The 54,978-nt window shown below is 41.2% G+C and carries 50 protein-coding genes; 35 read left to right on the forward strand and 15 right to left on the reverse strand.

Annotated features, from left to right (window positions below):
• Nucleotides 1-359: 359 nt before the first annotated feature.
• From hemG to HRT96_RS19080, 3 genes are read right to left on the reverse strand one after another with little or no spacing between them, the layout of a single operon-like run.
• Nucleotides 360-875: a menaquinone-dependent protoporphyrinogen IX dehydrogenase gene (gene hemG / locus HRT96_RS19070; protein WP_293159828.1), complete on the reverse strand. Its 516-nt coding sequence runs from the start codon at nt 873-875 to the stop codon at nt 360-362.
• Nucleotides 876-888: 13 nt separating this feature from the next.
• Nucleotides 889-2,346 carry a TrkH family potassium uptake protein gene (locus HRT96_RS19075; protein ID WP_293159830.1) on the reverse strand — a complete coding sequence of 486 codons (1,458 nt, stop codon included), beginning with the start codon at nt 2,344-2,346 and terminating at the stop codon, nt 889-891.
• 21 nt (nt 2,347-2,367) lie between these two features.
• Entirely contained in the window at nt 2,368-2,988 is a 621-nt protein-coding gene (locus HRT96_RS19080; protein WP_293159832.1) for a YigZ family protein, read from the reverse strand.
• 495 nt (nt 2,989-3,483) lie between these two features.
• Between HRT96_RS19080 and fadB the strand changes: the two genes are divergently transcribed.
• The 6 genes from fadB (at nt 3,484) to yccS (ending at nt 12,590) form a co-directional block, all read left to right on the forward strand.
• The gene (gene fadB, locus HRT96_RS19085) at nt 3,484-5,628 is read left to right on the forward strand and encodes a fatty acid oxidation complex subunit alpha FadB (RefSeq protein ID WP_293148728.1); all 2,145 of its coding nucleotides are present in this window, start codon (nt 3,484-3,486) and stop codon (nt 5,626-5,628) included.
• 23 nt (nt 5,629-5,651) lie between these two features.
• Nucleotides 5,652-6,821: an acetyl-CoA C-acyltransferase FadA gene (fadA, locus tag HRT96_RS19090; RefSeq protein ID WP_006034379.1), complete on the forward strand. Its 1,170-nt coding sequence runs from the start codon at nt 5,652-5,654 to the stop codon at nt 6,819-6,821.
• 140 nt (nt 6,822-6,961) lie between these two features.
• Complete coding sequence (locus tag HRT96_RS19095) at nt 6,962-7,675, forward strand: response regulator (protein WP_293129161.1); 714 nt, start codon at nt 6,962-6,964, stop codon at nt 7,673-7,675.
• Nucleotides 7,665-9,134, forward strand: coding sequence for an ATP-binding protein (locus tag HRT96_RS19100; protein ID WP_293159835.1), 1,470 nt, complete (start codon nt 7,665-7,667; stop codon nt 9,132-9,134). Before HRT96_RS19095 ends, HRT96_RS19100 begins: the two co-directional genes overlap by 11 nt.
• An 8-nt stretch (nt 9,135-9,142) precedes the next feature.
• Nucleotides 9,143-10,399, forward strand: a complete 1,257-nt coding sequence (locus HRT96_RS19105; protein ID WP_293159837.1) for an ABC transporter substrate-binding protein — start codon at nt 9,143-9,145, stop codon at nt 10,397-10,399.
• Between the two features lie 25 nt (nt 10,400-10,424).
• On the forward strand, nt 10,425-12,590 hold the full coding sequence (yccS, locus tag HRT96_RS19110; protein ID WP_293159839.1) for a YccS family putative transporter: 2,166 nt from the start codon (nt 10,425-10,427) through the stop codon (nt 12,588-12,590).
• Nucleotides 12,591-12,615: 25 nt separating this feature from the next.
• Here yccS and HRT96_RS19115 read toward each other — a convergent pair whose 3' ends face one another.
• Nucleotides 12,616-14,466, reverse strand: coding sequence for a beta-ketoacyl synthase (locus tag HRT96_RS19115; protein ID WP_293159841.1), 1,851 nt, complete (start codon nt 14,464-14,466; stop codon nt 12,616-12,618).
• A 189-nt stretch (nt 14,467-14,655) separates the two neighbouring features.
• On the opposite strand from HRT96_RS19115, the gene HRT96_RS19120 reads away from it, so the two are divergent.
• Nucleotides 14,656-15,633, forward strand: coding sequence for a helix-turn-helix domain-containing protein (locus HRT96_RS19120; RefSeq protein WP_293159843.1), 978 nt, complete (start codon nt 14,656-14,658; stop codon nt 15,631-15,633).
• 64 nt (nt 15,634-15,697) lie between these two features.
• A complete protein-coding gene (locus HRT96_RS19125) occupies nt 15,698-15,892 on the forward strand; it encodes a (2Fe-2S)-binding protein (protein ID WP_006034386.1) in 195 nt (64 codons plus the stop codon).
• Here the strand turns inward: HRT96_RS19125 and bfr (HRT96_RS19130) are convergent, their stop codons facing one another.
• The 3 genes from bfr (HRT96_RS19130) to HRT96_RS19140 all read right to left on the reverse strand — a co-directional run bounded on the left by bfr (HRT96_RS19130) (nt 15,893) and on the right by HRT96_RS19140 (nt 17,234).
• Nucleotides 15,893-16,357, reverse strand: coding sequence for a bacterioferritin (gene bfr / locus HRT96_RS19130; protein ID WP_043994985.1), 465 nt, complete (start codon nt 16,355-16,357; stop codon nt 15,893-15,895).
• Nucleotides 16,358-16,412: 55 nt separating this feature from the next.
• Nucleotides 16,413-16,886, reverse strand: a complete 474-nt coding sequence (gene bfr / locus HRT96_RS19135) for a bacterioferritin (RefSeq protein ID WP_293159846.1) — start codon at nt 16,884-16,886, stop codon at nt 16,413-16,415.
• A 123-nt stretch (nt 16,887-17,009) separates the two neighbouring features.
• A complete protein-coding gene (locus tag HRT96_RS19140; protein WP_293159847.1) occupies nt 17,010-17,234 on the reverse strand; it encodes a hypothetical protein in 225 nt (74 codons plus the stop codon).
• A 153-nt stretch (nt 17,235-17,387) separates the two neighbouring features.
• Between HRT96_RS19140 and tusA the strand changes: the two genes are divergently transcribed.
• The 3 genes from tusA to glyS all read left to right on the forward strand — a co-directional run bounded on the left by tusA (nt 17,388) and on the right by glyS (nt 20,833).
• A complete protein-coding gene (gene tusA, locus HRT96_RS19145; RefSeq protein ID WP_293159849.1) occupies nt 17,388-17,636 on the forward strand; it encodes a sulfurtransferase TusA in 249 nt (82 codons plus the stop codon).
• Between the two features lie 201 nt (nt 17,637-17,837).
• Entirely contained in the window at nt 17,838-18,752 is a 915-nt protein-coding gene (glyQ, locus tag HRT96_RS19150; RefSeq protein ID WP_232286628.1) for a glycine--tRNA ligase subunit alpha, read from the forward strand.
• Nucleotides 18,753-18,760: 8 nt separating this feature from the next.
• Complete coding sequence (gene glyS, locus HRT96_RS19155) at nt 18,761-20,833, forward strand: glycine--tRNA ligase subunit beta (protein WP_293159851.1); 2,073 nt, start codon at nt 18,761-18,763, stop codon at nt 20,831-20,833.
• A 142-nt stretch (nt 20,834-20,975) separates the two neighbouring features.
• Here the strand turns inward: glyS and HRT96_RS19160 are convergent, their stop codons facing one another.
• Both HRT96_RS19160 and HRT96_RS19165 read right to left on the reverse strand, forming a co-directional pair.
• Nucleotides 20,976-22,385 carry a hypothetical protein gene (locus tag HRT96_RS19160; RefSeq protein ID WP_293159853.1) on the reverse strand — a complete coding sequence of 470 codons (1,410 nt, stop codon included), beginning with the start codon at nt 22,383-22,385 and terminating at the stop codon, nt 20,976-20,978.
• Nucleotides 22,386-22,390: 5 nt separating this feature from the next.
• Complete coding sequence (locus HRT96_RS19165) at nt 22,391-24,010, reverse strand: AAA family ATPase (RefSeq protein ID WP_293159855.1); 1,620 nt, start codon at nt 24,008-24,010, stop codon at nt 22,391-22,393.
• Nucleotides 24,011-24,344: 334 nt separating this feature from the next.
• Here HRT96_RS19165 and HRT96_RS19170 point away from each other — a divergent pair, with 334 nt between their 5' ends.
• The gene (locus HRT96_RS19170; RefSeq protein WP_293159857.1) at nt 24,345-25,622 is read left to right on the forward strand and encodes a valine--pyruvate transaminase; all 1,278 of its coding nucleotides are present in this window, start codon (nt 24,345-24,347) and stop codon (nt 25,620-25,622) included.
• Between the two features lie 111 nt (nt 25,623-25,733).
• Here HRT96_RS19170 and gyrB read toward each other — a convergent pair whose 3' ends face one another.
• The 4 genes from gyrB to dnaA are packed head-to-tail and all read right to left on the reverse strand — an operon-like array spanning nt 25,734 to nt 31,777.
• On the reverse strand, nt 25,734-28,151 hold the full coding sequence (gyrB, locus tag HRT96_RS19175; protein ID WP_293159859.1) for a DNA topoisomerase (ATP-hydrolyzing) subunit B: 2,418 nt from the start codon (nt 28,149-28,151) through the stop codon (nt 25,734-25,736).
• A gap of 23 nt (nt 28,152-28,174) precedes the next feature.
• On the reverse strand, nt 28,175-29,260 hold the full coding sequence (gene recF / locus HRT96_RS19180) for a DNA replication/repair protein RecF (protein WP_293129131.1): 1,086 nt from the start codon (nt 29,258-29,260) through the stop codon (nt 28,175-28,177).
• 6 nt (nt 29,261-29,266) lie between these two features.
• On the reverse strand, nt 29,267-30,367 hold the full coding sequence (gene dnaN / locus HRT96_RS19185) for a DNA polymerase III subunit beta (protein WP_293159861.1): 1,101 nt from the start codon (nt 30,365-30,367) through the stop codon (nt 29,267-29,269).
• Nucleotides 30,368-30,394: 27 nt separating this feature from the next.
• Entirely contained in the window at nt 30,395-31,777 is a 1,383-nt protein-coding gene (dnaA, locus tag HRT96_RS19190; protein ID WP_293159863.1) for a chromosomal replication initiator protein DnaA, read from the reverse strand.
• Between the two features lie 262 nt (nt 31,778-32,039).
• Here dnaA and HRT96_RS19195 point away from each other — a divergent pair, with 262 nt between their 5' ends.
• From HRT96_RS19195 to mnmE, 8 genes are all read left to right on the forward strand, one after another.
• On the forward strand, nt 32,040-32,792 hold the full coding sequence (locus HRT96_RS19195) for an amino acid ABC transporter substrate-binding protein (RefSeq protein WP_293159865.1): 753 nt from the start codon (nt 32,040-32,042) through the stop codon (nt 32,790-32,792).
• A 21-nt stretch (nt 32,793-32,813) separates the two neighbouring features.
• Nucleotides 32,814-33,458 (forward strand): amino acid ABC transporter permease, encoded by a 645-nt coding sequence (locus HRT96_RS19200; protein WP_293159892.1) that lies wholly within the window; start codon nt 32,814-32,816, stop codon nt 33,456-33,458.
• A gap of 1 nt (nt 33,459) precedes the next feature.
• Nucleotides 33,460-34,194 (forward strand): amino acid ABC transporter ATP-binding protein, encoded by a 735-nt coding sequence (locus HRT96_RS19205; RefSeq protein ID WP_293159867.1) that lies wholly within the window; start codon nt 33,460-33,462, stop codon nt 34,192-34,194.
• 372 nt (nt 34,195-34,566) lie between these two features.
• Nucleotides 34,567-34,701: a 50S ribosomal protein L34 gene (gene rpmH, locus HRT96_RS19210; RefSeq protein ID WP_006034071.1), complete on the forward strand. Its 135-nt coding sequence runs from the start codon at nt 34,567-34,569 to the stop codon at nt 34,699-34,701.
• Nucleotides 34,702-34,710: 9 nt separating this feature from the next.
• Nucleotides 34,711-35,067: a ribonuclease P protein component gene (gene rnpA / locus HRT96_RS19215; protein WP_083798033.1), complete on the forward strand. Its 357-nt coding sequence runs from the start codon at nt 34,711-34,713 to the stop codon at nt 35,065-35,067.
• Complete coding sequence (gene yidD / locus HRT96_RS19220) at nt 35,034-35,285, forward strand: membrane protein insertion efficiency factor YidD (protein WP_083798034.1); 252 nt, start codon at nt 35,034-35,036, stop codon at nt 35,283-35,285. The genes rnpA and yidD overlap by 34 nt, the downstream gene beginning before the upstream one ends.
• 7 nt (nt 35,286-35,292) lie before the next feature.
• The gene (gene yidC, locus HRT96_RS19225; RefSeq protein ID WP_293159869.1) at nt 35,293-36,936 is read left to right on the forward strand and encodes a membrane protein insertase YidC; all 1,644 of its coding nucleotides are present in this window, start codon (nt 35,293-35,295) and stop codon (nt 36,934-36,936) included.
• A 75-nt stretch (nt 36,937-37,011) separates the two neighbouring features.
• A complete protein-coding gene (gene mnmE, locus HRT96_RS19230; RefSeq protein ID WP_293159871.1) occupies nt 37,012-38,376 on the forward strand; it encodes a tRNA uridine-5-carboxymethylaminomethyl(34) synthesis GTPase MnmE in 1,365 nt (454 codons plus the stop codon).
• Between the two features lie 272 nt (nt 38,377-38,648).
• On the opposite strand, the gene HRT96_RS19235 is transcribed toward mnmE, so the two are convergent.
• A complete protein-coding gene (locus HRT96_RS19235; RefSeq protein ID WP_293159873.1) occupies nt 38,649-39,686 on the reverse strand; it encodes an HDOD domain-containing protein in 1,038 nt (345 codons plus the stop codon).
• An 88-nt stretch (nt 39,687-39,774) separates the two neighbouring features.
• On the opposite strand from HRT96_RS19235, the gene mioC reads away from it, so the two are divergent.
• The 15 genes from mioC (at nt 39,775) to glmU (ending at nt 53,775) form a co-directional block, all read left to right on the forward strand.
• Nucleotides 39,775-40,224: an FMN-binding protein MioC gene (gene mioC / locus HRT96_RS19240; protein WP_293159875.1), complete on the forward strand. Its 450-nt coding sequence runs from the start codon at nt 39,775-39,777 to the stop codon at nt 40,222-40,224.
• 388 nt (nt 40,225-40,612) lie between these two features.
• Nucleotides 40,613-42,496, forward strand: a complete 1,884-nt coding sequence (gene mnmG / locus HRT96_RS19245) for a tRNA uridine-5-carboxymethylaminomethyl(34) synthesis enzyme MnmG (protein ID WP_293159877.1) — start codon at nt 40,613-40,615, stop codon at nt 42,494-42,496.
• A gap of 193 nt (nt 42,497-42,689) precedes the next feature.
• Entirely contained in the window at nt 42,690-43,310 is a 621-nt protein-coding gene (rsmG, locus tag HRT96_RS19250; protein ID WP_293148774.1) for a 16S rRNA (guanine(527)-N(7))-methyltransferase RsmG, read from the forward strand.
• Nucleotides 43,311-43,322: 12 nt separating this feature from the next.
• Nucleotides 43,323-44,126: a ParA family protein gene (locus HRT96_RS19255; protein WP_293148775.1), complete on the forward strand. Its 804-nt coding sequence runs from the start codon at nt 43,323-43,325 to the stop codon at nt 44,124-44,126.
• The gene (locus HRT96_RS19260) at nt 44,123-45,016 is read left to right on the forward strand and encodes a ParB/RepB/Spo0J family partition protein (protein WP_293159879.1); all 894 of its coding nucleotides are present in this window, start codon (nt 44,123-44,125) and stop codon (nt 45,014-45,016) included. Before HRT96_RS19255 ends, HRT96_RS19260 begins: the two co-directional genes overlap by 4 nt.
• Nucleotides 45,017-45,404: 388 nt before the next feature.
• A complete protein-coding gene (locus HRT96_RS19265) occupies nt 45,405-45,794 on the forward strand; it encodes an ATP synthase subunit I (protein ID WP_293148777.1) in 390 nt (129 codons plus the stop codon).
• Between the two features lie 3 nt (nt 45,795-45,797).
• The gene (gene atpB / locus HRT96_RS19270) at nt 45,798-46,574 is read left to right on the forward strand and encodes a F0F1 ATP synthase subunit A (protein WP_293148778.1); all 777 of its coding nucleotides are present in this window, start codon (nt 45,798-45,800) and stop codon (nt 46,572-46,574) included.
• 51 nt (nt 46,575-46,625) lie between these two features.
• On the forward strand, nt 46,626-46,868 hold the full coding sequence (atpE, locus tag HRT96_RS19275) for a F0F1 ATP synthase subunit C (RefSeq protein WP_006034084.1): 243 nt from the start codon (nt 46,626-46,628) through the stop codon (nt 46,866-46,868).
• Nucleotides 46,869-46,905: 37 nt separating this feature from the next.
• Nucleotides 46,906-47,376 carry a F0F1 ATP synthase subunit B gene (gene atpF / locus HRT96_RS19280; protein ID WP_006034085.1) on the forward strand — a complete coding sequence of 157 codons (471 nt, stop codon included), beginning with the start codon at nt 46,906-46,908 and terminating at the stop codon, nt 47,374-47,376.
• A 14-nt stretch (nt 47,377-47,390) separates the two neighbouring features.
• Nucleotides 47,391-47,924, forward strand: coding sequence for a F0F1 ATP synthase subunit delta (gene atpH / locus HRT96_RS19285; RefSeq protein ID WP_293159881.1), 534 nt, complete (start codon nt 47,391-47,393; stop codon nt 47,922-47,924).
• A 12-nt stretch (nt 47,925-47,936) separates the two neighbouring features.
• Complete coding sequence (gene atpA, locus HRT96_RS19290; RefSeq protein ID WP_293148780.1) at nt 47,937-49,478, forward strand: F0F1 ATP synthase subunit alpha; 1,542 nt, start codon at nt 47,937-47,939, stop codon at nt 49,476-49,478.
• 48 nt (nt 49,479-49,526) lie between these two features.
• Complete coding sequence (atpG, locus tag HRT96_RS19295) at nt 49,527-50,393, forward strand: F0F1 ATP synthase subunit gamma (protein ID WP_293159883.1); 867 nt, start codon at nt 49,527-49,529, stop codon at nt 50,391-50,393.
• Between the two features lie 29 nt (nt 50,394-50,422).
• Nucleotides 50,423-51,808 (forward strand): F0F1 ATP synthase subunit beta, encoded by a 1,386-nt coding sequence (gene atpD / locus HRT96_RS19300; protein ID WP_293159885.1) that lies wholly within the window; start codon nt 50,423-50,425, stop codon nt 51,806-51,808.
• Between the two features lie 15 nt (nt 51,809-51,823).
• Nucleotides 51,824-52,249, forward strand: coding sequence for a F0F1 ATP synthase subunit epsilon (locus tag HRT96_RS19305; RefSeq protein WP_006034090.1), 426 nt, complete (start codon nt 51,824-51,826; stop codon nt 52,247-52,249).
• A gap of 161 nt (nt 52,250-52,410) precedes the next feature.
• The gene (gene glmU / locus HRT96_RS19310) at nt 52,411-53,775 is read left to right on the forward strand and encodes a bifunctional UDP-N-acetylglucosamine diphosphorylase/glucosamine-1-phosphate N-acetyltransferase GlmU (protein ID WP_293159888.1); all 1,365 of its coding nucleotides are present in this window, start codon (nt 52,411-52,413) and stop codon (nt 53,773-53,775) included.
• A gap of 72 nt (nt 53,776-53,847) precedes the next feature.
• Here glmU and nadE read toward each other — a convergent pair whose 3' ends face one another.
• On the reverse strand, nt 53,848-54,684 hold the full coding sequence (nadE, locus tag HRT96_RS19315) for an ammonia-dependent NAD(+) synthetase (RefSeq protein WP_293159890.1): 837 nt from the start codon (nt 54,682-54,684) through the stop codon (nt 53,848-53,850).
• Nucleotides 54,685-54,978: the final 294 nt, after the last annotated feature.

Genomic DNA, 54,978 nt, shown 5'->3' on the forward strand with positions numbered 1-54,978 from the left:
ATTTGGTCATTATATCTCTGCAAGTGCTCACACAGATTGCTTGAATAAATTGTTAAAGAGCGTTGACCTTGACGTCTTTCGTCTTAGTCAGGCTGCGTATTCTACGCAAACCAGATTCGAAGTCAAGCATATATTACATGCTTTATTCAGGACGTTTAAAAGCAACCTAAGTTGTTTTTAAACACCTTACTGAGCGACGTTTGCCGTATCAGTGAGGTGCCATTATAGGTAAAACGAGTCGAGAGGCAAGTATTTCATGACAAAGAATTAAAAATACAATGACATGGATAATTTACCAACACCCTCAGGTTGAATTTAATACTAAGCGTTTAGAAATAGCTATATATAAGCAAGCAAACCTATAATTTTTTTGCAAACGACTTCACTTTATCCCAGTCAGTAAACTCAATATCATTGGTTTTATCCGTACTACCCCCAGTTATTTTCATAATCAGTTGAATAATGAGTGTCTGCCACCAGTTATATTTTGAATATAATAGCGCACCAGCAAATACAGCTTGCTGCTTGGGTACCCAGCTCGACTTTTCTAAAAATGCCTGCATATACGCATTTGTTTCAGGGGTATTCTTTTCTGCTTTTCTTGCCGTTAAATTAACACAGAAGAAACTATTATCTTTGGCTTCCAGTTGTGCTTTATTGGCTGCTATAAATTGATAGAGCTTTTTATTCAAGTGGCCATAGCGAACCGATGCACCGATAACCACTTTATCAAAAATAGCCATATCGATATGCAGGCATTCATCAATACTCATGATTTCACAAGTATACTGATTGCTAATAACCTCTTCGATAGCTTTAATTATCTTAAGCGTTTGACCATCTACAGTAGAATACAGTACTAACATCTTTTTCATTATTAGGTTCCACTTAACTACGCCAGAAAGCTGGAGTAAATAAAATTAACAAAGTAAAAATTTCTAAACGACCAAATAACATCGCAACAACTAAAATCCATTTAGCGCTATCATTCACATCACCAAAATGCACCGCAACCTGACCAAGACCAGGTCCTAAATTATTCAATGTTGCGACAACTGCAGAAAATGCCGATAACTCATCCATCCCAGTTGCGATCAATGCCAGCATACAAATGACAAACACCAATGCATAGGCTGAAAAGAACCCCCAAACAGCATCGATAACACGATCAGGCAATACTTTTTTACCTAACTTAATCTTGTATACGGCACGCGGATGAACCAAGCGTTTCATTTCACGCATACCTTGTAAATAAAGTAATACGATACGAACAACCTTCATACCACCACCGGTAGAACCGGCACAACCACCAATAAAGCTTGAGAATACTAACAGTACAGGTAAAAATAATGGCCAATCTTGAAAACTGGTCGTCGTAAACCCAGCCGTCGTCGAAATAGACACGGCTTGAAATAAGGCTTTATCTAATGCCATTTCAGGTGAATCGTAAACACCTTTAGCTAATAGAATAGAGAAGCAAATAGCTACAAGTGTCAATTGTACGAATAAAAACGCCCGTAATTCAATGTCATGAAAATAAGAACCAGGTTTAAAACCTTTAATCGAGAAAGCCGCAAAATGTAGCGAAAAATTCATGCCAGCAATAATTAAGAACACCACAGTGATCAAATTAATAACTGGACTATCAAAATGCCCCATACTGCTGTCATGAGTAGAGAAACCACCGATGGCAATAGTTGAGAAACTATGAGAAATAGCATCAAACATCGTCATCCCAGCCAGCCAAAATGCCATTGCGCAAACAACCGTAAGGCATAAATATATGTACCAAAGCGCTTTAGCAGTCTCAGCAATACGAGGGGTCATCTTGGAGTCTTTGACTGGGCCTGGAGTTTCAGCGCGATAAAGCTGCATACCTCCAATACCTAAAACCGGTAACACGGCAACAGCAAGTACAATGATACCCATACCACCTAACCATTGTAGAAACTGGCGATAAAACAACAAGGCTTTAGGCAATTCATCAAGTCCAACAATAACGGTTGCACCTGTCGTAGTTAAACCAGAGAAAGATTCAAAGAATGCACCAGCGACACTGAGATTTGGTTGTTCGGAAAGAATAAAGGGTAACGCACCAACACTTCCCAGTACCGTCCAAAACAAAACCACAATCAAGAAACCATCTTTGGCTTTTAATTCTTTTTTATAATTGCGGTTTTTGTACCATACGATACTGCCTAACGTGACACAAAAAGCAAAGGAGTTAATGAAGACAAGACCACCACCATCCTTGTATATTGCCGCGATCAGTGCGGGGAATATCATGGTTACACTAAAGATGGTAACTAATATCCCAACAATTCTTAAAATTGCCCTGAATTGCATTATTATTTTTATCCCTAAATATTAATCGACCACTTTGACATTAACTTGGCCATTGGTTTTGTTTCGTACCGCCGTAATAAAGGCTTGAATATGTCTTGCATCAACATCAAGCTGCATGACGACTTGCGCACCATATTCGGCATGCTTTAATTTACCATTATATACTGAAAACAAACTCTCTATTGCAGCTATTTGAGCATAATCACAAGTTAAGTGAAGTTCTTCATATATAAGGCATTCAATCGGTTCAATTAACTTTAATACTTGCTGTACACCGCCTGCATAGGCACGAACTAATCCACCGGTACCCAATTTGATACCGCCATAATAACGCACAACAACAGCAGTCATCTCACCAATATCACTACCGAGTAAACAATTTAGTATCGGTTTACCCGCAGTACCAGAAGGTTCACCGTCATCACTAAAGCCATATTGCTGCCCATCACTCGGTCTACCGGCAACAAATGCCCAGCAATGATGTCGTGCACTCGGGTGTTGTGCTTTAATATCTCGCACAAATTGCTCAGCTGCTTGACGTCCTTTGGTCGGCGTAAGATAAGTGATAAAACGGCTTTTTTTTATTTCTTCGGTATATTCATATGACTGTTCTAAAACAAAATAGGGGCTATTAGCTGTCATTTCTATCCTGTGTATATTCTACTTTAAAGATGCTAACCACCATTCTACTGTTATATGCTTGTTGATAATAGCAGGTTCAGTATCACAATTTTTAAAAGTTAAGTGATGGTCAATTTATTTTCATTAAATCTTCAGCAACAAACATCCAACAATTAAAAACAGTTGTAAGCCGAACACTTTACAGCAAATAAAACCAAGTAATAACCAAATTAAAACATTAAACACTAAATTAAACCTTAAAATAAGTACCAGACACCAGTTTAAAAGCTAAATAAGTTATTTCACTACCATACCCCTCACACCCGCCCAGCGTTATTAATACTACTTACGGATTAGTTCATTACATCCCTAGCAAGCAAAAGTTAAACAGTCGTTTAAAATAAGTGTTGAAATATTGTTAGATTATCGACAGAATGAGAGCAACCAGTACCCTACATAGCTGGTAAATAGCAAACGGAGCTGATGATCACCATCGCTTTAGCAAGGAGAAATGTAATGATTTACCAAGCCGAACAACTCTCGGTCACTCTATTAGAAGATGGCATCGCAGAATTAAAATATGACGCGAAAGGCCCTGTTAATAAATTTGATCAAGCAACATTACAAGCATTAACTGAAGCTGTAAAAGTATTACAGACTAATTCAGACATTAAAGGATTAATTCAAACATCAGGCAAAGGTGCATTCATCGTTGGCGCTGATATCACTGAATTCCTTGAGCTGTTTAAACTACCTGACGCAGAATTATTAGGTTGGTTGGAACAAGCAAATGCAGTATTCAATGCCATTGAAGACCTGCCTTATCCAACAATTTCAGCCGTTAACGGTCATGCACTTGGTGGTGGTTGTGAAGCAATTCTTGCTACCGATTTCCGTGTAGCAGACACCACCGCACGTATAGGTTTACCTGAAACTAAATTAGGTATCATGCCTGGTTTCGGTGGTACAGTACGTTTACCACGTCTGATCGGTGCAGATAATGCAGTTGAATGGATCACAACAGGTAAAGATTATAAAGCACTTGCAGCCCTTAAATTTGGCACTGTAGATGCGGTTGTCGCACCTGAAAAATTACGTGATGCAGCACTATCAATGGTTAAAGATGCGATTGCAGGAAAACTTGACTGGCAATCACGTCGTGCGCAAAAACAAGCACCATTAGGTTTAAATAAAATTGAAGCTACAATGAGCTTCTCTACTGCACTAGGCATGGTATACGCGAAAGCAGGTAAACATTACCCAGCACCTACTGCAGCAGTGAAGACGATTGAAGCAGCAGCAAGAATGGACCGTACTGGTGCACTTGGTGTCGAAGCAGCAACATTCATTAAACTTGCTAAAACAGATGCCGCACAAGCATTAGTTGGCTTATTCTTAAGTGACCAAGCATTAAAAGCGGGCGCGAAGAAAGCAGCAAAAGCCGGCAAAGTAACAAATAAAGCAGCTGTACTTGGCGCTGGTATCATGGGGGGCGGTATCGCTTACCAATCAGCGGTTAAAGGCACGCCGGTTATCATGAAAGATATCAATGATGCAGCGCTTGACCTAGGAATGGCGACAGCGTCTGGTTTATTAACAACGCAACTTAAGCGTGGTCGTATTGACGGCACTAAACTGGCGAAAGTTATTTCTTCAATCACTCCGACACTCAGCTATAACTCAATTGATGAAGCTGACATTATCGTTGAAGCAGTTGTTGAAAACCCGAAAATTAAAGCCGCTGTATTAGCTGAATTGGAAGATAACGTCAGTGCAGACACGGTCATCACTTCAAATACGTCGACTATTCCAATTAACGTACTAGCGAAGAACTTAAAACGCCCTGAACAGTTCTGTGGTATGCACTTCTTCAACCCAGTACACAAAATGCCACTGGTAGAAATCATCCGAGGTGAGAAATCATCTGATGAAACAATTGCGACAACCGTTGCTTACGCAGCGAAAATGGGCAAAACGCCTATCGTTGTAAACGACTGCCCAGGTTTCTTCGTTAACCGCGTATTATTCCCATACTTCTTCGGTTTCTCAAAACTCATCGCTGATGGCGCTGATTTTGTGGCTGTCGATAAAGTAATGGAAAAACAATTCGGTTGGCCAATGGGTCCAGCATACCTACTCGACGTTGTTGGTATTGATACAGGTCACCATGCAGCAGCGGTTATGGCTGAAGGTTTCCCAGAGCGTATGGCTAAAACAGGCAAAGATTCTATCGATGTGATGTTCGAAGCAACGCGTTATGGACAAAAGAATGGTGTTGGTTTCTACTCTTACGCGAAAGACCGTCGTGGTCGCATGCAGAAAACACCGGATCCAAAAAGCTACGAGCTGCTTGCTGAAGTTGCCAGCGAAAAAGCTGACTTCTCGAAAGATGACATTATTGCTCGCTGCATGATCCCAATGATTAACGAAGTTGTTCGTTGTCTTGAAGAAGGTATTGTTGCTACGCCAGGTGATGCTGATATGGCACTTATCTATGGTATTGGTTTCCCTCCATTCCGTGGCGGTGTGTTCCGTTATCTAGACACTATGGGTCTAGATAAATACATTGAATTAGCAGATTCATTTGCTGATTTAGGACCACTTTACCAAGTAACTGATGGCTTGCGTCAACGCGCAGCTGACGGCAAAACTTTTTACTAAGACACGAACGAGAGGATAATAAAATGAGAGATGTAGTTGTAATCGATTGCCTACGTACACCTATGGGTCGTTCTAAAGCCGGTGCATTCCGTCACGTTCGTGCTGAAGATCTATCTGCAAAATTAATGAAAGGTTTACTTGATCGTAACCCTAAAGTCGATCCAAATGACATCGAAGATGTTTACTGGGGCTGTGTTCAGCAAACGCTAGAGCAAGGTTTTAATATCGCCCGTAATGCTTCATTACTTGCTGGTATCCCAATCACAGCAGGCGCGACAACTGTTAACCGTCTATGTGGTTCATCAATGCAAGCTATCCATGATGCAACACGTGCAATCGCGATGGGCGACGGTGACGTCATGATCATTGGTGGTGTTGAACACATGGGTCATGTACCGATGAACCACGGGGTAGATTTCCACGTGGGTCTGGCTAAGTCGACTGCGAAAGCAGCGGGTATGATGGGCCTTACTGCTGAAATGTTAGGTAAAATGCATGGCATTACCCGTGAACAACAAGATGCATTTGCTGTTCGTTCACACAAATTAGCACAAGCAGCGACTGTTTCAGGTCGTTTCAAACGTGAAATTCTGCCTATCGAAGGTCACGATGCTGACGGCGTATTAAAATTGTATGATTTCGATGAAGTAATTCGTCCAGAAACAACAATGGAAAGTCTCGCCGGTTTACGCCCAGTATTTGATCCAGTAAACGGTACCGTAACAGCGGGTACGTCATCGGCATTATCAGATGGTGCTTCAGCGATGTTACTTATGTCTGCTGACAAAGCCAAAGAACTGGGTCTTAAGCCACGTGCAAGAATTGTGTCAATGGCTGTCGCAGGTTGTGATCCATCAATCATGGGTTACGGTCCAGTACCAGCAACGAAGAAAGCACTTAAACGTGCCGGTCTAACCATTGACGATATCGATGTATTCGAATTAAACGAAGCATTCGCAGCCCAATCTTTACCTTGTGTTAAAGATCTTGGCTTAGAAGATGTTGTTGATACGAAGGTTAACCTTAACGGTGGCGCAATCTCATTAGGTCACCCACTAGGTTGTTCAGGTTCACGTATCTCGACTACGTTAGTGAATGAACTTGAAGTTCAAGGCGGCAGATATGGTCTAGCGACTATGTGTATCGGTCTTGGTCAAGGTATCGCGACTATCTTTGAGCGTATCGAAGACTAAAAACCACTGTATAAAACATACGGTTAGTTAATCTATATCAAGCCAACTATGACGATAGTTGGCTTTTTTTTATCTTCTTCTTGAAATTTTCCCCTCCAAGCGGTTCAATACACATTGGCAATGTAAATAATGGACTGGGCATGAGCACAAAAAAACAAATATTAGTCGTTGATGATGATGTTGAGATCAAAGAATTACTCAGTGAATATCTCGCTCAAGCTGGGTTTTCAGTGCTGACAGCCGGTGAAGGCAAAGAAATGCAACGCGTCTTGGCCACCAATACGCCCGATCTGATTGTCTTAGATGTAATGATGCCTGGTGATGATGGCTTTACCTTATGCCAAAAAATTCGCCGAACCTCACAAGTACCTATCATCATGTTGACGGCAAATTCTGATGAAGCGGATCGCATTGTCGGCTTAGAAATTGGCGCTGATGATTACATGGCTAAACCGTTTAGCCCGCGAGAGTTACTGGCGCGCATCAAAGCCTTATTACGCCGTTCAAGTTATACCAAACCAACCCAAGGTCGTTATTTTATTTTTGCGCATTGGAAGCTTGATACACTAACCCGCCAATTAATTAATCAACATGATAACGCAACAACAGAACTGTCAGGCAGTGAATTCAATATGCTGAAACTGTTTGTGACTAACCCGAATCAAGTACTGAGTCGGGATGCCCTTTCGGATGCGACCCGCGGTCGAGAAGCGCTGCCCCTTGAGCGAGGCATCGATATTCAACTGAGTCGTTTACGTCAAAAACTAGGCGATAACAGTAAAAGTCCGACCTTGATTAAAACTATTCGCGGACGCGGTTATGTGTTGATCACCGAAGTCTCTTATGACGATTAAAGAGCATATTTACCGCCTGCTACCCAGCTCTTTAGTCTCGAGAATGTTATTACTGACGCTGTTATCCATCGCCACAGCGCAGTTAATTTCAACCAGTATTTGGTATAATTTCAGTAAAGACCAAGAACTTGAAGGCTTAAAAAATACCGCAGAGAGTATGGCGCACAACATCGCCTCTACCGCCACCTTCTTTAACTCATTACCCTTGCAATATCGTCATATTGTTTTAGAACAATTACGCGATTTTGGTGGCAGCCGCTATTTTGTATCATTAAATGAGGTCGAAATTAATATCGTTCCCGTTGCCAACAGCGAAATGAAACGCGTCGTACTCGATGAGTTTCGACGTGTGCTAGGTGATAAACTGGGTAATAATATCGTGATTAAAACGGATTTTTCTCACCCCAAAAATCTGCATGTACTCAATAACGATACCTTACTGTCTGAGCTGCCAAAATCATGGGCACATTACTCTCTCACCTTCGAGCCACTTAATCCCCCCGTATTAGTAATACAAATGATGTTAGCACCAGATGAATGGTTGTATATCGCCGCGTTACTCCCCGCCCCTTATGTTTCTCTTGACGATAGTATCGTGAATAATGAGCAGGTGTTTTTTATCTTTTTGATCACAGCTAATTTAATGTGGATGATCTACGTATTAGTGCGCTGGCAAACTAAACCACTAAAAAAACTTGCCGCAGCAGCAGCGACATTAAGCCAAGATTTGGACCAGCCTCTGCTTGAAGAAAAAGGTGCATCGGAATTAGTGATTGCCACTAAAGCATTTAACCGTATGCATTTGCGCATAAAACGTTATATTGACGATCGTGAGCGTTTATTTCGTTCTATCTCTCACGACTTAAAAACCCCCATCACGCGATTACGCTTACGGGCCGAATTACTCAATGACGATGTAAAAACCGCGAAATTCAATAAGGATCTCGACCAATTAGAGATGATGGTTAAAGGCGCGCTACAGTGTGTCAAAGATACCGATATCCACGAAAACAATACCCTGATTGATATCCAAGAATTATTGTATGAAATCACCGACTACCATAACCACGATGAAGAAAAAGTCACCTTTGAATTTCCCGAAGTTGCCATTCACTATCATGGAAAACCGCTTGCGATAAAACGCTGCTTAACTAACCTTGTTGAAAACGCGATAAAATATGGCGACTTCTTACACCTGACCGTCGAACAACAGCAAGAGCATATCGTCATCTGTCTCATTGATTCCGGCCCTGGTATTCCTGAAGATATGTTAGAAGAGATATTCACGCCCTATACACGGATCGCCACCGACACGGACGGCTCAGGTTTAGGCTTAAGCATTGCCCGCAATATCGCCAGCGCCCATGGCGGCACATTAACCTTACACAATAGAGAAAATTCAGGATTAAAAGTGATCTTACGACTCCCACACAAACCCTCATCACGAGTAACGTCATGAATACCACAATGAGTAATAACATCTCACCATTATTTATATTATTGAGTAGTTTATTCACGTTTTCTGCCACCGCAAGCCAAGTAGAAGTACTCCATTGGTGGACATCCGGTGGTGAACTTGATGCGCTCAGCGAACTACAAAATAAAGTCGAAGAAACCGACAATACCTGGCTCGATTTTGCCATTAAAGGTGGCGGTGGTAACAGCGCGTTAACGGTATTACGTTCGCGAGCGGTCTCGGGGAATCCACCGACAGCCGCTTTAATTAAGGGGCACAATATTCAAGAATGGGCTAAATTAGGATTTCTGACCTCGCTTGACGATATTGCCAAACAAGAACAATGGGATGCCAAGCTCCCAGAATTTATTAAGCCAGTGATGAAATACCAAGGGCATTACGTGGCAGTGCCGATTAATATTCATCGTATTAATTGGTTATGGTTCAATGCAACAATTTTTAACAAAGCCAATATTGCCATTCCTCGCGATCTCGCAGAGCTGATCACCGCATTACCACAGCTTAAAGTCGCCGGTTACTTACCGATAGCCCATACCTCTGAACCTTGGGCGGATGCAATATTGTTTGAGTCGATCAGTTTATCAATTTTAGGCGCGGAGCAATATAAACAGGCTTTTGTCGAACTTAATCCACAAGTATTGGCATCACCAGCAATGGTCCGAGCCTTTGCTAAATTGCGCACTATATCGTTATTCATCGACGACAATGCCAAAAATAGAACTTGGGAACAATCCACTAAACTCTTGATTGAAGATAAAGCGGCAATACAAATTATGGGTGATTGGGTCGCAGGTAAATTACTCCAAGAAAAACAGCAATTAAACACCAAGATCCGCTGTATCCCTTTCCCTGGCACTGCAGGTACATTTAGCTATAATGTTGATAGTTTTGCTTTTTTTAAATTAAAAAGTGTATCATCAGAAGTAAAGCAAGCGCAAAACACCCTAGCGAGTATCATATTAACACCAGCATTACAGCGTGATTTTAACGCCAAAAAAGGTTCACTGCCGATTATTGAATCCACAGATAAAGGTAATTTTAATGCCTGTACACAGCAAGCATATCAAGATTATCAACAAGCAACCCGAGACAATACATTAGTGCCGACTTTTTCTCAGGCCATGGCAACGACAACCTATGTGCAATTAGCAATAACACGGGTTATCAGTAATTTTATTTATGATAAAAGCATTACCAATCAAGCGGCAGTAGTACAACTAGTCAATGCCATTAAAGCAGCACAGTAACATTTTTATAAAGGACTCATCACACATGCTACAGCCATGGCGAAAGCTAACTTATTTAACCGCCAACAGTAATTTTTTTATTGCGCTAAAAGCATTCTTAGCCTCCATCACCTTATTGATCCCAGGGTATGTGCTGGAACTTTCTGAATTATCAGTTACCGCCGTGCTCGGTATTGTGGCAGCGGTTATTTCAGAAGGTGATGACAGCATCAAACAGCGCATGATTAATAGCTTATTAACGCTTGTTTGTTTTACCTTATCATCATTATTAGTCAGCCAGCTGTTCCCTTACCCGCTGTTTTTTTTAATTGGCAGCTGCTTATTTAGTTTTTCGATCATCATTCTCGGTTCCTTAGGTAAACGCTATGTCAGCATCAGTTTTGCCACCTTGATGATTGCGGTTTACACCATGTTAGGCTTGAGCCATGATGCTGAATCAGCAGTGATACTCACGACTGAAGTCGAATTTAATCCTTACTCTCTACTCCTCATTGTTGGTGCAGCTTGGTATTTTATTATCTCAACAGTGCTGCTTAAGGTCACTTTATATAACCCGATCAGAGAACAATTGGCCGAAATTTATTTTTCATTAGGTTCATACCAACAAGAAAAATCCAAATTTTTCTCACAAACAAAACATGATCATAAAACCATTCGCCATACTTTATCGACGTTAAATATTAATATCGTTAATGCCATGACCGCATGTCGTACCAACATTGATTATCATATGGGGAGTAAAAACCTATCCCATGAACTCCAGCACTTGATCCACCTCTACCAAGAAGCCCAAGAACTGCATGAAAAAATGACATCTAGCCATTTTCATTATGATTCACTTAAACGTGATTTAAATAATGATTTGATTATTAATGGTTTTGAACAGGTATTAAAGCAACTGGCCAGCGCTTGTACGCAACGCGGTAACGCAACATTATACAAGCAAACTTATGCACACGATCACGGCCTGACTTGGTCATTGGCGATTTTAAAACAAGAATTACTGACATTAGAAAAATCAGTGCAATGGCAGTTGTTTGGTCCACTGAAATTATTGCTTCGTAATTTACGCAAGGCTGATGAGCTATTAATTAACAGTGAGCCCACAAGTGAGTATGAATTCTTAGTCATGGCACCACGTGAACGCCTATCGATAAAACAACGATTAGGTAACGCGTTGCACTTATCGAGCCCGGTATTTCGCCATGCGATCCGCTTAACCATCGGCATCGCATTGGGGATAGGGATTATTTTTGTCTCTGAACTACATGGTTATTGGGTGGTATTAACCACACTATTTGTACTACAGCCCAGTTACAGTGCGACGCGAGTCAAATTAAAACAGCGTATTTCCGGTACGCTAATGGGCATCATCATAGGTGCAACCTTGTTATACCTGTTTCCAACAGAGCGTAGCCAGTTATTTTTATTAGCGATATCGGCATTCCTGTTCTTTTATTATTTACGTCAAAATTACAGCAGAGCCGTTACCTATATTACCTTGCTGGTTTTATTGGCATTCAACGTGCTTTATCAGCAAGGTTATGCTGTCACGATGCCACGCATCATCGATACCTTAACCGGTTGTAGTATTGCCTACTTACTGGCTAAGTTAGTTCTACCTAACTGGCAATATAAGCAATTCCCTAAATATTTGGTCGAAGCGATCACCGCTAATCAGACTTACTTTCATGAGATCATCAATCAATATGTCTCAGGGAAAAACAATGGATTACCGTATCGAGTGGCACGCCGTAAAGCCTATGTTGCGGATAGCTACTTGACCGCCTCTTGGAAAGACATGCAGGTTGAACCCAGCGATAAACGCCATAAGCTCAATCATGTGTATGATATTTCTCGTCGTAATCATGCCATGCTATCGGCACTGTCGGCATTAGGCGTACACAGAAATAAAATGATTGATACAAGATTACAGCAAGATTTACGCTTAGTGGAGCAAATGATTACCCGGGCGTTAACACAAACCAAAAGCACTATTTTGTCACCCGTCAATGACCATAATTTTTATATTAGTGAACTCGAGGAGTTACTCCAACGTTATGAAAATGATGATCATAAACATACGCTGTTATTAATCCAGAAGCTGAAACAGATAGCAGAAATTACTGAAGAGTTACAGATTATGGCAGATGAAATGAATCTTGTTACCGAGACCCCTGCACGTATTTAGCGTGCAAGGGTCATAAGCCTATTAGCTATATATAATCGTGATACGGATTATCTTGCACTAACTTAATGGCGTTTACAAAGCCTTGTAAACGTACTTCCTCAGTCGTGATATTCACGCCGCTTTCGTCAATCACCGCATTACCAAATTCATAACGAATATTTTCATCGCCAAAACAAGCTTTGTTATCATTAGCTTGAGCCACTTTTTGAACCTGATCATTTTTCTCCTGGTAAGCACTTACTACTGACGCACCGTATTTAGCGGTGAGCATGGTTAGTGTTTGCTGAGGAGATAACACCAAACCACTGGCATTATTACCACCAAAACCTTTCGCATTTAAGATCACCGCTTTCATCTTGTGACCTTTATCGCCAACAAATTGATGGTCGGTTAAGATGTGTAGATTTTGTTGATGTACGTCATCGGCAATATGGTCAATGGTTTTAATCCCCGGGATCCAGCCGTATTGCCACACACCCAACGACGCCATAAGTTGATCGCCCGCCGCGGCGCCCATGGAATGACCAATATAAGATTTGATCGCTGTCACAGGCCAGTTTTTAATATTAAAGCTGGTCGCGACTTGACTTAGGATATGACTTTCCGTTACCCGATTTTGTGGAGTTCCGGTACCGTGAGCTTGGACAAAAGTATGCTGTAAACCCGCCTCACCTAAAATGGCTTTAGCGAGTGCAGTTGCTTTTGCTACTGTCACATAATTACCAATACCCGGCGCTGAAATTGATTTTTTATTCGCATCGGCATTAATAAACACATCGGCAACAGAACCATAAATAGACACGCCTAACTCTAAAGCCAGTTCATCATCCATCAATACCACAAACTGTGCTGACTCTGCCATGGTAAAACCGGCATTCGCTGAAAATGGGCGACAGGCGCGGCGGTTATCAACAGTATCACTGTTATCCAATGCTTTTAACTGCTCATCTTCTGCTAACGCGCCCATGACACGGAAGCCTTCCATCACTCCGGTTTCAACTGGAGCTTCAGCGTTACCAATGATAGCGACTCTTGCTTTACCAGACTGAATGTCTAACATGCCTTGACGCAAGTTATATAAGAAACTCGCACAAGCCCCCATGTTGGTGCCAGTAGTCCCAGCACTGTTGATCACATAACTATTAATGAAGTCTGCAGGCATTTCAGCTAACGCCATCGCCATCATTTTGGTACTAACCCGACCGCCTTTAAAATAAGCAGATAACATACCGGCAAATGAATTTTCATCGACTTGGCCGAGTGCACTTCCCGCGTACACAGAGACTTCATCAGGATTAATTAATTTGAGAATATCATCCCAATCAATGCCCAGTGAATTAAGTGCATCAGATGCACCATATACTGTTAGCTTCAAACCACGAGGGTGCGAACGTGAATTGTATAACTTATCTAAATCAAAGCCCGTTGGAATATTACCGGCACTTGATACCGGGTAAGTGATGGTGTCATTAATCAACACCTCAAAATCACCGTCGACAACAACTTCAACGGTTTTATTATCAACGTCGGTAAGTGACCAATTAGCCGGAATAGTTTGTGGTAATTTTGATTTTTTTAATTGAAATGTAATTGACTCAGCACCAGGTGCTAATTTAGCTTTACGCTGAAAAGGTACCGCGTCTGGATCAAACGTAGTGGTACGGCGTACTAAGGTACCCGCTTTAATTTGGGCAATAATATCAGCATTAATATCGTTCGTATCTAATCCCATACGCTGTGCGAGATCTTGCCAGGTACTGGCCATGACATCTTCTTTCAGGACATCACACACTAAACGCTTATAACTGTGGAAACCAGAACTACGTCCAGCTGCATTTATCCCACCTAAACCAACAATTAACGCTAACTTTGCCATTTTATTACATCTCAATTCGAATCTCAGCTATTGCTTGATAGTCTAGCAAGTTATACTAACAATACACTTTCAACTGTGCCAATAACCCTGACTAACGTGCCAGTGCAGATTTTTAGCCTATAAAAACCAGACGCAGAACCATAAACAAATAGATATACTAAGTTTAAATACCACACATAGGACCTTGATGTGAAAATTGGATTCGTACTTTATGATAAAGCGTTAGTTACCGGGATCTCCTTAGCCGCAGAAATGCTATCCGGCGCGTCACGCTTACGCGATCGAAAAACCCAACATCAAGATCCACTCGAAATAAAATTAATTTCGACCACTTTAGAGGCTAAATCACTCACCGCAGGATTACGCTTACAACCCGATCTCACTTTTTCTTGCGAACAAGACTTTGATTTGGTCATCTTCCCTCCGATGTGGGGAAACCCTTTAGTATCAATAATTAAACATCCAGAAATCATTCCTTGGTTACACCAACAATATAACAAGGGGGCGAAAATATTATCGACAGGTACCGGGGTTTGTTGGTTAGCCGAAGCTGGTTTGCTTGATGGCTTACCAGCAACAACACACTGGTATTTTTACGATCAATTTAGTCAACAATACCCACAAGTAAAACTCAATCGTCAAGCCTCAATCACCGCGGCAAATGGCTTGTATTGTGCAGGCAGTATTAACTCTCAATCCGAAATGATGTTATTTTTAATTAATGAAATGTTTGGCAAGAAGATCGCCAGCGTGATTGAAAATCATTTTTCCCATGAAATATCACGCACTCAACAACAACCTTTTTATCAAGTTGGCGGCCAAGTGCAATTCGATGAGTCCATTGCCCTCGCACAAGACTGGATGCAACGTAATATGGCCAAGGTGATCACCAATCAAATAGTGGCCGATGTGTGTCAATTACCGCTACGTACTTTCAATCGCCGCTTCAAAGAACAAGTAGGACAAACCCCAAACCAGTTTCTGTTAACCCTGAGATTAGAGACCGCACAAGTATTATTACGCGACTTTGGCCTTACTATGTGTGATGTCGCCGAACAAGTGGGTTTTCGTGACACTTATTATTTCAACAAAAAATTCCAGCAACACTTTGATATGGCTCCAAAACAATATCGAGACATGGTAAAAGCCAAAGTTTTTGCCGTTTAGCGACTTGATAATCATTCTCATTCATATTAGTATCAGCGTTAATTCAAGCTCAGAGTGGTTATTTATGTACGTATGTATTTGTCGCGGTATTACCGATAAGCAGATGATTAAAAGTATTGATGACGGTGCTAACACAATGAAAAAATTAAGCGGAGAGCTTGGTATCGGTAGTCAGTGTGGCAAGTGCTGCCAATGTGCGAAAAAGATCTTAAATCAGACCTTAATCAAACAAGCGCAACAACAGCCACTGGTTGCCTAGCTACATTTTAGATTGTAAATAGTTATCTATTCCCTCATGACCGATCAGATATTGCTGACTTTCAATCCAGTCAATTTGCTCTTCCACTTCTTCTAAGATCTCAGTGGCGATATCACGACTGACAAAGTCATTATTTTTTTCACATTCTTCAATCAAATTTTGCAATACAACGCGAATACTCAACTCTAGCTCAATATTCAGCTGCAACATTTCAACGGCCTCTTCGCCGATAGCCAAACGACCTAAGTCCTGTAGATTCGGCAGCCCTTGCAAGAACAAAATACGATTAATTAACTTATCCGCTTGCTTCATCTTTAAAATTGACTGCTTGTAATCCGCTTTATCCAACCCCTCCAAGCCCCAATTTTTATACATTCTGGCATGTAAGAAATATTGATTGATCGCAACCAGCTTACAACCTAGCGCCTTATTTAATAACATGAGGATATTTTTATTGCCTTGCATAACCGACTCCTGAACGATGAATGTCATAATACGATAGACGTGGTAATGATAATAATTAACTGCCCATATGTGATTGGATATAATTGGATAAATTAATTTTCTTAATCAATCCCAGCTGTTGTTCTAACCAGTAAACATGATCTTCTTCAGTATCCGCCAGTAATGGCAACAATACTTCCCTGGTTTGATAATCACCTTCCTCTTCACATACTTTAATACCGGCACGTAAAGCACCAACAACTTCCATTTCCAGCACCAGATCATTCGCCAGCATAGTCGGCACATCACTGCCGATTAATAAATCTCGGCGATCTTTTAAATTTGGCGTTCCCTCAAGAAATAAAATACGTTTAATTAGCGCATCAGCATGGGTGATCTCTTCTTGCATTTCATGGTTAATACGTTCATATAATTTTTCTAATCCCCAATCCTGATACATACGGGAATGCGTAAAGTATTGATCAATTGCCGCTAATTCATTGTGCAACAATCCATTAAGGGTGGTGATAACCTTGGTATTACCTTTCATAATCAACTCCAATAAACAGATAGTAGAATTAAGCTTAGATAACAATTGAAGTTTTACCATGACAAGAGAGAAAATTAGAAGGGCTAGATAACAACACAGAGGGCGATGTACCCTCTGCTATTTTTACTTGTTATCGTCGTCATGTTTGATTTTTTCGGCTTTATTTTCAGTATTGTCTTCTTCGACAAAATAATCACTTAATTCGACCCAAACGGCGATCCCAACAATGCTTAAGACCCCGAGCCAAGTACCGGTATCGGCAATAGGCACTTCCATAAGTATGATTAATAAAGAAAAAAAGGCGATTGAAGAATATACTTTTAGTCTGCCACTGGCTTGTAGTAACATACACACTCCTTGTTGATGGTTACTTAACGGTGCAAGATAAATGTCACACAGTTATTAACAATTTAACAACATAACCATAATTTACCAATACATAATTACGTTCACTCATTAATATTAGTCTATTTACGTATATTGACCACATAGAGAAACCTGATGAATCCATTATTTTCAAATCCAGAACATGAACTAGATGCCCTTGGTTTACGCTGTCCAGAACCGGTGATGATGGTACGAAAAACAGTAAGAAAACTCGATGAAGGTCAAACGTTATTAATTATTGCTGACGACCCAGCGACTGTGCGTGATATTCCCAGCTTTTGTCAGTTTATGGATCACACCTTAGTGGCCAGTCAAACAGAGCAACTGCCGTATCAATATCTGATTAGAAAAGGCGTAAGCTAGCCCATCTAAACACGCGAGTATCGCCCTGGCATATTCGCGTACCTCTTATACCCGCCCCACTTTTCTCACTAAGCCTAGCAAAGCAAGTTCAAATACCTGAAAAAACTACCCTAACAAGACCAAATATTGTAATTTATCCTATATTCATATCTGCGCAGCAGGTATACTTTGATGATTATTTCTTTGCTTTATTGTGCAGATATCATGTCAAAATATAATGTTAAAACTTTTCAAGGGCTGATCCTAGCGCTGCAGGATTACTGGGCTCGCCAAGGTTGTGCGATTGTACAACCATTCGATATGGAAGTAGGTGCCGGCACCTCTCACCCAATGACGTTTTTACGTTCATTAGGGCCAGAGCCAATGGCATTTGCTTATGTTCAACCATCACGTCGTCCTACCGATGGCCGTTATGGTGAAAACCCAAACCGTTTACAACACTACTACCAATTTCAAGTAGTGCTTAAACCATCGCCAGCAAACATCCAAGAATTGTATTTGGATTCACTGAAAGAAGTGGGTCTTGATCCATTAGTTCACGATATTCGCTTCGTTGAAGATAACTGGGAAAACCCAACATTGGGCGCCTGGGGTCTGGGTTGGGAAATCTGGCTAAACGGTATGGAAGTATCGCAGTTTACCTACTTCCAAGCAGTTGGTGGTATTGAGTGTAAACCGGTTACCGGTGAAATGACTTATGGGCTTGAACGTCTTGCGATGTATATCCAAGAAGTAGACAGCGTCTATGACCTAGTATGGACTGATGGTCCACTGGGTACCGTTAAATACGGTGACATTTTCCACCAAAATGAAGTTGAACAGTCAACTTACAACTTCGAGCATGCCAATGTTGATTTCCTATTTACTCTCTTTGATGAAAGTGAAAAAGAAGCGCAAAAGCTGCTAGATTTAGAAGTGCCGCTACCACTACCAGCATACGAACGTATTCTTGATGCTGGCCATGCATTTAATATGCTAGATGCGCGCCATGCAATCTCAGTGACTGAACGTCAACGTTATATTCTACGTATCCGTACCCTTTCTAAAGGTGTTGCACAAGCGTATTACGCATCTCGTGAAGCGCTAGGCTTCCCGTTATGCAACAAAGAAAAATAGGAAGTAGCATGGCAACTGAAAATTTATTAATCGAGATTGGTACTGAAGAATTACCACCAAAATCGTTACGCACATTAGCAGAAGCGTTTGCTGCAAACTTCCAAGCGGAACTAAAAAAAGCCGGTTTAGAATTTGCTGACGTTAGCTGGATGGCAGCACCTCGCCGTTTAGCGTTAACAGTAACAGCACTTGCAGACTCTCAAGCGGATAAAGTAATCGAAAAACGCGGTCCTGCGGTTTCTGTGGCATTTGATGCCGACGGTAATGCAACGAAAGCGGCGCAAGGTTGGGCTCGTGGTAATGGTATTACTGTTGAGCAAGCAGGTCGAATTAAAACCGACAAAGGCGAATGGCTACTGCATAAATCTGAAGTTAAAGGTCAAGCAACGCAAGAGCTTGTCGCAGACATGGTCGCAACAGCATTAGCTAAACTACCAGTAAGCAAGCCGATGCGTTGGGGTAGCAGCCCTATTCAATTCATCCGCCCAGTACATACAGTAACGATGTTATTTGGTGATGAAGCGCTTGCAGGTGAGATCTTAGGTATTAAAGCGGCACGAACTATTCGTGGTCATCGCTTCCTAGGTAAAGGTGATTTTGAATTACCACACGCTGACAACTATGTTGAGATGCTTGAAGATCACGGCATGGTAATGGTTGATTACGAGCGTCGTAAAGATGTTATTCGTAAACAAGTTATTGCCGCTGCAGAAGAACACGGCGGCGTTGCTGAAATCGAAGAAGCCCTACTTGAAGAAGTAACGTCTCTAGTAGAATGGCCAGTAACATTAGTAGGTAACTTTGAAGAACGTTACCTAGACGTACCAGCGGAAGCTTTGATCTATACGATGAAAGACAACCAAAAGTACTTCCCAATGCTAAGTAAAGACGGTGAGCTTTTACCTAAATTTATCTTTGTTTCAAACATCATCAGTAAAGATGTGAGACAAGTAATTGAAGGTAACGAAAAAGTTGTACGCCCTCGCCTAGCGGATGCTGAATTCTTCTTTAACACAGATAAGAAACGCACATTAGAAAGTCGTCTTGCTGATCTAGAAACTGTTATATTCCAAAAACAGTTGGGTACGTTAAAAGAAAAATCACAACGTATTTCAGATCTAGCCGCTGCGATTGCAGGTAAGATTTCGGCCAATACTGAACACGCACAACGCGCAGGTCTACTGGCTAAAGCTGACTTAATGTCAGACATGGTGGTAGAATTCCCTGACGTGCAAGGTGTGATGGGCATGCACTATGCACGTAACGACGGTGAAGCAGAAGAAGTAGCTATCGCACTTAACGAGCAGTACATGCCACGTTATGCTGGTGACCGTCTACCTGAATCATTAGTTGCTTGTTCAGTAGCACTTGCTGACAAACTGGATACACTGGTTGGTATCTTCGGTATTGGTCAGATCCCGAAAGGTGATAAAGACCCGTTTGCACTTCGTCGTGCCGCGATTGGTACACTGCGTATCATTATCGAAAAAGACCTGTCTTTAGATCTTGTTGATTTAGTGGATACTGCAAAAGCATTATTCGGTGACAAACTATCAAACCAAAACGTATCAACAGATGTTGTTGCATTCGTGCTTGGTCGTTTTCCTGCATGGTATAAAGATGCAGGTATCAGTGTTGATGTGATTCAAGCTGTACTTGCTCGTCGCCCAACTAAACCTGCTGATTTTGATAAACGTGTTAAAGCTGTAAATCACTTCCGTAGTTTAGATGCTTCTGCAACATTAGCTGCAGCAAACAAACGTGTTGGTAATATCCTGGCTAAATTTGAAGGTGAACTAAACGCGACTGTTGATGCTTCACTACTGCAAGAAGATGCTGAAAAAGCATTAGCTTCTGCTGTAGCCGCTAAAGTTGAATTACTAGCACCATTATTTGCTGCTGGTGATTACCAACAAGCACTAACAGAATTATCAGAACTGCGTGACGTTGTAGATACATTCTTCGATAACGTAATGGTAATGGCTGATGATGAAGCGCTTAAGATTAATCGCTTAACATTGCTAAACACACTGCGTAACCAATTCTTAAATGTAGCGGATATTTCTCTATTACAGAAGTAACTGTTAATTTAAATTAGTCTTACGTATAAAAAGCCAGCATCGATGATGTTGGCTTTTTACTATCCACACTCTTTTCAACGTAAACATTCACGACACCACAAACACGGCCATGTCATTAATCATGTTCCACGTGGAACATCGACTATTTCACTTTCTTCAGCCGCCCTGTTAGCCCGGCTGAATAACGCCAAACGTGATCAAATATTTTCATTAACTCTGGATTACCTTGCGATGATAATGAAATAGCATGATAGCGATTTTTTTGCGCTTTAATTGCACGTACTTTATCAGCAATATAGGTTGGTAATTTCTGCGCTATAAAATCAGAAATAACGATGGTATCAGCATTTTTATATTGTGCCGAACTCATCAACTCCAATGATTTTTCAATGACAGGTTGCAAGTCGGTGCCACCACGAAAACTGGATGACAAGAACGTCAGCATGGTTGATAGACTGGTACTTTGGGTAACCGGAAACGTGATCACCTCATTAGAGAACATCATCAAGTAGCATTGACGCCGTTGTTCAAATGCGATCTGTAATAACGCATAACAAATCGATTTAGCCGTGAGTTCAGGAAAACCTTGCATCGATGTTGAGCTATCAACACAAATAATAAAAGGTCCGCCAGTTTGCTCATCAGCATCGGTAATATCACGATACTGGGTTACTTTTTTATACTGTTGCAGTGCACCTTGATACTGATAAGTTAATAAATGACGCTCAATATAACGTTTATAAAAGATGATCTCTAACTCAGGAAACGTTAAGTTAACAGCTTCGGTTTGCAACATTCGTGAGATCTCATCACTGTAAGTCACGCCTTGCATATCATCTGGCACATTATCTTGATAGCTATTATCCAATACCCAGGTTTCATAACTGTTTGGCGTTTCTTCCGGATTAATGTGCGCCAGTGCCATACGTCCAAGCTCAGAGGCAATTTTTTTAACATCTTTGTTCTTACGTAAATTAACCGCATAACGTTGCAGTAATTTGGTATCCAAATGGGTCAACTTACCTTTCGCCAGATCCCATAAACGCTCGCCATTGCACAGCAGATCACTATCAAGCACATCTTCTAGCTGCTCAATGGTTTCTTCACGTTCGGCTAACTCAATCAGTAACTGCTCTCGTTTCTCTTCAATTAAACAGCTTTGTGCTTGATAAAGCAGTAACTCAATGGCTTGCTGCCAACTATCTAAAAATACCGCAAAGAACACATTATCCGGCATACTTCTGTTTTGCTGATAGATAGTTAAGCCGGTATTATAAAATGCCGATTCGACTTTTATCTTACTTAAAATACCTTCAATTTTATTTCTAAAGTTGCTCGGACTCAATAAACGAGCTGTTTCACATAAATGAATTTCATTGCTCAAACCAGCAGGTAATGGCATATCCGCTAATAAGTTCATGATCTGCTGCTTCCAATCATCAATGTACGCCAGCTTAATATCACTGGTTACGCGATCATGGGCGGTAATATCTAACAAGGCATCATCAACTAATTGTTGAATAGCGGGACTGTGATTATGAGAATGAGCCATACCAATTAGCCTTGTTCAAACAAATGCGCAATGGCATTCAAACGGTCTAATAGCGATGCTTTGCGTTGCACTAAGTTATTTAGCTCTAATGATAAAGAGCCAAGGCTGCTTGCCACATCCTCCATAAAGTCCTCACTGACGAAAATATTATGATTGGTTAAGCTAAACTCGTGTTGGCTTTTTTTCAATTTATCCGCAATAGCCGTGATCTCGTTATCAATCTCAGCTAAAGGTTGTAACCAGTTCTCATCAATATTCAATGCGGCATCAGAGACAATCACGGCAACGGGAATACTCTTATTGGCAAAATTCTGGACCTGCAAATGCTGATTAGCATCCACAGAAAAGTTTAACCACACATCATTACGATGATCATTCACGTAGCCTTTCACTAAACAAGAACCTCTGCGGATCTGTTTTTGAAAATCATCCAGTCCAACATGCACCCATTTTGCCGTTTCTTTTGAGCCCTGCTCTAATACATCGTACTCGCCAAGTAAGGCTATTTTACATAAACCAGGGATACCATTCAGGCTCGAGGTACGTACGAACTCACGATCTAATTTATAACGTAATTTAGTCAATAACACATCAGCAGTTAAGCGAGTGGCAAAGCGATCAATAAACTCAGTATCGAGTTTAATCAACCGATTCTTGATACTTGCTAACGCCGCGTTAACTTCATCTTGATCACAAAAACGTTTACTGGCAAATTGGTGCGTGGCTTCGATAATAACGTCACGCGATTCCAGATCATGCCAAATACAATCTTTAAGCACAAATAGATCGGTTTCGGTAACTTCATCACGACCATTAAAATAAGCACAGGCTTGCAACAGACGCATTGCTTTTTTCCAACGTCGATCAGATACATACACCGACTCTGCAATCATCTCACCGCTGGTATTTCGTTGCTCTAAAAATAATTTAAGTTCGTAAATTATTTCAAAACAATGCTCACTCAGACGTACTTCATTAATCTCATGCTGCCAGAGTTCAAACTCTTCATTACTGACTTTCATCGATTTCTGCGTGTTTATGCACAAAGGTTTTTGAATTAACATGGCTTTGAAATTACGTTTATCTTGGATAGGCTCTAAATACAAACGCAGTAACATACGATCATACAGCGCTTCTAAACCAGAATCAGCACTGGGTAATTCATTCGATGCCGAAACGAGAACACGCATTGGCACTTTCTGATGATCGATACCATTATGGAAGGTCCGCTCATTGATCACCGTTAATAAGGTATTTAAGATCGCGGGGCCCGCTTTCCAGATTTCATCCAGGAATACAACTTCCGCTTCAGGCAAATAACCTTTAGTGAGACGTACATATTTACCTTCATCTTTCAGTGCTTTAATTGATAGCGGACCAAATATCTCTTCAGGTGTTGAAAAACGTGTCATTAAATATTCGAAGTAACTTTCACCTTCAAAAATTTCACTCATACGTTTAGCAATCAAGCTTTTCGCAATTCCAGGCGGGCCTAATAAAAACACACTCTCGCCACTCAAGGCAGCTAATAAACATAATCTTATGGCATCTCGACGTTCATAAATACCATAAGAAAGATGATCTATTAGTGTTTCAATACGTTCTGATAACAAATTTCTTTGCATAGGAATAAGCTCTTAGTGCCTTTTTAAAGACTTTTATTGTAATGTTGGAGCTCAACCTTACCTTATCTATCGCGGACAATAAATACATAATTAGTAGACTATTTCTTTTGTTATTACGACGTTATTATTCAGTACTTTTGGCTATAAGTACACCACGTCAATCCGTCTTTGGATGATGTTCCACGTGGAACATATCACCGCTAAAACCCTTTTGTTTCACGTGAAACATTACCGGTAAGAAAAGTAAATTTGCCGCTCTCGAGCTCTCGACAAGCGCTTAAAGTTCCGCTATGTTGGTTGTTTACCCTTTTAAATAATTACAAGAAGTGCTGATATGGAATTCTCATTGTTTGGTCAAAGATTTACTAAATTCTCAGGCATCACGCAGCTAATGCATGATCTAAATGAAGGCATCCGCAGCGGTGATGATGTCATCATGCTTGGTGGTGGTAACCCTGCTCAGATCCCTGAGATGCTGGCGCGCTTTAACAGTGAAGCACAACAATTATTAAGCAGTGGCGATCTGGTGGCAGCAATGTCCAACTACGATGGTCCACAAGGAAAGAACAGTTTCACCACCGCACTTGCTACATTATTAAATAAAACTTACGGCTGGGAATTAACCGATAAAAACATCGCCCTGACCAATGGCAGCCAAAATGCTTTCTTCTACCTATTCAATTTGTTCGCCGGTGACTTTGCCGGCAATAAGAAAAAGAAAGTATTGTTCCCGCTAGCGCCGGAATACATAGGTTATACCGACACGGCACTGAGCGATGATTTTTTTGAGACGGTGAAACCTAAGATTGAATTACTTGATGATGGTTTATTTAAGTACCATGTTGATTTCGACAACCTGCATATTACCGACGATATTGGTTTAATCTGCGTATCGCGTCCCACTAACCCAACCGGTAATGTATTAACGGATGAAGAAATGCAGCGCCTTGATACGCTCGCCAGACAACATAATATTCCACTGCTGATCGATAACGCTTACGGCACACCGTTTCCAAATATTATATTTGAGCCAGTAGAACCCATTTACAACGACAATACTATCTTATGCATGAGTCTTTCAAAACTCGGTTTACCCGGCACCCGATGTGGTATCGTGATTGGTAATGAAGAAGTAATTTCCGCTATCTCGAACTTAAGCGGTATTATTAACTTAGCACCCGGTAGCTTAGGGCCAATGCTGGCACAAAACCTGGTTGAGTCTGGTGACATCATTAGCTTAAGTGAAGACGTGATCAAACCTTACTATTATGCCAAAGCACAGCAAGCCGTGACTTGGTTACAAGACAGTATTACCGATGAACGCTTCCGCATTCATAAACCGGAAGGCGCAATCTTCTTGTGGTTATGGTTCAAAGACCTGCCGATCAGCAGCCAAGAACTGTATGAGCGTTTAAAAACACGTGGTGTTCTCATCGTATCGGGTCATCATTTCTTCCCAGGTTTAGATGATGAATGGCGCCATACCGATGAATGTATCCGCATGAACTATTCGCAACCCGATGATGCGGTACAACGTGGGATAAAAATCATTGCCGAAGAAGTACAAAAAGCTTACGCTGAAATGGTCGTAATAAGTACAGCACCCGCTTAATCTGAATAAGCATAAGCCGGATTTAATATTAATGCCATAATCAACAGATACAAAAAAGGAGCCTCTCGGCTCCTTTTACTTATTCTAAACTACCCATATCAAATAGCGCAATTAGAAATCTAAGTTAGCTACTTTTAATGCGTTTTCTTCAATAAATTCACGACGCGGTTCAACATGATCACCCATTAAGGTGCTGAACAGTTGATCGGCTGCCACAGCATCTTCAATACGCACTTGCAACATACGACGCGTATCAGGATCCATGGTTGTTTCCCATAACTGACTCGGGTTCATTTCACCTAGACCTTTATAGCGTTGAATATAACTACCACGTTTCGATTCAGCCATTAACCAGTTTAGCGCTTCAACAAAACTGGTTACTTCACGAGTCTTTTCACCACGTTTAATATAAGCGCCTTCTTCAAGTAAATTGGCGATACCTAAACCAGTCAGCGTCGCGTATTCTTTTGACTTAAAGAAACCAGGTGTGAAGTCATAGTCATTATCTAGACCATGTTGGCGAATAGATAATATCGGATAGAATAACTGACTCTCTTCATCTTTAACAATACGTGCAGAGTACAAGGTACCCGACATTTCTTTCGCGGTTAACGTGGCAACTAGCTCTTCAGCCCATGCCGTCGTTAGCGCTTCATCGTTCAGCATCTCAACGGTTAGTGGTGCCTGATAAATAATTTCGTTAGTAAACACTTTTGGTAAACTACGATTTAGCTTCGCCATTAATTTTTCAATCTTACGGTAACCAGTCACTAAACCTTCTAACGCTTCACCTTGAATTGCTGGCGCATCTGGATTAACAAACAAACCCGCATCGTCTAATGCGATCGTGGTGAGGTATTGTGTTAAGTCCGCATCATCTTTAAGGTAACGTTCTTGTTTACCCTTCTTCATTTTATATAGTGGTGGTTGGGCAATATAGATATAACCACGTTCAATAAGTTCCGGCATTTGGCGGAAGAAGAAGGTCAATAGTAAGGTTCGGATGTGCGATCCATCGACGTCGGCATCCGTCATGATAATGATTTGATGGTAACGCGTTTTATCTGGATTATATTCATCACGACCAATACCACAACCCATCGCAGTGATTAAGGTTGCGACTTCTTGTGATGATAACATCTTATCGAAACGGGCTTTTTCTACGTTTAAGATCTTACCTTTCAACGGTAGAATAGCTTGGTTTTTACGATTACGTCCCTGCTTAGCCGAACCGCCAGCAGAGTCACCTTCCACAATATACAATTCAGAAAGTGCCGGATCTTTTTCCTGACAATCAGCCAGTTTACCAGGTAAACCAGCCAAATCTAGCGCACCCTTACGGCGTGTCATATCACGTGCTTTACGTGCAGCTTCACGCGCGCGCGATGCATCAATAATTTTCATTACTACGGTTGATGCTTCTTTCGGGTTTTCTAGCAAGTATTCAGCTAATTTTTCACCCATCGATTGTTCAACCGCAGATTTCACTTCAGAAGAAACTAATTTATCTTTAGTTTGTGAAGAGAACTTAGGATCCGGTACTTTCACTGAAATAACCGCAGTCAGACCTTCACGGGCATCATCACCTGTTGCCGTCGAAGATTTGGCTTTTTTCAGGAAGCCTTCTTTTTCCATGTAATTATTCAGGGTACGCGTTAACGCACCACGGAAACCAGCAAGGTGAGCACCACCATCACGTTGCGGAATATTATTCGTAAAGCAATAAATAGCTTCTTGGAAACCATCGTTCCACTGCATCGCAACTTCAACAGTAATGCCATCATCACGTTCCACAGAGAAGTGAAATGCGTCTTTATTAATCGGGGTTTTGTTCACATTTAAGTAATCAATAAATGCCTTAATACCACCTTGGTAAACGAAATGATCCGACTTACCATCTTCACGTTCATCAATTAGCTTGATTGATACACCCGAGTTTAAGAAAGATAACTCACGTAAACGTTTGGCTAAAATATCGTAATGGAATAATGTATTGGTAAAGGTATCATGACTAGGCCAAAAACGTAATTTAGTACCAGTGCCCTCGATAATACCCGTCGCAGCCATTGGCGCCTCAGGTACACCGTGACGATATATTTGGTTATGGATCTTACCGTGACGGAAGATCGTCAGTTCCAGTTTTTCTGATAATGCATTTACAACAGAAACACCTACACCGTGTAAACCACCTGAGACTTTATAAGAATTGTCATCAAATTTACCTCCGGCATGCAATACCGTTAAAATAACTTCGGCAGCAGAGACACCTTCTTCTTCATGAATATCAACCGGAATACCACGACCGTCATCACTAACAGATACAGAACCATCGTCATGTATTGTCACTACAATATCGGTACAATGACCCGCTAATGCTTCATCGATAGAGTTATCAACAACCTCAAATACCATGTGATGCAAACCTGAACCATCATCAGTATCGCCAATATACATACCGGGGCGCTTACGCACCGCGTCCAAGCCTTTCAGTACTTTAATACTTGAAGAGTCGTAATTATTTTCAGACATAGTTAGCTCTCGCGCCTTTATATTTAAAATTCAATTAATTTGCCATGTTCCACGTGAAACATTTTACAGTCCTCCGTTAAGAGAGCTGTTACCTGACTTTTATCAATAGCCGTAACAAATACTTGAGCCTTACTCTCAATCAGATACTGCGCCAGCAACTTCCGTTTACTGTCATCAAGTTCTGAGGAAAAGTCATCGATTAAAAAAGTGCATCGCTTGTTGCTGTGCTGACTTAAAAAAAGTCCCTGACTTAATCGCATTGCGCACACGGCCAATTTAAGTTGACCTCTCGATAAAATATCGTGTGCCGGTACTCCGTTCGCTCTAATTCGGATATCCGCTTTTTGCGGACCTAAGCTAGTGTAACCTAACTGTTGATCGCGCATAAAATTTTGTTTTAATAATGCTGCTAACTCGATATCGCTATCCCACCCTTGGTGGTAGCGAATATCAAAGTCATATTCGGGTAAGAAGTCTGCCAAGGCAGATTTAATGATCGGATTAAGCTGTTCAAGATAACGTCTGCGCATCTGCGCAATAATAGTCCCTTGAACTGCAAACTCCTTATCCCAATATGCTAGCTCAGCATAACGCTTGCCCGACTTTAAAATAGCATTACGCTGTTTTAATAATCGCGTTAGTTTTGCCCACGTCGCAAAAAATTCAGTTTCCAGGTGGAACACCCCCCAATCAACAAATTGTCGACGTAATTTAGGGCCACTTGAAAGTAAGGTAAAGCTTTCTGGGTGAATTAATTGTAGCGGTAATATCCCCGGTAACTCGGCAAGTCGCTCCGCTTTTTGTCCAGCAATTTTTAATTCAGTATCACTATTTTTTGATTTTTTTAATCCAATCGTGGTGATCCTGTCATCATTTAATCGTTGCTGACATTGTGAGAATAAAGTGAAATCCTTCTCACCATGTTGAACAACGCGACTGGTTAAGTGAGTACGAAAAGAACGCCCCAATCCTAAATAATGGATCGCTTCTAATACACTCGATTTACCACTGCCATTGTCACCCAGAATAATATTAATACCAGCACCCGGTTGCATGGATGCCTGTTTAATATTTCTAAAATCAGTGAGGTTTAGCTTAACCAGTCCCATCTAAACTTATAACCGCATTGGCATAACAACATACAGCGCTTGATCAGATTGTTCATCTTCGATCAACGCACTGCTATTTGCATCTGATAACGATATTTTAATTTTTTCACATTTAAGTGTATTCAGTACATCTAAGACATAACTTACGTTGAAACTGATCTCTAACTCCTCATGTGCAAATTCAACATCCAGTAACTCTTCCGCTTCTTCTTGCTCTGGGTTGTTCGCTGTAATTTTGAGTAAGCCCTGATTCATATTCAACCGTACACCACGGAATTTTTCATTCGATAAAATAGCAGCTCGTGAAAATGCTTGTTTTAATTCTTCACGACTTGATATTAACATCTTATCGGCATTTTTTGGTAATACCCGACGGTAATCAGGAAAACGACCATCAACCAATTTACAGGTAAAAACAAAACCGCTGGTAATAGCACGAATGTTATTCGACCCTAATTGGATCTTAACCATGTCTTCTTCACTGTCTAACAAGCGCACTAACTCTAATACACCTTTACGCGGTACAATCACTTGTTGTTGTTTTAAGTTTGCATCATGCTCACAACTTGCCACTGCCAGACGGTGACCATCGGTAGCCACAGTACGTAATATATTGCCTTCCGTTTCAAACAACATACCGTTGAGATAATAACGTACATCCTGACTGGCCATCGAGAACTGAGTATTATCAATCAATCGACGTAATGAACCTTGTAGCAGTTCAAATTCAATATCGTTATCCCAATCTTCAATATTTGGAAATTCGGTTGCCGGTAATGTGGATAATGAAAAACGACTACGTCCTGATTTCACCACAATACGATCATTCGCATAACTCACTTGAATTTGCGCACTGTCCGGTAAACCACGGCAGATATCGAGGAGTTTTTTCGCTGGTACCGTGGTGCGCCCTTCTGTAAACTCACCTTCAAGAGTAACTTGACCAATTAATTCAACTTCCAAATCGGTACCTGTTAACGATAACTTACCCTCTTTGGCATCAAGCAACACATTACCTAAAATCGGCAGCGTTGGGCGATTACCCAAGGCACCCGATACCAACTGTAGCGGTCGTAATAATGCTTCGCGACTAATTGTAAACTGCATGTAATATAACCTTTTTTACGACGATTCTTACGACGATAGAGTTCTAATCAAATTAGAGTAATCTTCTTTAATATCGTGATTTTCTTCTTTCAGTTGCACGATCTTACGACAAGCGTGTAATACCGTCGTATGGTCACGACCACCAAACGCATCACCAATTTCCGGTAAGCTGTGATTGGTTAATTCTTTGGCTAATGCCATAGCCACTTGACGCGGTCTGGCAACAGAACGACTACGACGCTTAGATAATAAATCCGCCATTTTAATCTTGTAATACTCAGCCACTGTCTTTTGAATATTATCAATCGTCACTAACTTTTCTTGTAACGCTAATAAGTCTCGTAATGCTTCACGAACAAAATCAATATTAATCGCACGACCGGTAAAGTTAGCATTGGCGATCACGCGATTCAATGCCCCTTCCAGTTCACGTACATTTGAACGTAAACGTTTGGCAATAAAAAACGCCACTTCATCGGGTAAATGAATGTTACTTTCAACCGCTTTACGCATTAAAATGGCAACGCGGGTTTCCAGCTCTGGAGGTTCAATGGCAATGGTTAAACCCCAACCAAAACGCGATTTCAATCTATCTTCAACGCCGTCAATCTCTTTTGGATAACGATCAGACGTTAAAATAATCTGTTGGTTACCTTCAAGTAAGGCATTAAAAGTATGAAAAAATTCTTCCTGTGAACGTTCTTTTTTGGCAAAAAATTGAATGTCATCAATCAATAATGCATCAACACTGCGGTAATAATTTTTAAACGCTTCAATGGCATTGTTCTGCAGGGCTTTCACCATATCCTGAACAAAACGTTCGGAATGCATGTAGATAACTTTCGCATTGGGTTTTTGCGCTTTAATACCATTACCAACCGCGTGTAATAAATGCGTTTTACCTAAACCAGTGCCACCGTATAGGAACAACGGGTTATAAGCACCACCCGGATTACTCGCCACCTGTTGTGCGGCGGCACGTGCTAATTGGTTTGACTTACCTTCAACAAAGTTGTCAAAGGTATAGGTCAGATTAACATTGCTACGGTGATTGATGGTTGGTTGTTGTGGTGAACTGGATTCCCACGGATCGGTTTGCGGGAACCGCATGACTCTGGCGGCTACCACCCGATCAATCTTAGTTGTCGCTGGCGTTATTGTCGTTGGTTTACCACCGATATCAAAACGCAAGATAGGCGCGTCAGCACCACAAAATTCATCAAATAATGCGGTGATGGAATTAAGGTACTTATCACGAACCCAATCAAGAACAAAACGGTTCGGAGCATACAAGGTGAGAGTACTATCGGTAAGTTCGGCTTTCAGTGGGCGTAACCACATACTGAATTCAGTAGCAGAAAGCTCATTTTGTAAGCGCGAAAGGCATTGCTGCCAAAGAGAAACTGACACTCTCCACACTCCAGATTAATAATAAAGAATAATGGATTATTTTACTGCTAATTGTGCATAAGCGCTAGCATGAATAAACAGTTATCCACACAAAAGCAAAATAAAAACCAATAAGGTGCCAATACATATGAAAAAACCGGTAAATATAATTAATCACGCTATCTTTTAGCAATTACTTATAACTAAACGCTATTTATAATTCATTTTACATTAGAATATCATGCACCCATCAAACCTATTATTTGCGTTATCAGGATGGACCATGAAAAAATTATTATTAGCAGCAGCAATGCTTGTAAGCACAACATTAACCAGCGTGGCATATGCACAAGAAACAATTAAAGTCGGCATGTCAGGTAACTACTTTCCATTCACTTTTTCAAAAAATGATCAACTCCAAGGTTTTGAAGTGGATTTATGGAAAGAGATCGCCAAGCGTAATGATTCAAAAGTAGAATTCATCACGGTTAATTTTTCCGGTCTATTTGGAATGTTAGAAACAGGTCGTATCGACACAATTTCAAACCAAGTAACCATTACCCCAGCACGTACCGCCAAATATGCATTTAGCCAAACTTACGTGTATGACGGTGCGCAAGTCGTAGTGAAAAAAGGCAATACCGAAATTAACGGTATTAGCGACCTGGCAAACAAAACCGTGGGCGTAAATTTAGGGTCTAATTTTGCTGATTTATTACGCAAATATTATACTAATAACAACATTACCATCAAAACCTACGACACAGGTATCGAACGTGATGTAGCATTAGGCCGTACCGATGCGTTTGTGATGGATCGTTTATCATCACTTGAATTAATTAACAAATCACCATTACCGTTGCAACTTGCAGGCCCAACGTTTGAAACAATCGAAAATGCAATGCCATTTTTGAAAACTGAAAAACAAGAAGTACTACGCCTAAAAGTGAATGCAATTCTGGATAGCATGCGTGCAGATGGCACACTGGCTGCAATTTCAGAAAAATGGTTCTCAACGGATATCACTGTAAAATAAATGCAATTTAATTTTGAGTACATGCTAAACCTGTTCCCGATACTGCTTAAGTATTTGGGAACAACCATGCAGATGGCACTGATTGGTGTCGTCTTTGCCCTGATAATAGCCATTGGCTTAGCGGTGGTACGCACGTTCAAAGTGCCTGTACTCAATCAATTAGCGATGTTATTTATTTCTTTTTTTCGTGGCACCCCGCTCCTTGTCCAGTTATTTTTGTTGTATTACGGTCTGCCGCGCGTATTCCCAATATTGATCCACATGGATGCCTTTACCGCATCCGTGATTGGCTTAACCTTGCACTTTGCCGCTTACAAAGCAGAAAGTATTCGCGCCGCCATTATGGCGGTGGATAAATCCCAGATGGAAGCCGCACTCAGTATCGGCATGACCACGAGTCAAGCGATGCGCCGTATCGTGCTGCCACAAGCTGCACGTATTGCCACCCCATCATTGATGAATTACTTTATCGATATGATCAAAAGCACATCCTTGGCGTTTACGCTCGGTGTTACCGAGATCATGGCAAAAACGCAGATGGAAGCGTCATCAAGTTTTTACTTCTTCGAAAGCTACCTGGCTGTGGCGTTAATTTACTGGGCTGTGGTAATGGTCTTTAGCCAAATGCAGGTACATTTAGAACGTTACCTCAACAAGGCGTATTAACATGATCAAAGTCGCTAATTTAAGTAAGAATTTTGGTGATAACGTGGTTTTACGCCAAATTGATTTAGATATCAAAGAAGGTGAAACAACCGTTATTATTGGCCCTTCAGGCACAGGTAAATCAACGCTGTTACGTTGTCTCAATTTTCTCGAGCAGCCAACCAGCGCGACCATTACCATTGATAATTTAGTGGTTGATGCCAGCACGGCCACTAAAAAACAAATTACCGAACTGCGAAAAAAAACCGCCTTCGTATTTCAGAACTATGCACTCTTTGCCAATAAAACCGCGCTCGAGAACATTACCGAGGGCTTGATTACCGTCCGCGGTAAATCGGCAGAAGTCGCCAAACAAGAAGCGCTTACTATCCTTAAAAGCATTGGTTTAACAGATAAACAGAACAGTTACCCTTCGGCATTGTCAGGGGGACAACAACAACGTATCGGCATAGCGCGAGCAATGGCGGCACAAAGCAAAGTGATTTTGTTTGATGAACCGACGTCGGCGTTAGACCCAGAATGGGTGGGTGAAGTACTCACGTTAATGCGTCAATTAGCCAAACAAAAGCAAACCATGCTGATTGTGACGCACGAAATGCAATTTGCAAAAGAGATCGCAGACCGGGTGATTTTCATGGATCAAGGTCAGATTGTTGAACAAGGATCCGCGGATATGATCTTTAATAACCCGCAAGATCCCCGTACTCGTACATTTTTACAGCGAGTAAATCAATAATCCGACACTATAAAGTGGATAAATTAGCAGTGCTGACTTGTTAGTTAGTAAATAGCCTGTATAATTCCCCGCTTGATCCCTGTGATCAGATTGGAATTACAGCAATTATTAAACCAAATTATAATTTTTATCTCTATGGATAGGAATTTAGCCTATTATTTCATGTATCCAATCGCATAATAATCGGCCGAGAATATCGAATTTAAGTGAGATATTGCTATTTTCACGAGGCGAGTATTGATTAATTATTGACTTGTATTACAACAATGATTAAAATTCCGCCTCTTTTTGTGTTAGTCAAGTTGACGACCGGTCATTATTTCTTGGCTAACTCAACATAACTGTACAGTTAATTTTATAACGGATAAAGCTATGAAACGTACTTTTCAACCAAGTAACCTTAAGCGTAAACGTTCACACGGTTTCCGCGCACGTAAAGCAACTGTAGGTGGCCGTAAGGTTCTTGCACGTCGCCGTGCAAAAGGTCGTAAGACTTTAAGCGCTTAATTATCAGACGTGATAGATAAGAGCTTTCCTCGGGAGTTACGTTTGTTAACTCCCGAACACTTCAAAAACGTATTCGCAGACCCTGTGCGATCAGCCTCACCTCATATAACTATACTTGCCAAAAATAACTCACTTGGACATCCTCGTCTTGGTTTAGCGGTACCTAAAAAAGCGATTAAACTTGCTGTCGGCCGTAACCGAGTTAAGCGTCTAATTAGAGAAAGTTTTCGGACACGCCAACATGATTTTCCGAATGTTGATATCGTGGTTATAGCTAAATCAGGTATTGCAAACTTGGAAAATGCAGAAATCGATGCATTATTGGAGAAGTTATGGCGCAAACTTTGTCGCCGTTGCAATGGTTAGGCACCAAATTAATACGAGGGTACCAATTATTCATTAGTCCAATAATTGGGCCTCGCTGTCGCTTCACTCCAACGTGTTCTCAATACGCGATAGAATCAATAAAACTCCACGGATTTACAAAAGGTTGTTGGCTCACAGCCAAACGTCTATTAATATGTCATCCTTTTAGTAATAAACATGGTTACGATCCTGTTCCTGACCCCAAACAAAGAGATTAATTAGATTATGGAATCCCAACGTAATTTACTTGTCATCGGATTATTGTTTGTCAGCTTTTTGCTATTTACCGAATGGCAAAATAAAGACAACCCGGTTGCAGTACCAACAACGACTCAAGCGATCATTAATAGTTTAACTGGCGATGTACCAGCAGGCAGTGACTCATCAACTAATGCGCCAAACAGCACACAATCAAACAATCTGATCACTATCAGCTCAGATGTACTTGAATTGACTATCGACACCTTAGGTGGTGATATTGTTCGTGCAGACTTACTTGAGCATGCGACAGAGCTTGATGCAGAAGAGCGTTTCACGTTATTACAAAATGATGCAACAAATATTTATGTTGCACAAAGTGGTCTTATTGGCGCAAACGGTCCAGATGCAAACGAAAATGGTCGTCCACAATACAGTACTACCGCGACCAGCTTCACGATTTCAGGTGATACATTAAGTATTCCTCTATCTTATACAGATGCGAATGGGGTTGAATTTACCAAAATATTTACCCTAACTCGTGGTGATTATGACGTTGACGTTAGCTACAAAATTAATAACCTATCAGCTAACGCTATTTCGGTGCAAATGTACGGTCAATTAAAACAAAATATTGATCTTACAACTGACGAAAGCAGCGGCATGATGATGAAAGCTTATCGTGGTGCCGCACTAGGTACGACTGATAAACGCTATGAAAAATACAATTTCGATGATATTAGCGATGCAAACCTAAGCCGTACAACCGCAGCAGGTTGGGTTGGCATGTTACAACATTATTTTGTAACAGCTTGGATCCCAGGCGATAGCCAAAACCAGTTCTATAGTTTAAACATTGGTCGTACTGACTTCACCCAAGGTCAAGCGATTATTGGTTTCAAACAACCTGTTGAAGCGATTGCGGCAAACAGCGAAGCAACTATCTCAGCAAAACTTTGGATTGGTCCAAAATTACAAGATGAAATGGGTGAATTAGTTGAAGGCCTTGACCTCACTGTAGATTACAGCTGGTTATGGTTCATTGCCCAACCGCTATTTAAATTACTACAGTTCTTCCATGGTTTAGTGGGTAACTGGGGTATTGCGGTAATCATGATCACCTTTACCGTACGTGGTGCAATGTATCCGCTAACCAAAGCGCAATATACGTCAATGGCTAAAATGCGCTTACTACAGCCTAAATTAACGGCATTACGTGAAAAATGTGGTGACGACAAACAAAAAATGTCGCAATCAATGATGGCATTGTATAAAGAAGAGAAAGTAAATCCATTAGGCGGTTGTTTCCCAATGATCATCCAAATGCCTATTTTCATCTCTTTATACTGGGCATTAATGGAAAGTGTGGAATTACGTCACGCACCATTCGCATTGTGGATCAATGATTTATCAGCACAAGACCCGTACTACGTATTACCGTTATTAATGGGTGTTACTATGTTCATGATCCAGAAAATGTCGCCGACACAAGTACAGGATCCAATGCAACAGAAAGTCATGCAGTTTATGCCTGTTATGTTTACTTTCTTCTTCTTGTGGTTCCCTGCAGGGCTAGTTCTATACTGGTTAATGAGTAACGTGGTTACAATTATCCAACAAACTATTATTTTCCGCTCTCTGGAAAAACAAGGTTTGCATAGTAAGAAATAAACTTGCTAATCTTATCAAGGCGGCCCTTGTGCCGCCTTTTTTCATCTAAAAAATCTACTATCTTCGGGTAATCACATGCTAACTAATGAAACTATCATTGCACAAGCCACACCGCCAGGACGAGGTGGTGTAGGTATTATTCGTATCTCTGGCGCAAAAACAGAGTTAGTCGCACAGACAATTTTAAATAAAATTCCAGCCGTGCGAAAAGCCGATTACTTATCTTTCTTGGATGAAGACCAGCAAACAATTGACCAAGGTATTGCCATCTTGTTCAAAGCACCAAATTCATTTACCGGTGAAGATGTTTTAGAGTTACAAGGTCATGGTGGTCCCGTGATCATGGATATGCTGATGCGTCGTATTCTTAAAATAGACGGCATCAGAATGGCCCGTCCCGGTGAATTTTCAGAACGTGCGTTTCTCAATGACAAAATGGATTTAACCCAAGCCGAAGCCATTGCCGATCTAATCGATGCCACCTCAGAACGCGCGGTTAAATCAGCAATGAACTCACTGCAAGGTGAATTCTCGAAAAAAATTAATACCCTGACCGAAAGTTTAATCCACTTACGTATTTACGTTGAAGCGGCGATTGATTTTCCAGAAGAAGAAGTCGATTTTCTTGCCGACGGTAAAATAGCCCAAGCACTGTATAACATCATGGATAACCTCTCTGCGGTGCAAAAAGAAGCCAAGCAAGGGGCCATAATCCGCGAAGGTATGAAAGTGGTGATTGCAGGCCGTCCTAACGCGGGTAAATCAAGTTTGCTCAATGCGCTAGCAGGTAAAGAATCGGCGATTGTGACCGACATCGCCGGCACAACGCGTGATGTTCTACGTGAACATATCCACATTGATGGTATGCCACTGCATATTATTGATACCGCAGGTTTGCGCGACAGCCCTGATCGTGTTGAACAAATTGGTATTGAACGCGCTTGGCAAGAGATCAATAACGCGGATCAAGTACTCTTCATGGTTGATGGCACTACAACAGATGCCACGGATCCTGCCGAAATTTGGCCTGACTTCATTGATCGTCTGCCAAGTTCGATCGGACTGACGGTGATCAGAAATAAGGTGGATCTTACCGGTGAAACACTCACGGTGAGTGACGATCAAAGCCATCCGGTATTTAAAATATCAGCAAAAGAGAACCTTGGCTTAGATGAGCTTAAGGATCATTTAAAAAAATGCATGGGCTACCAAAGTAATACAGAAGGTGGTTTCATTGCCCGTCGTCGCCACTTAGACGCTATCGAGAAGGCCGATGAGCACTTACAGATAGGCAAGCAGCAGCTTGAAGTTTATATGGCGGGAGAGCTGCTTGCAGAAGAGCTACGTTTAGCCCAACAGCAACTATCTGAAATTACCGGCGAGTTTAGCTCTGACGATCTTCTTGGTCGTATCTTTACTTCATTCTGCATCGGTAAATAATACACAGAGAATAACCTGGACGATCCTAACTTGGATCGTCAATTTATTTACCACTCGGCTTACACACGGTCACTAAAGATCATCACCGCCACATTTAAAACACTTCGGCAACGATCCAATACCATCCATGTTACAAACCCATCCACAGAGTTACCCACAAGTTAACCCTGATAAATGATAACTTTAAACACCGCTAAATAGGTGTGGACAAACCGGCAATTAGCTCTCGTTTATTAGCAAATAAACCCCGATAAGCAAGTCTAATTATGGCTTTATACTCCCGCGATACACGCTTGAATATCGAGTTGATTATCACGGCAAAATTCTGTCGCTTGCTGCTGGGAGATATAACCTTGTTCTAACAATAAGTGTATCTCACTGTATAAATTAGCTTGTACCAATAACTTACCAGGCCCCGTATGCTGCAGAACCGCGCTACTTTCCGACTGTTCATACAAGGCTTTCACCACAGGCCCCGGCAACAGCCAAGCCTGAGCGATTAACGCCGACAAGCGTAATGAATGCTTGGTCATCATTTGACGGAATAACTTGGAACAGGGTCTAAATTGTGGGTCACTGATATTCATTTCATCGACGATTAATTTAAACAGCGCAATTTTACCCACATCGTGAATCAAACCTAAGAAATAGGCTAAGTCAGGATCCTCCCCCCTACTCTCGGCTAACTTTTTTGCCCACAAGGCCGTGGTGAGTGAATGCTGCCATAAATGCTGACCAAATAACTTAAAATAAATCGGCTTTATCTCGGTCATATTTTGCATCACGATCGTCAGTACAATCGATTTAATCTGTAAACCGCCTAAACGAACAACGGCCGCTTGTAAACTAGTGACCTCCAGAGACCCTAATTGATAACCTGCCGAGTTCACTAACTTGATCACATCAGCGGCCAATACCGGATCCTGAGTAATCAATGCCGCTAATTGTTCTGCGGTATAATCATCACTGTCAATTAATGCCGATACCTTGTGCAATACTTCAGGTAGTCGCACCACGTTTAACGCGATACTTTCAGGCCGACCGACCCCCGCTTCAACTTTAAGCAAGATACTTTTTTCTAACGGGTTTAATCCAGCACTCGCTTCTGTTACCACATACTTATGATTAAACAGCAAATCATAAAATAATGAACTCGTGTCAATTATCTCATCCGCTACAGCGACATCAGGTATACTCACGGTTGTCGTCGCAACCTTATTAATAATCGGTTTAGGTGGCGCATTCGGTGTCTTTTTAGCCCGTAGAGAACGACCAAATACAGTAAGAAAACGTTGATACAATGAAGCCATAAGTGCCTTAATGGGTATGAATAATATTGTAATAGACTACATTTTACAGAAAAAACAGTGAAAGCATCGTTTAAATTAAGAGGAAACCATGTACACATTTGAAATAATTGTAGGAACAACATTGGGATCGGCAGAATATGTCGCGGATCATTTGGCAGAAAAACTAATTGATCAAGGTTTTAAAGTCAATATTCACCTCGATCCTAATTTAGCCAGCCTGCCGATCGACAATAACCACCCCTGGATCATTTGCACCGCAACGCATGGCGCAGGTGACTACCCTGATAACATCGCACCGCTAGCGCTACAACTGCAACAAACGAACCCTAATTTAAGCCGCGTGAAATATGCAGTGATCGCCCTGGGCTCAAAATCTTATGATCAATTCTGTAATGCTGGTCATATGATCGATCGTCAACTGGCTAAATTAAACGCCAAAAAGGTCTCAAAAACACTCGAAATATGCACGCTAGAAACGCCGATCCCTGAAGATGCGATCGACGACTGGTACCCTGAATGGTCGAATAATTGGCTATAATATAACCATGATCATGTTTTTTTATTTTTATTTTCTGTGGATAACTATAGATCTTTCTTGTGATCAACCTATAGTTATCCATGTAGAATAAATACAGTAACCGAGGCCCTGTGTATAACTAGGCTATTTACACCCAGCTTATACGTAACAAGCCCAAGCCTTACTAACAGTAAGTGATCGACGCTAAATACATGATCTTCCTAGATCAAAGTGAGTTATCAACAGATCAAGGCGATCCTAATAATAGATCTAATAAGATCTCTTTTAAGATCTTTAAGATCAACAGTTGGATCTAAATAAAAATATAATTAAGATCATTTGCATCTGTGGGATAAAACCGTAGACTGTGCCGCTCTGAATATACCGCCAAATAAAACCGAGGTGATACATGGCATACCATGAACAATTTGAAGTTATCGTCGTAGGTGGCGGACATGCAGGCACAGAAGCCGCTGCCGCTGCTGCTCGTATGGGACGAAAGACATTATTATTAACCCATAACATCGATACGCTAGGACATATGTCCTGTAACCCAGCAATCGGTGGTATCGGTAAAGGCCATCTGGTTAAAGAAATTGACGCACTTGGCGGCATCATGGGTCAAGCAACTGACCTCGGCGGAATTCAATTTAGAACGTTAAATTCAAGTAAAGGCCCTGCTGTTCGTGCAACGCGTGCCCAAGCGGATCGTTTGTTATATAAATCAGCGGTACGTCAGAAACTTGAAAATCAACAAAACCTCACGATATTCCAACAATCAGTTGATGATCTTATTATTGAAAATGATCGTGTCGTGGGGGTGATGACTCAAGCCGGTTTATCGTTTAGAGCGAAATCAGTGGTATTAACCGTCGGTACTTTCCTTGACGGACTTATTCACATTGGCTTACAAAACTATCCTGGTGGTCGCGCGGGTGATCCTGCCTCGGTATCATTGGCTGCCCGTCTACGTGAGTTACCCATCCGTACAGGTCGTTTAAAAACCGGTACTCCGCCGCGTATTGATGGTCGCACCATTGATTTTTCTGTCATGGAAGAGCAACACGGTGATAAACCAACACCGGTATTTTCTTTCATTGGCAGCCGTAAAGATCATCCCCAACAGATACCTTGTTACATCACTCATACCAATAATAAAACTCATGATGTGATCCGCAGTGGTATGGATCGTAGCCCAATGTACACTGGTGTGATCGAAGGCATTGGCCCACGTTACTGCCCATCGATCGAAGATAAGATCACGCGGTTTGCAGATAAAGAATCACATCAGATTTTTATCGAGCCAGAAGGCTTAACAACGCATGAAGTTTACCCTAACGGCATCTCAACGAGCTTGCCTTATGATGTGCAAGTCGATCTTGTTCGTTCGATCCGCGGTTTAGAGAATGCCCACATTACGCGTCCTGGTTATGCGATCGAGTATGATTACTTCGATCCCCGTGATCTTAAATTGACGTTAGAAAGTAAATTTATCGAAGGCTTGTTCCTTGCGGGTCAAATTAACGGGACCACGGGTTACGAAGAAGCGGCGGCACAAGGTCTACTTGCTGGTTTAAATGCCGCACGTACAGCACGAGAAGAAGATACATGGCACCCACGCCGTGATCAGGCTTACTTGGGTGTGTTAGTCGACGATCTGGCCACATTAGGGACCAAAGAACCGTACCGTATGTTTACCAGTCGTGCTGAATACCGCTTAATACTGCGTGAAGATAACGCGGATGCGCGTTTAACAGAGCAAGGCCGTGAACTCGGTTTAGTTGATGATCATCGCTGGCAGGTGTTTAACGAGAAAATGGAAGCCATTGAACTGGAACAACAACGTTTACGCTCAACTTGGATCAATCCGAATAAAGCATTCGCGGATAAGATCAATGCAATACTGGCTAAACCACTATCACGTGAACATACCTTAGAAGATCTTCTGCGTCGTCCTGAAGTAACCTACAACGCCTTGATGACAATTGAAGAGCTGGGTCCTAAGCTAGAGCATGAATCGGCTGCAGAACAAGTTGAGATCACCATTAAGTACGAAGGTTACATCAATCGTCAGAAAGCTGAGATTGAAAAGCAACTGCGTCATGAAAATACCTTATTGCCAACGGATTTAGATTACGCCAAAATTAAAGGCCTTTCTAATGAAGTGGTTGCTAAGTTAGTCGAGGTTAAACCACAAACAATTGGGATGGCATCGCGTATTTCAGGCATCACACCTGCTGCAATTTCAATTTTGTTAATTTATTTGAAAAAGCAAAACCTACTCAGCAAATAAATAATTAGTACAACAGCCACCGTTAATGCATTTTTCGGTGGCTATATAACCTCATTTTTGACATCATCCCCTAATTTGCAATGCTACTATTTAGTTAAGGTGCCTTTACCTTAATCTGTAGGTTGTCTTGTTCTTTTTTTCTACGATTTAATATTAACTTAGATAATCACGTTTTACCGGAGTAAATCACCCTATGATCAACCGTCTCGAAGCATTATTAGCCCAAACATCTTTGGTTGTGACTGATACCCAAAAGCAGCAATTAGTGGCATTAGTGAATTTGTTACATAAGTGGAATAAGGCATACAACCTGACTTCGGTACGAGATCCAGAAAATATGTTAATAAAACATATTATGGACAGTCTTGTCGTGAGCCCATACTTAGAAGGTGAACGTTTTATTGATGTGGGTACTGGCCCTGGCCTACCGGGTTTACCGTTAGCGATCATGAATCCAGATAAAGAATTTGTACTGCTGGATAGTTTAGGTAAACGTATTCGTTTTGTCACTCAAGCTGTGCACGAATTAAAATTAACTAACGTCACGCCTGTGCAATCTCGTGTCGAAGAGTATCACCCAGAAATTAAATTTGATGGGGTATTAAGTCGTGCGTTTGCTTCACTTGAAGATATGTTACATTGGTGTCAGCATCTACCAAAACCAGATGGATTGTTTTATGCGTTGAAAGGGGTGAAACCAACGGGTGAAATTAAAACATTAAATACTAAATTCAAACTGGAAGTTGCACATAAACTAACAGTGCCAGAGTTAGAGGGCGAACGTCATCTAATCGTCATGTCTGAGATTAAATAATAGGGAATATTTGTGGGCAAAATCATAGCAATAGCTAACCAGAAAGGTGGCGTAGGAAAAACAACGACTTGTGTCAATTTAGCAGCCTCCATGTCGGCGACTAAACGTAAGGTATTGCTGATTGATCTTGATCCACAAGGTAACGCAACCATGGGCAGTGGTGTCGACAAATATAGCGTCGAGTATTCTGCTTATGATTTATTGGTTGATGAAAAGCCAATAAAAGAGGTTGTTATTACTGAAACGTCGGGTAAATATCATCTGATCGCAGCGAATCAAGATGTCACTGCGGCAGAAATTAAGTTAATGGCATTCTTTGCCCGCGAGTTACGGTTAAAGAATGCATTAGCGGCGGTAAAAGACTATTACGATTATATTTTTATTGATTGTCCGCCATCACTAAACTTATTAACCATTAATGCCATGGCTGCTGCCGACTCAATTATAGTGCCAATGCAATGTGAGTATTATGCACTCGAAGGCCTTACCGCATTAATGGATACCACCAGTAAATTAGCCGCCGCTGTTAATCCTAATTTGAAAATTGAAGGCATATTACGCACCATGTATGACCCGCGTAATCGTTTAGCTTCAGACGTGTCCGAACAATTAAAGCAACATTTTGGGGATAAAGTCTATCGTACTGTGATCCCGCGAAATGTCCGTTTAGCTGAAGCGCCGAGCTTTGGTGCGCCTGCCATGTATTATGATAAATCATCTAACGGGGCTAAAGCGTATTTAGCGCTCGCGGGTGAAATTATTCGTCGTCAAGAATTAGCCCATGAACAGAGCGAACAGACAAAGGAACAAGCATGAACGTGAAAAAACGAGGGTTAGGCAAAGGTCTGGACGCTTTGCTCGGAACCAGTGCCATGGCAAGAACCAAAGAACAAACCGCTGATGATCTAGCGCAACCGACAGTAACGGTTGAGAATGAATTCAAAAAATTACCAATTGAATGGTTATATCCAGGCAAGTATCAGCCACGTAAAGATATGGCTAGCGATGCCTTAGATGAGTTAGCCGCCTCTATTACCGCACAAGGTATTATCCAACCAATTGTTGTTCGTGAATTAAATCCCCAACAGTTTGAAATTATAGCCGGGGAACGTCGTTGGCGTGCTGCGCAATTAGCGGGTTTAAGTAAAGTCCCTTGTATCGTCAAAGATGTGGCTGACGAAGCGGTGATGGCGATGTCTCTGATTGAAAATATTCAACGAGAAGACTTAAATGCAATGGAAGAATCAACTGCATTACTGCGTTTAATTGAAGAGTTTTCATTAACGCATCAACAAGTCGCTGATGCAGTAGGTAAATCACGCGCCTCGGTATCGAATTTATTACGCTTAAATAGTCTCAATAATGACGTGAAAACGTTGCTTGAACATGGCGACATTGAGATGGGTCATGCCCGTGCATTATTGGCACTTGAAGGTGAGCTGCAATCACAAGCTGCAAGCAATATTGCCCAACGTGGTTTAACTGTTCGCGATACCGAAAAATTAGTGAGAAAGCTACTGGAACCGAAAGTTGAAATAAGCCCAATAAAGGTAAAAGATCCCGATGTTATTAACCTAGAATATCGCTTATCGGAACGATTAAAAGCCAAAGTTATCATCAAACAAGGTGCAAATGGCTGTGGGAAGCTAACCATTGACTATACTAGCCTTGCTGAATTGGATGATATAGTTGCAACTTTGGGTTAATTTTTAATCTCCAGATGATAAAGATCAAATTAAGTTAATATTTTTAAAAATGCAGTTATGAGTCAATAAATAGACTTAGCTCAGTAAGATACGCTTTTGTTTACAATTATCTTCACTTGAAATATCAAAGGTTTATATTTTATCTGATGTCAAAATAACTTTATTTCATAATAACCACGTTGTTTAGAATTTAATATTATAAGGGCGGTACTCATTAGTGGGTAACGCCTGTCATATCTCATTTTTCAGAATATTACACTTAGCTTTCCTTATCTGTATTGCAATGAGTTGCATTAGCACCACTTCAACGTATAATTTATCCTGCTTTTAGAAGCGTTTTTGTATATTTTTTTTGAATGCTTCAAAAAGATTGTTTTAGGGGTTTATTGTGTCAAACAAATTAGCAATGAATGCGTTCAATCAAGCTATTAAATTGATTGTGTTTCAGGTGCTATTAGTGGCCGTTTGCGCGTTAACCTTTTTGTTTATTGATGGAGAGCTTTCTGCTCGTTCTGCAATTTTTGGTGGCATTATTTATGTCTTACCAAATTACATCTTTACCCGTTTGGCTTTCCGGTTTATGGGCGCCAGACAGATTCAAGATGTTGTAGCATCATTTGCATTAGGTGAAACGTTAAAATTGGTACTGACAGTTGTGTTCTTTATTGTGGTATTAGGTTTCGTTAAGGTGAATTATCTTCCCCTTTACGTGACGTTCTCATTAGCAATCGGCTCACAATTATTTGCTCCTTATTTTATGAACAAAAAACTGGGATGAAAAATGTCTGTAACAGGTGAAGCACTAACGTCGACCCAATATATCCAACATCACTTAACTAATTTAGCGGTTGGTGAAGGATTTTGGACTTGGCACCTAGACACACTTTTCGTAACCCTTGCTTTAGGGATTTTATTCTTAGGGACATTCTATCGAGTTGGTCAGAAAGCGACTACGGGCGTACCAGGCAAATTTCAATGTTTTGTTGAAATGTGTATCGAGTTCGTTGACAATATCGTGAAAGAATCTTTTCATGGTCGTAATGCGTTAATCGCACCGTTGTCATTAACTATCTTCATGATGGTTATTCTGATGAATACAATGGATTTGGTTCCTGTGGATTTCATTCCTGAAGCCGCAAAAGCAATGGGAATTGACTACATGAAAGTTGTTCCAACAACGGATTTAAATACTACCTTCGCTATGTCGATTAGTATTTTTCTTCTTATTGTTGGTTTCAGCATCAAGGTTAAAGGTGTCAAAGGGTTCGCTCGCGAACTGACTATGAACCCATTTAACCACTGGTTATTTATTCCTTTTAACTTTGCACTGGAAATGGTTACTTTACTGGCTAAGCCTATTTCATTAGCGCTTCGTTTGTTTGGTAACATGTACGCAGGTGAGCTGATCTTTATTTTGATCGCGCTTATGCCTTGGTACCTTCAGTGGGGACTAAGTGTGCCATGGGCGATTTTCCATATTTTGGTAATCGTTCTACAAGGGTTTATCTTCATGATGCTGTCTATGGTTTATCTAAGCAGTGCATGTGAAGATCATTAATTTATAAACACAAATTTTAATTAAAATTTTTTATCTTATTTGGAGAATAAAATGGAAATTGTATCAGCTACTATCTTTGCTGTTGCTATCTTACTAGGTTTTGCTGCATTCGGTACAGCAATCGGTTTCGCTATCTTAGGTGGCAAATTCCTAGAGTCTTCTGCTCGTCAACCAGAGATGGCGCCAGCATTACAAACTAAAATGTTTATCGTTGCTGGTCTTCTTGATGCGATCTCTATGATTGCAGTTGGTATCGCATTATTCCTATTATTCGCGAACCCATTCATCGCTTAATCAGCTTTTGGTCCACTACTAACCAAGGAGGTTCGTTGTGAATATCAACGCAACTCTTTTAGGCCAAGCGATTTCGTTTACGTTATTCGTACTATTTTGTATGAAATATGTATGGCCACCACTGATTGCGGCTATCGAAGAACGTCAACAGAAAATTGCCGATGGTCTTGCAAGTGCGGATAAAGCTGCTAAAGATTTGAAGCTAGCGGAAGCTAAAGCAACAGATCAATTGAAAGATGCTAAAGCGCAAGCGGCAGTTATCATTGATGCAGCAAATAAGCGTAAATCTCAAATTGTCGATGAAGCTAAAGAAGAAGCAAATGCAGAGCGAGCTAAAATTCTTGCTCAAGCAGAAGCTGAAGTTGAAGCTGAACGTAATCGTCTAAAAGAAGAATTACGCAAACAAGTAGCTGGTTTAGCTATTGCCGGTGCTGAAAAAATTATCGAACGTTCTATTGATGCCGCTGCTAACAGTGACATCGTTGACAAAATCGTTGCAGAACTTTAACAACTGGGGGGCTTATGTCTGATTTGACTACTATTGCTCGTCCATATGCTAAAGCTGCATTTGATTTTGCCGTTAAGGAACAGGCTATTGATAAATGGCAAGAAATGTTAGCGTTTACGGCGGAAATTGCAGTAAATAAAGATATTTCTACATTATTAAATGGTGCTGTAAGTGCTCACTCTATTGCTGATACTTTTATCAAGGTAGCTGATGAGCAACTTAACGAATCAGGCCAAAACTTTATTAAAGTATTGGCCGAGAACGCTCGTTTAAGCGCATTACCAAACATTGTTACTTTATTTGCATACTACAAAGCGGAGCATGAGAAATCTGTTGAAGCTGACGTTACTTCTGCAATGCCATTAACGGCAGAGCAAGAAGCAAATATTGTAATCGCGTTGGAAAAACGTTTAGCACGCAAAGTTAAGTTAAATTGCAACGTTGATAACACATTAATTGGTGGTTTGATTATTCAGACTGGTGATTTAGTTATTGATGGCTCTGTACGCGGTAAGTTAAATAAACTTGCGGAAGCGCTACAATCGTAATTGGGGAATAGCATGCAACTGAATTCTACAGAAATCAGTGATCTGATCAAACAACGTATTGAAAAATTCAGCGTTGTTAGTGAAGCAAGAAATGAAGGTACGATCGTTTCAGTAAGCGATGGTATTATTCGTATTCATGGCCTTGCAGACTGTATGCAAGGCGAAATGATTGAATTACCTGGCAACCGTTTTGGTATCGCACTTAACCTAGAGCGTGACTCTGTTGGTGCGGTAGTAATGGGTTCTTACATGGGTCTTGCAGAAGGCCAAAAAGTACGTTCAACTGGACGTATTTTTGAAGTGCCAGTAGGTCGCAACTTATTAGGTCGTGTTGTAAACACACTTGGTGAGCCTATCGACGGTAAAGGACCTATCGACAACGATGGTTTCTCTCCTGTTGAAGTAATTGCACCGGGTGTAATGGAACGTAAATCGGTTGATCAACCTATCCAGATCGGTATCAAAGCGATTGACTCTATGATCCCAATCGGTCGTGGTCAACGTGAGCTTATTATTGGTGACCGTCAGGTTGGTAAGAGTGCTATCGCTATCGATGCAATCATTAACCAAAAAGACTCAGGCATCAAATGTATATACGTAGCAATCGGTCAGAAAGCTTCTACCGTCGCTCGCGTAGTACGTAAGCTTGAAGAACATGGCGCAATGGAAAACACTATTTTTGTTGTTGCAACGGCTTCTGAAGCTGCGGCACTACAATATCTAGCCCCATACGCTGGTTGTGCCATGGGTGAATACTTCCGTGACCGTGGTGAAGATGCGCTGATCGTATATGATGATCTGTCTAAGCAAGCCGTTGCTTACCGTCAGATTTCATTACTATTACGTCGTCCGCCAGGCCGTGAAGCATACCCAGGTGACGTTTTCTATCTGCATTCACGTCTACTAGAGCGTGCTGCTCGTGTAAACGTTGAATACGTAGAAGCATTCACTAAAGGTGAAGTGAAAGGTAAGACAGGTTCTTTAACTGCGCTACCTATCATTGAAACCCAAGGTGGTGACGTATCTGCGTTCGTACCAACGAATGTAATTTCGATTACCGATGGTCAGATCTTCTTGACTACAGAGCTGTTTAACTCAGGCACTCGTCCTGCGGTTGATCCAGGTATCTCTGTGTCGCGTGTTGGTGGTGCTGCACAAACGAAGATCATTAAGAAACTATCTGGTGGTATTCGTACCGCACTAGCACAGTATCGTGAATTAGCAGCATTTGCTCAATTCTCTTCTGACCTTGATGATGCAACGCGTAAGCAGCTTGATCATGGCGCAAAAGTTACTGAGCTAATGAAGCAAGGCCAATATGCTCCAATGACTGTTGCTGAGCAGGCTCTATCTTTATATGCAGCAGAAACTGGCGCATTAGAAGATGTCGCAGTTAACAAAATTGTTAGCTTCGAAGCGTCTCTACAAGCTTATGCTAAAGCAGAACACGCTGATTTACTTGCTTCTATTAATGAAACAGGCGCGTACGACAAAGATGTTCAAGCTAAGCTATCAAGCTTAATTGAAAGCTTTAAGTCTACACAAACCTGGTAAGAGCGGTGGCAGCCTTTGCTGCCACAGTTAGCTTAATAGGAGAAGCAAATGGCCGGCGCTAAAGAAATTAAAAACAAGATCGGGAGTATTACTAATACTCAGAAGATCACCAGCGCAATGGAGATGGTTGCCGCGAGTAAAATGCGTAAAGCACAAGATCGCATGGCAGCTAGTCGCCCATACGCTAACACAATGCGCAGAGTGATCGGTCATCTCGCCGAAGGTTCTCTAGAGTACTCTCATCCGTACCTAGAAGAGCGTGAAGTGAAACGTGTTGGTTATATTGTGATTTCAACTGACCGTGGTCTATGCGGTGGCTTGAACATTAACCTTTTCAAAAAGACTATCGCTGATATGAAGGGATGGTCTGACAAAAAAGTAGATATCGATTTAGGCCTAATAGGTGCTAAAGCCGGTTCATTTTTTGGTCGTGTAGGCGGAAACGTGGTGGCTAATATTGCTAACCTCGGTGAAGAACCTGCACTAGACGATTTGATTGGTTCTGTTCGAGTTATGCTCGAAGCATACGATAATGGGAAGTTGGATCGCTTATTCGTTGTATATAACAAATTTGTTAATACAATGACGCAAGAACCAACTATCGATCAACTACTGCCGTTGCCTGCATCGGAAGAAAATGAAGCATTACCGAAGCATGGCTGGGATTACCTATATGAAGGTGAACCTGCTGAGCTTTTAACTAAATTATTAGTTAGATTTATTGAATCTCAAGTGTATCAAGGTGTTGTTGAAAACGCTGCATCAGAACAAGCAGCGCGTATGTTTGCAATGAAAAATGCAACTGACAATGCTGGTGACATTATTGATGAGCTGCAGTTAATTTTTAACAAAGCCCGTCAATCTGCCATTACACAAGAGATTTCTGAAATTTGTGCTGGTGCTTCAGCGGTTTAGGCAAACTTGTAAAGTTTAGAGGATTTAAAATGAGTACTGGTATTATTGTCCAGATCATCGGTGCAGTTGTGGACGTTGAGTTTCCACAGCAATCCGTACCTCAAGTGTACGATGCACTGACATTTGACGACACTGACCTATCTGAATTGGTGCTGGAAGTTCAGCAACAAATTGGTGGTGGTGTTGTTCGTTGTATCGTTATGGGTTCAAGTGACGGTCTACGCCGAGGCCTTAAAGTAACTAACACTGGTAGCGCGATTAGCGTGCCTGTTGGTGACGAATGTCTTGGTCGTATTGTAAACGTACTTGGTAACCCTATTGACGGTAAAGGCGCTATCCCGACAGATGTGCGTTATGAAATTCACCGTGCAGCCCCTTCTTATGAAGAGCAGTCACTTTCTAACGAATTGTTAGAAACGGGTGTTAAAGTTATCGATCTGATTTGCCCATTTGCTAAAGGTGGTAAAATCGGTCTATTCGGTGGTGCCGGTGTTGGTAAAACCGTAAACATGATGGAACTGATCAACAACATCGCTAAAGCTCACTCAGGTTTATCTGTGTTTGCTGGTGTTGGTGAGCGTACTCGTGAAGGTAACGATTTTTACTACGAGATGGAAGAAGCTGGCGTACTTGATAAAGTAGCCATGGTTTACGGCCAAATGAATGAGCCTCCAGGTAACCGTTTACGTGTTGCTTTGACTGGTTTATCGATGGCTGAGCGCTTCCGTGACGAAGGTAAAGATGTATTATTATTCATCGATAATATCTATCGTTACACACTTGCGGGAACTGAAGTATCTGCATTGTTAGGTCGTATGCCATCAGCAGTAGGCTACCAGCCTACACTTGCTGAAGAAATGGGTATCCTACAAGAACGTATTACTTCAACTAAGAGTGGTTCAATTACATCTATCCAAGCGGTATACGTACCTGCGGATGATTTAACGGATCCATCTCCAGCAACAACATTTGCTCACTTAGATGCAACAGTTGTACTGAACCGTAATATTGCTTCAATGGGTATGTACCCTGCGATCGACCCACTAGATTCTACTTCTCGTCAGTTAGACCCTCTAGTAGTTGGTCAAGAACATTACGACATCGCTCGTGGCGTTCAAGGTGTACTACAGCGTTATACTGAGTTAAAAGACATCATTGCGATCCTAGGTATGGATGAGCTATCTGAAGAAGATAAGCAAATCGTATCTCGTGCTCGTAAGATCCAACGTTTCTTGACTCAACCGTATCATGTTGCAGAAGTATTTACGGGTGACCCAGGTGTTCTAGTATCATTGAAAGAAACGCTACGTGGCTTTAAAGGCCTACTAGCAGGTGATTACGATGATCTTCCTGAGCAAGCGTTCATGTATTGTGGTTCAATCGACGATGCTGTTGAAGCTGCGAAGAAAATGTAACTAAGCGAGGGCACTATGGCTATGACTTTTGATTTGAATGTAGTAAGCGCTGAAGGAGTGTTATTTTCCGGCCGTGCTGAAAGCGTTCAAATTACCGGTTCTGGTGGAGAGTTCGGTATTTTAGCCGGTCACACTCCACTACTTACTGGTATAGTACCTGGCATGGTGCGCTTGGTTAAACAACACGGTGAAGAAGAAATTATCTTCGTATCTGGTGGTACTTGTGAAGTACAACCGGGTGAAGTTACCGTTCTGGCTGATACTGCAATTCGTGCAGAAGATCTAGATTTAGCCAAAGCGCAAGAAGCCAAAAGACAAGCTGAAGAACTGCTTAACAATTCTGCAACTAATCAAGATGTAGATTACGTTCAAGTAGCCGTTCAGCTGGCTGATGCTATTGCTCAATTGCGCGTGCTTAAATTGGTTAAAAAATTCAATTAGTTTGAATTTTTAATTGAACACGTTCAGTTGTCATAAAGCGACCTTAGGGTCGCTTTTTTTATGCCTTTAATACACACAGCATATTGTTAAATTTAATAATTCCCTATAACCTGAACATACTATTTATATTTTCAATGTCATCATTCAGATAAGAGCCCATTATGCCTATTAGTGTTGTTATTCTTGCCGCTGGTAAAGGAACGCGTATGCGTTCAGATCTCCCTAAAGTTCTTCACCCTATCGCTAAAAAACCAATGGTCCAACATGTTATTGATACCGTAAAACAGTTAGATGTTAACGATATCCACTTAGTCTATGGCCATGGTGCAGAATTACTAAAATCGCGGATCAAAGATGAAAAATTAGATTGGGTGCTGCAAGCCGAGCAATTAGGGACTGGGCATGCAGTACAGCAGGCGGCGGATCAATTTAAAGCAGATGAACAGATATTGATATTGTATGGTGATGTGCCATTAATTAGCCAAGAAACGCTAACACATTTATGTCAATCTCAGCCTGAAGGTGGTATTGGTTTACTTACTGTGAAATTAGATAATCCGATGGGCTATGGCCGCATTGTCCGTGATGGCGACACGGTTGTCGGTATTGTAGAACAAAAAGATGCATCAGCAGAACAACTTAAAATTAATGAAGTTAACTCCGGTATTCTCGTTGCTAATGGGGCCGATTTTCAACACTGGTTGTCTTTGTTAGATAATAATAATGCGCAAGGTGAATATTACTTAACTGATGTAATTGCACTTGCGCATAAAGCCGGTCGCACGATTAACGCGGTTCACCCGATTGCAAATATTGAAGTTGAAGGTGTGAACAACCGTATGCAGTTGGCGGAACTAGAACGCGCATACCAACAATTACAAGCATATAAACTCATGGAACAAGGCGTGACTATGCTTGATCCACGCCGTTTTGATTTACGCGGTGAAGTGAATGTTGGTAACGATGTTACCTTTGATATTAATGTGATCATCGAAGGCAAAGTAACGATTGGTCGTGGTGTCACTATCGGTGCTAACTGTATTTTAAAAGATTGTCATATTGGTGATAACTCTGAGATTAAACCAAATTCAATTATCGAATCAGCGACAATCGGTGCTGATTGTAGTGTTGGCCCATTTGCACGTTTACGTCCTAATACAATATTGGAAGACGATGCACATGTAGGCAACTTCGTTGAACTGAAAAAAACAACGTTAGGTAAAGGTTCTAAAGCCGGTCATCTTGCTTATCTTGGTGATAGCATGATTGGTGAAAACGTAAATATTGGTGCGGGTACGATTACTTGTAACTATGATGGGGTAAATAAATTCCAGACGGTGATTGAAGATGGCGCATTCATTGGTTCTGATAGTCAATTGATCGCGCCTGTTACTATTGGTAAAAATGCCACTATTGGTGCCGGATCTACTATTGCGAGAGATGTAGCTGCCGATGAACTGGTGATCACTCGAGTAAAACAACGTCATATCAAAAATTGGCCAAAACCAACTAAAATTGTAAAGTAAGCGTTAAAGTCATTGTCGCGATAAAAAGCAGAGAGTTATCTCTGCTTTTTTGTATTCGTCATTAACTACGCATTACACTGGTGTTGGAATTGGATTACGCTTATGAGTCGTTTTTTTATAGGTATCGATAATTTTAGTTTCAGCTTTAATATCGATGTCTTTCCCTTCTAAGAAATCATCAATTTGATCGTAAGTCACACCGAGTGCCACTTCATCTTCAAGTTGCGGGCGATCTTCTTCTAAATCTGCAGTCGGTATTTTTTGATAAACCTCTTGTGGAGCCCCCAAAAATTCGGCTAGCGCTCTAACTTGGCGTTTATTTAAACCAAATAGCGGCGCTAAATCACAAGCCCCATCACCATGCTTAGTAAAGAAGCCGGAAATGTTCTCTGCACTATGATCGGTTCCCGGTACTAAACCACAATATAACCCTGCAATTTCATATTGTGCAATCATCCGCATTCTTGCTTTGACATTACCTTTATTAAAATCTTGGTTGAATGCGGTGCTTTCTGGTAATCCAGCGGCCTTCACGGATCTGAGTACCTCGGCATGAATACTATCTGCACCTGACTGAATATTGACTGTGACGGCTGTTTTCGGGTTAATAAAGTTAAGTGCTTTTTGAGCATCATTTTCATCCGCCTGTACTGAGTAAGGTAAGCGCACGGCAATAAAATTATAATCATCATTACTGTGTTCAGTATTAAGCTCTTCAATCGCTAGTTGGCATAGTCGGCCACAAGTTGATGAATCAACACCACCACTTATACCTAATACTAAACTTTTTAATCCTGAGTTAGTTAATTGCTGTTTGATAAAGTTAATGCGACTACGGATCTCATCGGCGATATCGATGCTTGGTTTAACTTTCATCTCTGCGATAATTTGTTTTTTAAGTTCAGTCATGGGTCTATCTCCTTGGTTAAGGTTATTGTATCGCGATAAATGGACATTACTAGTTATCTGGCACCGTAAATGGCGACTTTTAAATGGGCAGATCCGTTATGTCGGGGTATTTATATACTATTAAGAGCGAAAAAAAACGGTTCTGTACTAAATCCATACAGCGATTGTTGTTTGTGAGGTTATTTACTAATAACGCTTGCCTATGTGATCGATTTCTCTATAATCGCTCCCACTGACACGGCAACAGCCGCTCAGTATGCTCTTTAACAATTTATTCAAGCAATCTGTGTGAGC

The sequence above is a fragment of the Moritella sp. genome (assembly GCF_013215705.1).
Classification (GTDB): domain Bacteria; phylum Pseudomonadota; class Gammaproteobacteria; order Enterobacterales; family Moritellaceae; genus Moritella.

Excerpts from the sequence above, each read along its gene's own strand:
- hemG (WP_293159828.1), bottom strand. The coding sequence starts at position 875 with ATGAAAAAGATGTTAGTACTGTATTCTACTGTAGATGGTCAAACGCTT.
- HRT96_RS19075 (WP_293159830.1), bottom strand. The coding sequence starts at position 2,346 with ATGCAATTCAGGGCAATTTTAAGAATTGTTGGGATATTAGTTACCATC.
- HRT96_RS19080 (WP_293159832.1), bottom strand. The coding sequence starts at position 2,988 with ATGACAGCTAATAGCCCCTATTTTGTTTTAGAACAGTCATATGAATAT.
- fadB (WP_293148728.1), top strand. The coding sequence starts at position 3,484 with ATGATTTACCAAGCCGAACAACTCTCGGTCACTCTATTAGAAGATGGC.
- fadA (WP_006034379.1), top strand. The coding sequence starts at position 5,652 with ATGAGAGATGTAGTTGTAATCGATTGCCTACGTACACCTATGGGTCGT.
- HRT96_RS19095 (WP_293129161.1), top strand. The coding sequence starts at position 6,962 with ATGAGCACAAAAAAACAAATATTAGTCGTTGATGATGATGTTGAGATC.
- HRT96_RS19100 (WP_293159835.1), top strand. The coding sequence starts at position 7,665 with ATGACGATTAAAGAGCATATTTACCGCCTGCTACCCAGCTCTTTAGTC.
- HRT96_RS19105 (WP_293159837.1), top strand. The coding sequence starts at position 9,143 with ATGAGTAATAACATCTCACCATTATTTATATTATTGAGTAGTTTATTC.
- yccS (WP_293159839.1), top strand. The coding sequence starts at position 10,425 with ATGCTACAGCCATGGCGAAAGCTAACTTATTTAACCGCCAACAGTAAT.
- HRT96_RS19115 (WP_293159841.1), bottom strand. The coding sequence starts at position 14,466 with ATGGCAAAGTTAGCGTTAATTGTTGGTTTAGGTGGGATAAATGCAGCT.
- HRT96_RS19125 (WP_006034386.1), top strand. The coding sequence starts at position 15,698 with ATGTACGTATGTATTTGTCGCGGTATTACCGATAAGCAGATGATTAAA.
- bfr (WP_043994985.1), bottom strand. The coding sequence starts at position 16,357 with ATGCAAGGCAATAAAAATATCCTCATGTTATTAAATAAGGCGCTAGGT.
- bfr (WP_293159846.1), bottom strand. The coding sequence starts at position 16,886 with ATGAAAGGTAATACCAAGGTTATCACCACCCTTAATGGATTGTTGCAC.
- HRT96_RS19140 (WP_293159847.1), bottom strand. The coding sequence starts at position 17,234 with ATGTTACTACAAGCCAGTGGCAGACTAAAAGTATATTCTTCAATCGCC.
- tusA (WP_293159849.1), top strand. The coding sequence starts at position 17,388 with ATGAATCCATTATTTTCAAATCCAGAACATGAACTAGATGCCCTTGGT.
- glyS (WP_293159851.1), top strand. The coding sequence starts at position 18,761 with ATGGCAACTGAAAATTTATTAATCGAGATTGGTACTGAAGAATTACCA.
- HRT96_RS19160 (WP_293159853.1), bottom strand. The coding sequence starts at position 22,385 with ATGGCTCATTCTCATAATCACAGTCCCGCTATTCAACAATTAGTTGAT.
- HRT96_RS19165 (WP_293159855.1), bottom strand. The coding sequence starts at position 24,010 with ATGCAAAGAAATTTGTTATCAGAACGTATTGAAACACTAATAGATCAT.
- HRT96_RS19170 (WP_293159857.1), top strand. The coding sequence starts at position 24,345 with ATGGAATTCTCATTGTTTGGTCAAAGATTTACTAAATTCTCAGGCATC.
- gyrB (WP_293159859.1), bottom strand. The coding sequence starts at position 28,151 with ATGTCTGAAAATAATTACGACTCTTCAAGTATTAAAGTACTGAAAGGC.
- recF (WP_293129131.1), bottom strand. The coding sequence starts at position 29,260 with ATGGGACTGGTTAAGCTAAACCTCACTGATTTTAGAAATATTAAACAG.
- dnaN (WP_293159861.1), bottom strand. The coding sequence starts at position 30,367 with ATGCAGTTTACAATTAGTCGCGAAGCATTATTACGACCGCTACAGTTG.
- HRT96_RS19195 (WP_293159865.1), top strand. The coding sequence starts at position 32,040 with ATGAAAAAATTATTATTAGCAGCAGCAATGCTTGTAAGCACAACATTA.
- HRT96_RS19200 (WP_293159892.1), top strand. The coding sequence starts at position 32,814 with ATGCTAAACCTGTTCCCGATACTGCTTAAGTATTTGGGAACAACCATG.
- HRT96_RS19205 (WP_293159867.1), top strand. The coding sequence starts at position 33,460 with ATGATCAAAGTCGCTAATTTAAGTAAGAATTTTGGTGATAACGTGGTT.
- rpmH (WP_006034071.1), top strand. The coding sequence starts at position 34,567 with ATGAAACGTACTTTTCAACCAAGTAACCTTAAGCGTAAACGTTCACAC.
- yidD (WP_083798034.1), top strand. The coding sequence starts at position 35,034 with ATGGCGCAAACTTTGTCGCCGTTGCAATGGTTAGGCACCAAATTAATA.
- yidC (WP_293159869.1), top strand. The coding sequence starts at position 35,293 with ATGGAATCCCAACGTAATTTACTTGTCATCGGATTATTGTTTGTCAGC.
- mnmE (WP_293159871.1), top strand. The coding sequence starts at position 37,012 with ATGCTAACTAATGAAACTATCATTGCACAAGCCACACCGCCAGGACGA.
- HRT96_RS19235 (WP_293159873.1), bottom strand. The coding sequence starts at position 39,686 with ATGGCTTCATTGTATCAACGTTTTCTTACTGTATTTGGTCGTTCTCTA.
- mioC (WP_293159875.1), top strand. The coding sequence starts at position 39,775 with ATGTACACATTTGAAATAATTGTAGGAACAACATTGGGATCGGCAGAA.
- mnmG (WP_293159877.1), top strand. The coding sequence starts at position 40,613 with ATGGCATACCATGAACAATTTGAAGTTATCGTCGTAGGTGGCGGACAT.
- rsmG (WP_293148774.1), top strand. The coding sequence starts at position 42,690 with ATGATCAACCGTCTCGAAGCATTATTAGCCCAAACATCTTTGGTTGTG.
- HRT96_RS19260 (WP_293159879.1), top strand. The coding sequence starts at position 44,123 with ATGAACGTGAAAAAACGAGGGTTAGGCAAAGGTCTGGACGCTTTGCTC.
- atpB (WP_293148778.1), top strand. The coding sequence starts at position 45,798 with ATGTCTGTAACAGGTGAAGCACTAACGTCGACCCAATATATCCAACAT.
- atpE (WP_006034084.1), top strand. The coding sequence starts at position 46,626 with ATGGAAATTGTATCAGCTACTATCTTTGCTGTTGCTATCTTACTAGGT.
- atpH (WP_293159881.1), top strand. The coding sequence starts at position 47,391 with ATGTCTGATTTGACTACTATTGCTCGTCCATATGCTAAAGCTGCATTT.
- atpA (WP_293148780.1), top strand. The coding sequence starts at position 47,937 with ATGCAACTGAATTCTACAGAAATCAGTGATCTGATCAAACAACGTATT.
- atpG (WP_293159883.1), top strand. The coding sequence starts at position 49,527 with ATGGCCGGCGCTAAAGAAATTAAAAACAAGATCGGGAGTATTACTAAT.
- atpD (WP_293159885.1), top strand. The coding sequence starts at position 50,423 with ATGAGTACTGGTATTATTGTCCAGATCATCGGTGCAGTTGTGGACGTT.
- HRT96_RS19305 (WP_006034090.1), top strand. The coding sequence starts at position 51,824 with ATGGCTATGACTTTTGATTTGAATGTAGTAAGCGCTGAAGGAGTGTTA.
- glmU (WP_293159888.1), top strand. The coding sequence starts at position 52,411 with ATGCCTATTAGTGTTGTTATTCTTGCCGCTGGTAAAGGAACGCGTATG.
- nadE (WP_293159890.1), bottom strand. The coding sequence starts at position 54,684 with ATGACTGAACTTAAAAAACAAATTATCGCAGAGATGAAAGTTAAACCA.